The sequence below is a fragment of the Pseudomonas sp. NY15364 genome (assembly GCF_048068235.1).
Taxonomy (GTDB): domain Bacteria; phylum Pseudomonadota; class Gammaproteobacteria; order Pseudomonadales; family Pseudomonadaceae; genus Aquipseudomonas; species Aquipseudomonas mendocina_D.
The window spans coordinates 114,223-169,290 of record NZ_JBLUPX010000002.1 but is presented as its reverse complement, the minus strand read 5'-3'; the positions used below and the strand labels follow the sequence as shown (position 1 = coordinate 169,290).

Here is a 55,068-nt window from a genome sequence, read left to right as displayed (position 1 = left end):
AGAGCTGCGCGACGGTCTGCACGGCGGCCTGCGGGTAATCGGTGACGGCATTCTCTATGCACCCAACGCGGCGCGCTGGCTGCTCGACCATCCACTGATCGAGTACCGCCAGGCGCATGTCGTGGAGATCGACGGCAACCGAGTACGCCTGGAAAGTGGTAGCAGGCTCAGCGCCCAAGCGGTGATCCTCGCTGGCGGTACTCATGCCAGCACACTATGCCCGGAACTGCCGATCGAACCGAAGAAAGGCCACCTGCTGATCACCGACCGTTACCCGGGGCGAATCAGCCACACCCTGGTGGAGCTGGGTTACGTCACCAGCGCGCACAACGCCACTGGCCCGTCGACCGCCGCCAATATCCAGCCACGCCCAACCGGCCAGCTGTTCATCGGCGCCTCGCGGCAGTTCAATACCACCGACCCGGAAATCGAACCGTGGATGCTGGCGAAGATGCTGCAGCGCGCCGTCGATTACGTGCCAGGCCTGGCCCAGCTCAACGGCATCCGCGCCTGGACCGGCTTTCGCGCCGCCAGCCCGGACGGCCTGCCGCTGCTCGGTGAACATCCGCAGCGCCCCGGCCTGTGGCTGGCGGTCGGCCACGAAGGCCTCGGTGTTACCACCGCGCCGGGCAGCGCCGACCTTCTGATTGCCCAGTTGCTCGGTGAAACCGCGCCACTGGCGCTGGAACCCTATCTGCCGCAGCGCTTCGCCGGAGTACGCGCGCATGCCTGAACTGATTCTCGACGGCCACCCGCTGCAGGTGGCCCCCGGTACCACGGTCGCCGCCGCGCTGATGCTCGGCGGTGATGGCACCAGCCGCACCTCGGTCAGCGGCCAGCGCCGTGCGCCGGTGTGTGGCATGGGTATCTGCCAGGAATGCCGGGTAACCATCGACGGCCAGCGCCGCCTGGCCTGCCAGACCCTTTGCCGCGATGGCATGCAGGTGGAGAGCCGGCCATGAAGGTGGACATCCTCATCATCGGTGCCGGCCCTGCCGGTATGGCCGCCGCCCTGGCTGCCGCGCCGAGTGGCGCACGCATCGCCGTGCTCGACGACAACCCCGCCGCTGGCGGACAGATCTGGCGCGACGGCCCGCAGGCGCACCTGCCGCCGCTGGCCCGCGAGCATCGCAGACGGCTGGAGGCACAGGCCAACATCGAGCTGCTGCCGGCCACCCGCGTGGTCGCCCTGGCCGGGGCCAAGGCGCTGCTGGTGGAAGACCCAGAGCAGGGCCGCGTCATCGCCTACGACAAGCTGATTCTGTGCACTGGCGCCCGTGAGTTGTTAATGCCGTTTCCCGGCTGGACGCTACCCGGTGTTACCGGCGCCGGCGGCCTGCAGGCGCTGATCAAGGGTGGCATGCCGGTGGCCGGCGAGCGCATCGTCATCGCCGGCAGCGGCCCATTGCTGCTGGCCAGCGCCGCTACCGCGAAGGAAAACGGTGCCCAGGTCGTAAGCATCACCGAACAGGCGAGTTGGTCAGCGCTGGCCGGCTTTGCCGCGCAATTGCCACGCTGGCCACACAAGCTGCTGCAATTGTTCGGCCTGTTCCACCCTGGCTACCGGGCCAACAGCCATGTCGTCGAAGCCCTGGGTGATGGGCGCCTGGAAGCGGTGCGCCTAAATAGCGGTGGGCAGATTCGCGAAATCGCCTGCGACCGCCTGGCTTGTGGCTTCGGCCTGATTCCCAACCTGCAACTCGGCCAGGCCCTGGGCTGCCGCATCGACAACAACGCGATTGCCGTCGATGCCTGGCAGGCCACCAGCCTCGCCGATCACTACGCCGCCGGGGAAAGCACCGGTTTTGGCGGCAGTGAAAAAGCCCTGGTCGAAGGCGCCATTGCCGGCCATACCGCAGTGGGCGACCATGATGCGGCGCAGCACCTGTGGCCACAGCGCCAGCGCTGGCATGGCTTCGCCAGTGCGCTGAACGCCACCTTCGCCCTGCGTGACGAGGTGAAGAACCTGGCCAAGCCGGACACCCTGATCTGCCGCTGTGAAGATGTGCCGCTGGCCGCAGTCACCGATCACCACGGTTGGAGCCAGGCGAAGATGGCCAGCCGTTGCGGCATGGGAGCCTGCCAGGGGCGCATCTGCGGCGGTGCAGCGCAGGCCTTGTTCGGCTGGCAGCCAGCGGCGCCACGCCCGCCATTCAGCCCCGCGCGTATCGGCACCCTGCTCCACCTGCAGTAGCGTCGTTCGAGCACTACCCAGGTGGCCCTTCGGGCCGTATGCTCAGGAGCCACCACCTACCAGTCCCAAGATGCTAGACCTTCTGCCACGCTCCACGCTCACCGACCTACCCACACTGCTCGCCAGCCTTGCGGCGATCGCGCCGTTACTGGATGCAATGCCCGGCGTGGTGTTCTTCATCAAGGACCCCCAGGCGCGCTACATGATGGTCAATCAGACGCTGGCACGGCGCTGCGGCTTCAAGGACAAGCAGGAGCTACTCGGGCGCACCGCCGAGGATGTCTTCCCATCGCGTCTGGGCCCGCAGTACACCGCCCAGGATCTACAAGTTCTTCACGCCGGCTCACATCTGGAAAACCAGCTTGAGCTGCACCTATACCCCGAACACCTGACCGGGTGGTGCCTGACCCATAAGCTAGCCTTGCGCAATGTTGCCGGTGAAGTGATCGGCATGGCCGGAGTATCGTGTGACCTACAGGCAGCACATGACACGCATCCGGCCTACCAGAGGCTGGCCGTGGTGGACGACTATATCCGCCAGCACCACGCGCGCCCTATCAGCCTGGCCGAGCTGACCGAGTTAGCAGGATTGTCCGTGGCGCAGCTGGAACGTCTGTGCAAGCGGATCTTCCAGCTTACCCCACGGCAAATGATTCATAAGGCACGTCTCGGCTCCGCCACCCAACTGCTGCAAAGCGACCTACCGATCACGGAGATAGCCCTGCGCTGTGGCTATACCGACCACAGCGCGTTCAGCCGCCAGTTCAAGGCATTGACCGGGCTTTCCCCGAGCCAATACCGCGATGCCCAGCGCTATCGCTGACAACACGTTCCATTTAGGGGCAAACACACACACAGCATGCTTCATTATGTAACACGGTGACACTTACCCGCCGCCTCGCATCGCGACGAGCGCTGCTCATTCCTCGCTATATCCCTCGCCAAATAAGGGCTGCCATTTTGCCACTGAGTTCAGGGCAAAACCGGCACAAGCCTTGCTAATCAAATATCGTATACGAAATCCCCTGATGCACGTTTCATCTGCCAACCCATCAATCAATAATGAGGCTGCACATGAATAGAAAGACTCTCGCCATTGCCCTCGGCACCGCCCTGAGCGCCTCCCTGGCGGCAACCGCTCAAGCCGACAAGCTCGACGACATCATCGGTTCCGGCAAGCTGCGTTGCGCCGTGACTCTGGACTTCCCACCCATGGGTTTCCGCGATGAGAAGAACCAGCCCGCCGGCTTCGACGTGGACTACTGCAACGACCTGGCGAAGGTCCTCGGCGTCGAGGCCGAAGTGGTCGAAACCCCGTTCCCGGATCGTATTCCCGCACTGGTCTCCGGCCGTGCCGACGTGATCGTCGCCTCCACCTCCGACACCCTCGAGCGCGCCAAGACCGTGGGCATGACCGTGCCCTACTTCGCCTTCCAGATGGTCGTGCTGACCCGTGAAGACGCCGGCATCAGCAGCTACGCCGACCTCAAGGGCAAGAAGCTGGGCAACACCAGCGGCACCTACGAGGCCATCGCCCTGGAAAAGGATCAGAAGGCCTGGGGTGAAGGCAGCTTCCGCGCCTACCAGTCGCAGAACGACACCATCCTCGCCGTGGCCCAGGGCCATATCGACGCCACCGTGGTGACCAACACCGTGGCCGCCGCCACCCTCAAGTCCGGCAAGTACAAGGGCCTGAAAGTCGCCGGTGACGCGCCTTTCGTCGTCGACTACGTGTCCCTAGCCGCCAAGCGCAACGAGTATGGCCTGCTCAACTACCTCAACCTGTTCGTCAACCAGCAGGTGCGTAACGGCCGTTACGACGAACTGTGGCAGAAGTGGGTAGGCGACGAAATCAAGCCGGCCAGCCTGACCGTACCGGGCGTGTACTACTAAGCCCAGGTGCCAGCGCGCCGCCTCGCGGCGCGCTCTCCCCTTATCGCGCTCGTGTGCTCCTGCAGCACCCGAGCTTTCTCCCGCAACGGAGCCCCATCGATGTCTGCAACCGTGGAACGCTCACTACCCAGCGCCGCTGTCGACCTGCTGCAGGGCCGCAGCCTGGTGGCCGGCCGCGCCGAGGGTGAGTTGCTGTTCGCCGACATGGGCCTGAGTTTCTGGGGCGGTGTCGATCCGTTCAGCGGCGAGGTGATCGACCGCCACCATCCGCTCAGCGGGCAGAACCTGGCCAGGCGCGTGCTGGCGATTCCCAGCGGGCGCGGCTCCTGCACCGGCAGCAGCGTGATGATGGAGCTGCTCAGCGGCGAGCATGCGCCCAGCGCACTGGTGCTAGCCGAGGCCGACGAGATTCTCACCCTCGGCGTGCTGGTGGCCGAGCTGCTGTTCCAGCGTTCCATCGCCGTGCTGTGCATCGGTCACGAAGCCTTTGCCCGGCTGCGCGGGCAGGCTTATGCCCGCCTGGACGGTGAGCGCTTGCAGCTTTATCCACAGCGCCCGGTCGATGCCCGGCCAACCGGCGTGGCATCACTCGCCGGGCAGCGCCCGTTCAGTACCCATCTGAGCCTGAGCGAAGACGATCAGGCGCGGCTCGATGGCGAGCAGGGCAAGGCGGCCCAGGTCGCCATGCAACTGGTGCTACGCATGGCCGAGCTTCAAGGCGCCAGCGAACTGCTGGACGTCACCCAGGCGCATATCGACGGCTGCATCTACACCGGCCCGGCCAGCCTGCGCTTCGCCGAACAACTGGTGGCCTGGGGCGCCAAGGTATGTGTGCCGACCACCCTCAATTCGATCTCCGTGGATCAGCGGCGCTGGCGCGCACTGGGCATCGACGCGGCATTCGGCGAACCGGCCAGCGCCCTCGGTGATGCCTACATGGCGATGGGCGCGCAGCTCAGCTTCACCTGTGCGCCCTATCTGCTGGACAGCGCACCAGGCGAGGGCGAGCAGATCGTCTGGGCGGAATCCAATGCGGTGGTCTACGCCAACAGCGTGCTCGGCGCCCGGACGCTGAAGTATCCCGATTACCTGGATATCTGCATTGCCCTGACCGGCCGTGCGCCGAAGGTCGGCTGCCACCTCGATGAGCAGCGCAAGGCCGCTCTGCGCATCGAGCTGCCGGCGCTCGACGGCCTGGACGACGCCTTCTATCCATTGCTCGGCTATCACGTCGGTCTGCTCTGTGGCAGCCGCATTCCGCTGGTCTGTGGTCTGGAACGGGCGCAACCGACGCTGGACGATCTCAAGGCCTTTGGCGCCGCCTTCGCCACCAGCTCGGCAGCGCCACTGTTCCATATCGCTGGTATCACCCCGGAAGCACGCGACCCACAACGGGTTATTCACAGCGGTGCAACGCTGCAGACAGAGCAGGTCAGCCACGCCGACCTACGCCGCAGCTGGGATGAGTTGAACAGTGCCAGGGAAGCCAGGGTCGGCCTGATCGCCCTCGGCAACCCGCATTTCTCGTTCAGCGAATTCGCCCACCTCGCCACCCTGTGTGCCGGCCGCACCCGGCACCCGGAGGTCAGCCTGGTGATTACCAGCGGCCGCGCGGTGCTCGAACAGGCCCGCGCCGCAGGCCATGCCGCCGTGCTGGAAGCCTTTGGCGCGACCCTGCTGAACGATACCTGCTGGTGCATGCTCGGCGAGCCCGTGGTGCCGACAAACAGCTCCACCCTGATGACCAATTCAGGCAAATACGCCCATTACGCGCCAGGGCTGGTCGGTCGCTCGGTGCACTTCGCCAGTCTGGCCGAGTGCATCGAGGCCGCCTGCTCAGGCCAAGCCAGCGGTCGCCTGCCGCGCTGGCTGCAACCCGCTTTCCCTGTGGAGAACCCCACGCATGTTTGATTACACCTTCCAGTGGCGCCAGGCGTTCAGGGCTTTGCCCGACATGCTCGCCGGTGCCTGGGTGACCTTCGAGACGGCCGCCCTGTCGATGATCTTCGGCGTACTCATCGCCCTCGCGCTGACGGTGATGCGCGAGCTGAAGAACCCGCTGGCACGCGGCTTCGCCAACACCTGGGTATCCATCGCACGCAACACGCCGTCGCTGTTCCAGATCTACATCCTCTACTTCGGTTTGGGCTCGATGGGCTGGCACGTCAGCTCCTGGATCGCCCTGCTCGCCGGTATCACCTTCAACAACGCCGGCTACCTGGCGGAAAACTTCCGCGGTGGCCTCAAGGCAGTGCCCGACACCCAAGTGCGGGCTGCACGCTCGCTGGGCATGAGCGCCTTCCAGGCCTACCGGTTGATCGTCGTGCCGCAACTGCTGCGCATCGTCTTCTACCCGCTTTCCAACCAGATGGTCTGGGCTGTGCTGATGACCTCGCTGGGGGTGATCGTCGGCCTCAACAACGACCTCACCGGCGTCACCCAGGACTACAACGTCAAGACCTTCCGCACCTTCGAGTTCTTTGCCATCGCGGCGGTGCTTTATTACCTGATCGCCAAGGCGATCGTAGCGGTAGCCCGGCTCATGGCCTGGCGCCTGTTCCGTTACTGAGGAAGCACTTACATGTTCAATACCAGCTTCACCTGGAACGACTTCCTCTTCCTGCTCGACGGCGCCTGGGTCACCCTGCAACTGACCTTCTGGGCCATCCTGCTCGGTTCCTTCGCCGGCCTGTTGTTCGGCCTGCTGCGTGCCCTGCTTCCGCGCGCCACCCTGCCACTGGCCTGGGTGCTCGACGTGTTCCGCAGCGTGCCGCTGCTGATCCAGTTCGTCCTGTTCAACTCGTTCAAGAGCATCGCCGGCATCGATATCAGCGCCTTCACCGTGGGCTGCATCGTGCTCGGCATCTACGCCGCCGCCTACTTCACCGAGATCGTGCGGGCCGGCGTGCTGTCGGTGCCGTTCACCCTGCGCCGCGCCAGCCGTTCGCTGGGCCTGAGCTACCTGCAGGACCTGCGCTACATCGTCCTGCCGATGGCCACCCGCGTAGCCTTCCCTGGCTGGCTGAACCTGGTGCTCAGCGTGATGAAGGACACCGCGCTGGTCATGTGGATCGGCATCGTCGAGCTGCTGCGCGCCTCGCAGACCATCGTCACACGCATTCAAGAGCCGCTGCTGGTGCTGTGCATCGCCGGCCTCATCTATTACGTCATGAGCCTGGTCGTCGCCCAACTCGGCGCCCAGCTGGAAAAAAGGTGGCAGGAAAATGATTGAGATCGACAATGTCCACAAATCCTTCGGCGACCTCGAAGTCATCAAGGGCGTCAGCCTGACGGTGAACAAGGGCGAGGTGGTGTCGATCATTGGCGGCTCCGGTTCCGGCAAATCGACCCTGCTGATGTGCATCAACGGCCTGGAGTCGATCAAGAGCGGCAGCATCCGCGTCGACGGCACCGAGGTGCATGCGCCCTCCACCGACATCAACAAGCTGCGGCAGAAAATCGGCATCGTCTTCCAGCAATGGAACGCCTTCCCGCACCTGACCGTGCTGGAAAACGTGATGCTGGCACCGCGCAAAGTGCTCGGCCTGAGCAAGCAGGAAGCCGAGGCCATCGCCGTGCAGCAACTGACCCACGTTGGCCTGGGCGAGAAGCTCAAGGTGTTCCCCGGCAAGCTCTCTGGCGGCCAGCAGCAGCGCATGGCAATCGCCCGCGCACTGGCCATGAGCCCGGACTACATGCTGTTCGACGAAGCCACCAGCGCCCTCGACCCACAACTGGTGGGTGAGGTACTCGACACCATGCGCATGCTCGCCGAAGACGGCATGACCATGGTGCTGGTGACCCACGAAATCCGCTTCGCGCGGGACGTGTCCGACCGTGTGGCGTTCTTCCGCAACGGCCTGGTGCACGAGATCGGCACGCCCGATCAGGTAATCGGCAATCCGCAGAAGCCGGAAACCGCTGATTTCCTCAAGTCGGTCAATTAAGAGGGTTGCGCCGTGCGCTCCAGCAAAGTCATTCATGTGGTCAGCTGCCACGCCGAGGGCGAGGTAGGTGACGTCATCGTCGGCGGCGTCGCGCCGCCACCGGGCGATACCCTGTGGCAGCAGTCGCGCTGGATCGAACAGGACGACTTCCTACGCAACTTCGTGCTCAACGAGCCGCGCGGTGGCGTGTTCCGCCACGTCAACCTGCTGGTGCCGGCGAAGAATCCCAAGGCGCAGATGGGTTGGATCATCATGGAACCGGCCGACGTGCCGCCGATGTCCGGCTCCAACTCGCTGTGCGTGGCCACCGTGCTGCTCGACAGCGGCATCCTGCCAATGACCGAGCCGCAGACCCGGCTGACCCTGGAAGCCCCCGGCGGCCTGGTGGAAGTGGTCGCCGACTGCAAGGACGGCAAGGCCGAGCGCGTCGAGGTGAAGAACGTGCCGTCCTTCGCCGACAAGCTCGACGCCTGGATCGAGGTCGAAGGCCTCGGCTCGCTGCAGGTGGATACCGCTTACGGTGGCGACAGTTTCGTCATCGTCGATGCACACAAGCTGGGCTTCTCCATCGCCCCGGACGAAGCGGCGGACCTGGTCGCCACGGGACTCAAGATCACCCAGGCAGCCAACCAGCAACTCGGTTTCAGCCACCCACTGAATCCGGACTGGAGCCATATTTCCTTCTGTCAGATCGCCGCCCCGGTGGTGCACGAGAACGGCATCGCCACGGGCGCCAATGCCGTGGTCATCCGCCCCGGCAAGATCGACCGCTCACCTTGCGGTACAGGCTGCTCGGCGCGCATGGCGGTCATGCATGCCAAGGGCCAATTGGCGGTGGGCGAACGATTCATAGGCCGCTCGATTATCGGCTCACAATTCCACTGCCGCATCGACTCGCTGACCGAGGTCGCCGGCCGCACCGCGATCTACCCATGCCTGTCCGGGCGCGCCTGGATCACCGGCACGCACCAGCACATGCTCGACCCGAGCGATCCGTGGCCGATCGGCTATCGCCTCTCGGACACCTGGCCGGTGGAATTGAAGCTGTAGAAAGGCAACAAAAGAATCGAGCAATCACTGTGGGAGCGGACTTGTCCGCGAATGTTCAGGACTAAAAGATCGCGGACAAGTCCGCTCCCACAAATATGCAGTGAACCGGGCTCAGGCCCACACCATGGAAATAGAGGGTTTACTACGACCGCTTATTTTCGTATACGAAATACTTTAATTCTGCCTGGAGGCAACACTATGAACAGCAACATCTTCACCGGCACCATCCCCGCCCTGATGACACCCTGCACCGCCGAGCGCAAGCCGGACTTCGACGCCCTGGTGCGCAAGGGCAAGCAGCTGATCGAGACCGGCATGAGCGCCGTGGTCTACTGCGGTTCCATGGGCGACTGGCCGTTGCTCACCGAAGCCGAGCGCCAGGAAGGTGTGGCGCGCCTGGTGGCAGCCGGCATCCCGACCATCGTCGGCACCGGCGCGGTGAACAGCAGGGAAGCCGTATCCCACGCCACCCATGCCGCCAAGGTCGGCGCCCATGGCCTGATGGTTATCCCCCGCGTGCTGTCCCGTGGCGCCTCGCTGACCGCCCAGGAAGCGCACTTCGCCGCCATTCTCGAAGCGGCACCGAAGCTGCCGGCGGTGATCTACAACAGCCCGCACTACGGCTTTGCCACCCGCGCCGACCTGTTCTTCAAGCTGCGTCAAAAGTACCCCAATCTGATCGGCTTCAAAGAGTTCGGTGGCGCCGCCGCCATGTCCTACGCCGCCGAGCACATCACCTCCCAGGATGACGATGTGATCCTCATGGCCGGCGTCGATACCCAGGTGATGCATGGCTTCGTCAACTGCGGTGCCACCGGCGCCATCACCGGCATCGGCAACGTCCTGCCGCGCGAAGTGCTGCAACTGGTCGAGCTGAGCAAGCAGGCCGCCAAGGGCGACGCCATTGCCCGCCGCCGCGCCCATGAGCTGTCCGAAGCACTGAATGTGCTGTCGACCTTCGACGAAGGCACCGACCTGGTTCTCTACTACAAGCACCTGATGGTGCTGGGTGGCGACCCGGAATACACCCTGCACTTCAACGAAACCGATGTGCTCAGCAAGGCCCAGCGCAACTACGCCGAGATCCAGTACAAGCTGTTCCGCCAGTGGTACGCCAACTGGTCGGCCAGCGCCTGATCGCTGTACGTCCGTGCTTGCCGAACGGGCACCACCCGTTAATTGCTGTATGGACGCGGGAGGCCATCCCTCCCGCTTCTTTGGCTTCACCTACCTTGCCTGACGAATGCGCAATCCGTGCACCGGGCAAACACGATAAAGACCAAGGGCAACAGGATGATCAACAAGACTACCCAGCTTTTCGCCGCTCTCGGCCTCGCGCTTTGCTGCGCTACCAGCCAGGCGGCCAGCTACACCTACTCGGTACCAACCTCCGTGCCGGAAGGCAGTTTCTTCTTCGACAACTTCCTCAAGCGCTTCGCCAGCAACGCCGCGCTGCTCACCGACGGCGAGGTGAAGATTCGCCCGGTCGGCGCCGGCGTCATCGTGCCGCCGTTCCAGGTCTACGAGTCGGTGCAGAACGGCGTGCTCAAGGCCGGTCACTCCACCCCCACCTACCTGGTCAACCAGGATCCGCTGAACAACGTGTTCGCTGGTTATCCGGGCGGCATGTCCGGCGAGGAAACCCTGGCCTGGCTGTATGAAGGCGATGGCCTAAAGTACCTGCAGGAATTCCGCCGCAAGAACATGGGCCTACACAGCCTGGTCGTGGGCGTCGGCAGCACCGAAGTGCTGGCGCACGCCAACAAGAAGATCGAGAAACTGGAAGACTTCAAGGGCCTGAAATTCCGCACCGCCGGTGCCTGGGCCGAGGTCATCCAGCAGGTCGGCGCTTCGCCTACCGTGATACCGCCAGGCGAGATCTACACCCTGCTGCAACGCAAGGGCGTGGACGCCGTCGAGTGGGCCACCCCAGGGGCCAACCTGACCGAAGGCTTCCACGAAGTGGCGCCTTACCTGCTCACCCCCGGCGTGCACCAACCGTCGTTCGTCTGGGAGTTCTTCATGACCGAGGAGAACTGGAACGCCATCGACGAGAAGACCCGCGCCAAGCTGGAAGAAGCCGCCAAGCTGACCACCCTGCAGAGCTACTTCCACTTCCTCGACCGCGACATGAAGGCGATGGACACCTACCGCAAGGCCGGCATCGAAATCATCCAGCTGGACAAGAGCATCACCGACGACCTGGCCCAGCGCGGCAACAAGCTGATCGCCGACAAACTGGAAGCGCGCAAGGCGGACGACATCGACGCCAAGGCCATCTTCAAGGACTACAGCGACTACCTGCAGCGCTGGTCGGAAAACTCCTCCTATCTCTACAGACATTAAGTACCACGACTGACGAGACAAGGCCGGCCACCACCGGTGGCCGGCCGCAGGAGGAGTTATGAACAACAAATGGTACAACTGGCCAGCACAGGCCCTGCTCTGCATGGCCGCCTGCATGACCCTGGCACTAGTGCTGATGATGATCTACGAGGTCTTCGCCCGCTATGCCCTGCACAGCCCGACGCTCTGGGCCTTCGATGTTTCCTACATGCTCAATGGCTGCATCTTCCTGCTGGGTTGCGCCTACGCGCTGAAGGAAGAAGCTCATGTGCGTGTCGACTTTCTTTCCTCGCGGCTCAAACCGGCCGCCCAGCGCTGGTTCAACGCGGCGTTCTACCTGCTGGTACTGGTGCCCACCATCGGCGGCCTGACCTTCGTCGCCGGGCGACGCGCCTGGCACGCTTTCGCCACTGGCGAAGTGGAACATGTCAGCCCCTGGGCGCCACTCATGTGGCCGTTCTACCTGGCGCTGGCGCTCGGCCTCGCCGGCCTGACCTACCAGCTCATCGTCGATGCCGTGCTGTTCATCGGCAATCGCAAGCAGCCCGGCTCCAAGGAACACTGACCGATGATGGAATACCTACCTGTACTGATGTTCGTCCTGCTGTTCCTTTTCATCTTCCTCGGCGTCCCGGTGTCCTTCTCGCTGATCAGCGTGTCGTTCCTGTTCGGCATGTTCCTGTTCGGCGACAATATCCTCCAGCAGATGTACGGCTCGCTGCTGCAGGCCTCGACCAACTTCGCGCTCTCGGCGATACCGCTGTTCGTGCTGATGGGCGCGATCCTGGAGCGAACCGGCCTGGCGCAGCGGCTATTCAATGCGTTACAGCTGTGGCTCGGTGGCTTCTCCGGCGGCCTGGCGATCTCCTCGATGCTGATGTGCGGCATCTTCGCCGCCAGCTCCGGCGTGGTCGGTGCGGTGGAGATCGTCGTGGGCATGATGGCCATCCCGGCCATGTCCAAATACAAGTACGACCGCGCGCTGATCTCCGGCACCATCTGCGGCGGCGGCTCGCTGGGGGCGATCATTCCGCCGTCGGTGATCGTCGTCGTGTATGCCTCGATGGCACAGCTGTCGATCGGCCAGCTGTTCGCCGCCACGCTGTTCCCCGGCCTGCTGATGCTCGGCATGTTCCTGCTCTACATCATCATCGCCTGCTGGCTGAAGCCCTCGCTGGCACCGGCCGTGCCGGAGATGAATGCCACGCCGCTGGGCGAGAAGCTGAAGATCACCCTCAGCGCGCTGATCCCGCCGCTGCTGCTGATCGCCGCCGTGCTCGGCTCGATGCTCGCCGGCATCGCCTCGCCCACCGAATCGGCTGCGGTCGGTGCCTTCGGTGCCGGCTTGCTGGCCATCTGGTTCCGTGAGCTGAGCGTGGCACGCCTGATCGAAGCGCTGATCAGCACCATCAAGATCACCTCGATGATCATGCTGATCGTCGCCGGCGGCATCATGTTCACCGCCATATTCGCCGCGGGTGGCGGTGGCTGGATGATCGGCGAATTCATGGAAGAGATGAATTTCAGCCCCTACGTGCTGATCCTCATCCTGATGACCATGGTGTTCTTCGCCGGCATGGTGCTGGACTGGATTTCCCTGGTGCTGATTTTCGTACCGATCTTCACCCCATTGATCAAGGCTGCCGGTATCGACCCGGTGTGGTTCGCGGTGATGTTCATGGTGGTGGTGCAAACCTGCTACCTGACGCCGCCGCTGGCGCCCTCGGTGTTCTACCTCAAATCCATCGCCCCGCCGGGCTACAGCTACGGCGTTATGTACCGCGGGGTGCTGCCGTTCATCGCCATCCAGTTACTGCTGTTCCTACTGATCCTGGCCATGCCCGGCATCGCCACCTGGCTGCCGAAGCAGCTGTTCTGACCTGATCGCGCGCCTCTCGCCGAGGCGCGTCCCAACATCTATCTGGAGTTCACATGTCCGACCGTATCGGCTACAACATCATCGGCGAGCTGTTCAGCGCCGCCGGTTCCGTCACTTTGCAGAGCCTCGACGCCAGTACCGGCGAGGCCCTGCCGTTCCGTTTCCATCAGGCCACCGCCGAAGAAGTGGAAAGCGCAGCACACAGCGCCGAGGCCGCCTACCCGGCATTTCGCAGCCTGCCCGCCGTGCGCCGCGCCGAGTTTCTCGACGCCATCGCCGATGAACTCGACGGGTTGGGCGATGACTTCGTCGCCATCGTCTGCCGCGAAACCGCGTTACCAACCGGGCGCATCCAGGGCGAGCGCGGCCGCACCAGCGGGCAGATGCGCCTGTTCGCCAAGGTGCTGCGTCGGGGGGATTTCCACGGCGCCCGCATTGACCGTGCCCTGCCGGATCGCCAGCCCCTGCCGCGCGTCGATCTACGCCAATGCCGCATTGGCCTCGGCCCGGTCGCCGTATTCGGCGCCAGCAACTTCCCGCTGGCGTTCTCCACTGCCGGCGGCGATACCGCCTCGGCGCTCGCTGCCGGTTGCCCGGTGGTGTTCAAGGCGCACAGTGGCCATATGGCCACTGCCGCCTTCGTCGGCGAAGCAATTCTGCGTGCAGCCAGCAAGACCGGTATGCCGGCCGGCGTGTTCAACATGATCTACGGCAGCGGCGTCGGTGAGGCGCTGGTCAAGCACCCGGCCATCCAGGCCGTCGGCTTCACCGGCTCGCTGCATGGCGGCCGTGCCCTGTGCGACATGGCAGCGGCGCGCCCGCAACCGATCCCGGTATTCGCCGAGATGAGCTCGATCAACCCGGTGGTGGTACTGCCCGGCGCGCTGGCCAGCCGTGGCGAACAGATCGCCCGCGAACTGGCCGACTCGGTGGTACTCGGCTGCGGCCAGTTCTGCACCAACCCCGGCCTGGTGATCGGCATCGCCTCGCCGGACTTCAGCCTGTTCACAGCCAATCTGATCGCCGAAATCGGCCAGCGCCCGGCGCAGACCATGCTCAATGCCGGCACGCTGAAAAGCTACGAGAAAGGTCTGGCGGCGCTGCACGCGCACCCGCGCATTCGCCATCTGGCCGGCCAGCAGCAGGAAGAGCGCCAAGCGCAACCACACCTGTTCCAGGCCGATGCCGGCCTGCTGATCGAAGGTGATGGACTGTTGCAGGAAGAGGTGTTCGGCCCGCTCACGGTGATCGTCGAAGTGGCCGACAAGGCCGAGTTGATCCGCGCCTTGCAAGGCCTGCGCGGCCAACTGACGGCCACGCTGACCGCCGAACCGGATGACTTGCAGGCCCACGGCGACCTTTTGTCACTGCTGGAACAGAAGGTCGGCCGCGTACTGTTCAACGGTTATCCAACCGGCGTGGAAGTCTGCGATGCCATGGTACATGGCGGCCCCTACCCGGCCACCTCGGACGCACGCGGCACCTCGGTCGGCACCCTGGCTATCGACCGCTTCCTGCGTCCGGTGTGCTACCAGAACTGCCCGGACGCCTTGCTGCCGGACGTCCTGAAAAACGCCAATCCGCTGGGCATTGCGCGGTTGGTCGACGGTGTCACCACGCGGGAAGCGCTGGCCTGAAATCTGTGTCGGCTCGGTAACCAGCGCTTTCCCCCTCTGCCCCGGCTTGCCGGGGCTTTTTTGATCTCAGCCGCGCAGGGCAACCAGGTCCTGATAGAGACTGTCGGCGATTTCCACACCCGCCACCAGGCTTTTGGCTCGCGCCTCGTAGCGGCGTTGCGAAGGCAGCCGCGCGCCCTGGCCCTGAATCGCCTCAAACAGACTCTCGGCACGAGCCAAGTGGACATCGGCCTGCTCGCCGAGAAAGCGCTGCGGATCGAACGCGATGATCAGCTCACCGTGATACGGCAAGGCATTGTGCCCGGCATCGAACACGCCGGACTCGACACTGGTGAGGTCACCGATCAGCGGCCCGGCAATCAACTCGATCATCGCCGAGAGCGCCGAGCCCTTGTGCCCGCCAAAGGTCAGCATGGCACCATGGTCGAGCACTTCAGCCGCATCATCGCTGGGTTGGCCTTGGCGATCCACGCCCCAGCCGCTAGGCAGCGGCTTGCCGGAACGACGGTGCAACTCAATCTCGCCACGAGCCACAGCACTCGTGGCGAAGTCAAAGACGAAAGGGTGGCTCCCGCTGCGCGGCCAACCGAACGCAATGGGGTTGGTGCCGAACAAAGGTCGGCTACCGCCAGTCGGGGCAACGTAGGCCTGGGTGGGGTTGCAGGCCAACGCCACCAGGCCCAGCTCGGTGATCGCCTCCATCTCCGCCCACAATGCGGAAAAGTGCACACAGCGGTTGATCGCCATGGCGGCAATGCCATTGCTGCGGGCTTTCTCGGCCAGCAGTGGCAAGCCGGCAGCGAAAGCCAGCTGTGAAAAGCCGCCACAGGCATCCACCCGCACCAGCGAAGGTGCCTGATCGAATACCTGTGGCTCGGCATCGGGCACCGCCTTGCCAGCCTTCAGCGTACGCACGATACCCAGCAGGCGCCACAGGCCATGAGACTTACAGCCATCACGCTCGCCAGCGGTGACGGTGGTGGCGATGGCCTGGACGAAGGCTTCGCTGAAACCGGCATGGCGAAGAATGTCGGCAGCCAGTTCATGGGCTTCGGTAAGGGTCAGTCGGGTCATAGCAGGCTCCTTGCAGTCAGCCTGCTACATTGACCCGCTCTCGCCGTGACCGCTTGATCGCTTTACGCTGGAGGCATGCCGAATTCGGCACACCGACGGGCGGGCTCAGGCTGCCCGCCGAGCACCGCTCAACTCGGGGAAGTCGGCAAGTTCGCGTTGCAGCCGGCATTGCTCGGCATAGTGTTCGATAGCCCGGCGATAGGCCATGCGGCGCTGGTCTTGCAGCTTGCGCCGGGTCTTGGCATCAGGTTGGTCGTGCAGGTGCGCGTCATCGAAGATACGAGGCATCTCGGTTCTCCCGGAACGAGGACTGGAGTACCCAGCTTCACCCGGGGAGATGACGCTTTGACGGCGTGAAGATGAACAGGCGATGAACCCGCTCTCAATCCTCGCTGTTACGCAGCGACTTCGGCGACAGACGCAAACTGCGCAGGCTGCGCTTGACGCTCTTGAGGTGGTTGACCAGGCTCGGCCCGCGCGCCATGGCCACGCCCATGGCCAGCACATCGATCACCACCAGGTGGGCGATGCGCGAGGTCAACGGGGTGTAGATCTCGGTGTCTTCCTGCACATCGATGGCCAGGTTGACAGTCGACAGCTCCGCCAGTGGCGTCTGGCTAGGGCACAGGGTGATGAGGCTGGCGCCGGACTCGCGCACCAGGTTGGCGGTGATCAGCAGGTCCTTGGAGCGACCGGACTGGGAGATGCACACCGCCACGTCGCCCGGCTGCAGGGTCACCGCACTCATCGCCTGCATGTGCGGGTCGGAATAGGCCGCGGCGTTGAGCAGCAGGCGGAAGAACTTGTGCTGAGCGTCGGCAGCCACCGCGCCGGATGCACCGAAACCATAGAACTCCACGCGCTGCGCGTTGGAGCAGGCGGCGATGGCGCGCTGCAGCGCCTCGGGGTCGAGCTTCTCGCGCACCTCCATCAGCGTATGCAGGGTGGTGTCGAAGATCTTCAGGCTGAAGTCGGCGACCGAGTCGTCCTCGTGAATCGCGAACTGACCGAAGCTGGCCCCGGCAGCCAGACTCTGCGCCAGCTTCAGCTTGAGGTCCTGGAAGCCACTGCAACCGATGGCGCGGCAGAAGCGCACAATGGTCGGCTCGCTGATGCCGACGCTGTGCGCCAGTTCGGCCATGGAGCTGTGCATCACCGATGCAGGATCGAGCAAGACGTGATCGGCCACCTTGAGCTCGGACTTGCGCAGCAGGTGGCGCGACTGGGCGATGTGTTGCAACAGATTCACTGAGATAGGCTCTATGCAGAAAAGGGTCTACCGCGGCACTCGGCGGGTCATAGCTCGGTTATGATCGACGGGCGGCGGTTGTAGTGACCTTGTAGTTATACTACATAGCTCGCGCTCGCGCACAGCCAAGCCACTGCCAATTCGCTGAACGAACTTTCCGGTATGCCCGCATGCCGAAGAACACAGGCATACCTGAGGACGTTTTCGCGCCCCTCTCATGCGAACGCAGGCCGCTTGCAATGGCCTGCCACAACGAGTCGGAGTCTTCCCTTGAGCATCCCCTGCGACATGCTGGTCTTCGGTGGTACGGGCGACCTGGCCCTGCACAAATTGCTGCCGGCGCTCTATCACCTGCACCGCGAAGGACGTCTGCACGCCGATGTGCGCATCCTCGCCCTGGCCCGCAGCAGCCACAGCCGCGAGGCCTACCAGGCCCTGGCCGAGCGTCACTGCCGTGCCCAGGTCGCCCGTGCCGATTTTGCCAACGAGGCCTGGGCCAGCTTCGCCGCACGCCTCGACTACTTCGCCATGGATGCGGCGCAAAGCGCCGATTTCGGCCGCCTGGCCAAACGCCTGGGGCGTGATGACGGGCGTGTACGGGTCTATTACCTGGCTACCGCCCCGAGCCTGTTCGAAGCCATCGCCGCACACCTGGCCAACGCTGGTCTGGCCGGGCCGGCAGCACGCATCGTGCTGGAAAAGCCCATCGGCCACTCGCTGGAGTCAGCTCGTGCGATCAACGCCGCCATCGGCGCCGTATTTGACGAAACGCGGGTGTTTCGCATCGATCACTATCTGGGCAAGGAAACCGTGCAGAACCTGATGGCGCTGCGCTTCGCCAACGCCCTGTTCGAGCCGGTCTGGCGTGCCGGACATATCGATCACGTGCAAATCAGCGTGTGCGAAACCCTGGGCGTGGAAAACCGCGGCGGCTACTACGACAAGGCCGGCGCCATGCGCGACATGATCCAGAACCACCTGCTGCAACTGCTCTGCCTGGTGGCCATGGAGGCGCCGGTGCGCTTCGACGCCGACGCGGTGCGCAACGAAAAGGTGAAGATCCTCGAAGCACTGAAACCCATCTCCGGCCTCGACGTGCAGGACAAGACCGTGCGCGGCCAGTACACCGCCGGCAAGATCGGCGGCCACGACGTCCCCGCCTATTACTTCGAGAAGAACGTCGACAACGACAGTGATACCGAGACCTTCGCCGCCGTGCAGGTTGAGATCGACAACTGGCGCTGGGCCGGCGTGCCCTTCTACCTGCGCACCGGCAAGCGCCTGGCGAAGAAGGCCTCGGAGATTCTGATTCAGTTCAAGCCGGTGCCGCACCGCCTGTTCAACGATGGTGAAGCCAACCAACTACTGATCCGCCTGCAGCCGGAAGAGCGCATCAGCCTGCAACTGATGGCCAAGAACCCCGGCAAGGGTATGCACCTGAAACCGGTGGAGCTGGACCTCAACCTGGCCAATGCCTTCAACCAGCAACGTCGCTGGGATGCTTACCAGCGCCTACTGCTCGACGTGATCGAAGGCGACTCGACGCTGTTCATGCGCCGCGACGAAGTGGAGGCGGCCTGGCAATGGGTCGACCCGATCCTGCAGGGCTGGCACCAGCACTACCAGAGCCCGCGCCCCTATCCGGCCGGCAGCGATGGGCCGGAACAACTGCAACACCTGCTGGAGCGTCACGGCCGGCATTGGGCGGAGTGATCCGCCCCGGTCACTCAGGCGGGCTTGCGGCGCCCATGCATGAGCACGACCACCAGTACCTGCATCCCCAACACCCCCGCTCCGACGAACAAGCCCTCATAGCCCAACGCCTTGGCCAGCACCCCGCTGCTGGCCCCGACGAAGCCGGACAGCAGCAACTGTGCCGAGGCCTGCAAGGTGAAGTCGGCGCCTTCGTGTTCGGGGCGGCACATGCGCATCATCGCGGCGAACAGGGCGACGGTGGACATGCCGTCGGCCACCTGTTCGAACAGAGTCACGGCATAGACCAACCCGGTATTGGCGCCCTGCCCCACCAGCAAGGCCAGAGCGGCGATGCCGATGGCTTGCAGGGCGCCGAACAGGACCAGCGCACGCAGCACGCCGATGCGCGCGTAGAGCAGGCCGCCGAGCAAGGCACCGCCGATGCCGGCCAGGCTGCTGATCAGGGTCAGTTGGCCTAGCGCTGCAGTGCTCCAACCCTGATCCACCAGCATCGGTTTGATCATCGGCGAGCCGAGCGAGTCGCCCAATTTGAAGGTCAGCACCACAGCCAGCCACAGCAGCATGCCGGGTTGCGCCAGCAGGCCACGGTAGTGATCCAGTAGCAGGCGCGGGCCGAAGGCGTGCTCCGCCAAGGAGGGCTGGAAGGGCAGCACGCGGCGCTCGGGAAACAGCCAGATCGGCACAGTCATCAGCAGGATCAGGCCGGCCACCAGCCCCACAGCCAGATTCCAGCCTAGCGGGTCGATCACCAGCAACAGGCCGCTGCCGCTGACGATCATGCCGACCTTGTAACCGCCCACCTGCAGGCTGTTGCCCAGGCCACGCCAGCGTTCGGGCAGCAAGCGTACGGTGAGCCCGTCGGTGGCGATGTCCTGGGTCGAGGCCAGCAAGTTGATCAGCAGCAGCAAACCAAGCAATAACCACAGGCCGGAGCCGAACAGCGTCTGCGGTGCCAGCAGCGCCAGTGCCGCGACACAGGCGATGACGCCGCTTTGCAGCGGCAGGATCCAGCCACGGTGATGGCCCAAGCGGGGCGAGGCCAGACGATCGATCCAGGGTGCCCAGAAGACCTTGAGCAGCCAGGGCAGCGCCAATAGTTTGAGCAGACCGACCAGCGCCAGGTCGACGCCATGCTGGCGCAGCAGCACCGGTAGCGAGTGGGCGATCAGCCCGGATGGCAAACCCTGAGCACAATAGAGCGAGGCCAGCAGCACCAGCGTGGCGTTGGACGGGCGAGGTGCAGTGGGCGACATGGCGGGCGCTCGCGGCAAAAGCGCAAGCCTAGTGGTTTGCGCATGCGGGCGGCAACGAGGCGGTGGTTACAGTTCGTAGCGCGACGGGGCGCGGCTGGAGCCCCTGCCACAAAAGCCTGGCCAGCCCGTGGTCCGGATGCAATCCGGGGCGCTTCAACCGCGAATGAATTCGCTCCTACACAGGGCCTGCCGCTGGACTCTCCAATGCGTGTCCTACAGGCTATTCAGGCACTCGCTCAGGCCGCCAGCCAGATTCTCCAGCAGTTGCTCGTAACCGCTGGCGTCGACCGGCAAAGCACCGCCCAATGCATCCAGTTCCGCCAGTTTCACCGGCAAGCCTGCGGTCAGGGTTTCAGCCAGACGCGGACGTAGCGGCGGTTCGCTGAACACGCAGCTCGGGCCAGCCTGTTGCAGCGTCTTGCGCATAGCAGCGACATGCCGCGCACCGGGTTGTACTTCGGTCAGCACGCTGAATACACCGGCGTGCTTGAGGCTGTAGGCGGCCTCGAAATAGTCGAAGGCCTCATGGAAGACGAAATACGGCTTGCCCTGCAAGGCGGCCAGTTGCGGGCGAATGCGGCCATCAAGCGCATCCAGGCGCGCTTCGAAGGCTTTGAGATTAGCGGCGTAACGCGCGGCATTGGCGGTATCCAGCTTGGCCAGGTCTGCCGCCATGCGCGCGGCGATGACCTTGGCGTTGTCTGCTGCCAACCACAAATGAGCATCCAGGCTACCCGGGCGGTGGTCGTGATCGTGGCCTAGGTCGTCGCCAGCATGTGCGTGATCATGATCGTCGTGATCGTGTTCCTCATGACTCTCGCCGAAATGACGCAGGGTCATACCGGGCAGGTCCTGCACGGCCACCTGAGGCTTGTCACGGCTACCCAGCACGCGCGGCAGGAAGGCCTCCATGTCCGGTCCGATCCAGTACAGCAGGTCAGCATCACGCACTCGCCGTACGTCGGACGGGCGCAACGCATAGTGGTGCGGCGAAGCACCGGGCGGCAGCAACACCTCGGGTTCGCCAACGCCGTCCTGCACCGCTGCGGCGATCAGTTGCAGCGGTTTGATACTGGTCAGCACACGCACTTCGGCCTGAGCGCTGGCGACGAAAAACAGGGTAAAGAGGCAGAAAAGACGCAACACGGGGCATACTCGAATGGCATTGAACAGGTAATATAATAACGTCTCTCACTCGCTCCGTCCTTGCCCATGACCGACACGCCCCTGGCTGCACGCCCTCACGACCACTCTCGCTGCGTCAGCCATGCTCTGGCCGAGGCCGAAGCCATCTGCGCGCGCCAGGGCCTGCGCCTGACTGCTCTGCGCAAACGCGTGCTGGAACTGGTCTGGGCCAGTCACAAGCCACTCGGGGCCTATGACATCCTCGGCGTATTGAGCGATGAAGACGGTCGCCGCGCGGCGCCGCCCACGGTGTACCGCGCACTGGATTTCCTGCTGGAAAACGGCCTGGTACACCGCATCGCATCACTTAACGCCTTCGTCGGCTGCAGCCATCCCGAGCACCCGCATCAGGGCCAGTTCCTGATCTGCCGAGCGTGCCATGCGGCGACCGAACTGGAACAAGCCACCATCAGTCAGGCCATCGTCGACAGTGCAGCCGGCGTCGGTTTCGTCGTCGAGGGTCAGACCGTGGAAGTCGTCGGCCTGTGCGCCGGTTGCAAGGGCACGGCATGAGCGACGCGCTAATCCGCCTCGACGGCGTCGCTGTCAGCTTCAACGGCCAGCCGGTGCTGGATAACGTGCAACTCAGCGTACAGCCCGGCGAGATCGTCACCCTGATCGGCCCCAACGGCGCCGGCAAGACCACCCTGGTGCGCGTGGTACTCGGCCTGCTGCAGCCCGAACGAGGCAGCGTGCGCCGCACGCCGCGCCTACGCATTGGTTACATGCCGCAAAAGCTCCATGTCGACGCCACCCTGCCGCTGTCGGTGCTGCGCTTTTTGCGCTTGGTGCCGGGTCTAGATCGCCAGCGCGCGCTGGCAGCACTGGCTGAGGTCGGCGCCGAGCAGGTGATCGACAGCCCGCTACAGAGCATTTCCGGTGGCGAGATGCAGCGCGTGTTGCTGGCCCGCGCCCTGCTGCGCGAGCCGCAACTGCTGGTACTCGACGAGCCGGTGCAGGGCGTCGACGTCGCCGGCCAGGCCGAGCTGTACCGGCTGATCTCGCGGCTGCGCGAGCGTCACGGCTGCGGCGTACTGATGGTCTCGCACGACCTGCATCTGGTGATGAGCGCCACCGATCAGGTGGTTTGCCTCAACCGCCATGTCTGCTGCTCCGGCCACCCGGAGCAGGTCAGCGGCGACCCAGCCTTTATCGAACTGTTCGGCCAGGACGCCAAGAGCCTGGCCGTCTACCACCACCATCATGACCACGATCACGACCTGCATGGCAGCGTGGTCAAGCCCGGCCTGACCATTCACGGCCCGGCCCACGTCCACGGCCCGAACTGTAAACACTGATGCCTGACTTTCTCCTCAACGCTCTGCTCGCCGGCCTGGCGCTGGCCCTGGTAGCCGGCCCGCTCGGCTCCTTCGTGGTCTGGCGGCGCATGGCCTATTTTGGCGACACGCTGTCGCATGCCGCCCTGCTCGGCGTGGCGCTGGGCCTGCTGCTCGACGTCAGCCCGACCCTCACCGTGACCGTCGGCTGCGTGCTGCTCGCCGTGCTGCTGGTGACCCTGCAGCAGCGCCAGCCACTGGCCTCCGACACCCTGCTGGGTATCCTCGCCCACAGCACCCTGTCACTGGGCCTGGTGGCGCTGAGCTTCATGCATGACGTGCGCATCGACCTGATGAGCTACCTGTTCGGCGACCTGCTCGCCGTCAGCCCCACCGATCTGGCCTGGATCATCAGCGGCAGCGCCCTGGTGCTGGCACTGCTGGCCTGGCTGTGGCGACCGCTGCTGGCGATCACCGTGCACGAGGAACTGGCGCGGGTCGAAGGCCTGCCTGTAGCGGCGATTCGCCTGGCGCTGATGCTGCTGATCGCTGTGGTGATCGCCGTGGCGATGAAGATCGTCGGCGTGCTGCTGATCACTTCCCTGCTAATCATCCCCGCCGCCGCCGCCCAGCGCCACGCACGCACGCCGGAACAAATGGCCGTGGGCGCCAGCTTGCTCGGCCTGGTGGCCGTGTGCTGCGGTCTGGCGCTGTCCTGGTATCAGGACACGCCGGCCGGGCCATCCATCGTGGTCAGCGCTGCTGCGTTGTTCCTGGCCAGCTTTGCGCTGCCCAAGCGCAACAGCTGATGGCGCGCTCTGCGTAGCCGATCAAGATGAAATCAGCGGTACGAACCTGTATGATTGCGCGTTTTTTGCACAATTCGAGACGCGTAGTTATGAAGTCGTTCGCTTTTCGTGGTCTTCCGCTTTTTCTGGTTCTACTTCTGGCCGGTTGCCAGAGCAGCCAGCAGCACAGCCTCCCGCCGGTCGATGATCTGGTCATCGCCTTCCGCCAGCTCGACCTGAGCCTGGCCGAAGAGCGTCTCGATGATGCGCGCAGCCAACTCAACACCCTGCAGCAACGCGCCAGCCGCGACACGCGTCTGGAGCAGTACCAGCGCCAGCTGGCCGAGGCCTACATGGAACAGGGCCGCGAAGCACTGCAGCAGGGCAATCTGGATCGCGCCGCGCAGTCCTTGGGCCAGGCCCGCAGTCTGATGCCGCAGGCGCCGGCCCTGAGTCACGACCTCAACCAGGCCATCGACAGCGCACGCACGGCACGCCAGACGGCCGCCGAACAACAGGCGCGCGATGCTGCCGCCAAGCTCGATGCCGAGCGTCAGGAACAACTGCGTCAGCAGCGCCTGGCCAGTGAGCACCAGGCTGCCGCCAAGGTAGCAACGGCTCAGGTAGCGGCGAGCCAGCCGGCCCCCGTGGTCGAGAGCACACCTAAAGCACGTCTGATCGACCCAAGCGCCGCCACCAGCGTCGTGGCGTTGCCTATGCTGGACAGCCAGGACAACGAAAACCTGCGCCGACTGCTCGACGGCGTCGCCGCCGACGTGGTGACCTTTCGCTGTGCGGTGCGCATCGAAGTGCGCGAGGCCAAGGATTACCCCTGGGTCGCGGCGCTGCTCTCGGCGCGGATCAAGAAGCTCGACCCGAGCTTCCGTCCGCAGTTGAGCCAGAAGATCGCGCCACAACAGGTACCGCGCCTGCTGTTGAGCCCACAACGCAACTGAGGAAGGGCGCGCACTACCGCTGATCGTTAATGCCATTTTGTAATAACCATAGGCCTACAAAGATTTTCTCGGCCTAAACACTGCCGGGTAAACTAGCGCACTTTTGCGCCCTACCCGGCGCCCGATGCGCCGGCTCGACAACTCTCTGGAGCCGGCGACTGAACACACCCAAAAGGTCGTTCGCGTGATCCAGTTTCAATCCGTCCACAAGGCCTACCGCGTCGCAGGCCGCGAGATTCCGGCACTGCAGCCCACCACGCTGCAGGTCGGCAGCGGCCAGGTGTTCGGCATCATCGGCCATTCCGGCGCCGGCAAGAGCACCCTGCTGCGCCTGATCAACCGCCTGGAAGAACCCTCCGGCGGGCGCATCGAGATCGACGGCGTCGACGTCACCGCTCTCGATGCCAATGGCCTGCGCCGCTTCCGCCAGCAGGTCGGAATGATCTTCCAGCACTTCAACCTGCTGTCGTCGAAGACCGTTGCTGACAACATCGCCATGCCGCTGCGTCTGGCCGGCGAGCTGAGCCGCGCCGAGATCGACGCCCGCGTCGCCGAACTGCTGGCGCGCGTCGGCCTGCAGGATCACGCCAACAAATACCCGGCGCAGCTCTCCGGCGGGCAGAAACAGCGCGTCGGCATCGCCCGTGCGCTGAGCACCCGGCCGAAGATCCTGTTGTGCGACGAGGCCACCAGCGCCCTCGACCCACAGACCACCACCGCCGTGCTGCACCTGCTGGCCGAGATCAACCGCGAACTGGGCCTGACTATCGTGCTGATCACTCACGAGATGGACGTGATCCGCCGCGTCTGCGACCGCGTGGCGGTGATGGACGCCGGCATCATCGTCGAGGAAGGCCCGGTGGCCGAGGTGTTCCTGCACCCGCAGCACCCGACCACGAAGCGTTTCGTGCAGGAGTCCGAGCACGTCGACGAAGCCGAACAGTGCGATGACTTCGCTCATGTCGAAGGCCGCATCCTGCGCCTGACCTTCCAGGGCGAAGCCACCTACGCACCGCTGCTGGGCACCGTGGCCCGCGAGACCGGGGTGGACTACAGCATCCTCGCCGGGCGCATCGACCGCATCAAGGACACCCCCTACGGCCAGCTCACCCTGGCCCTGACCGGTGGCGACATCGACGCCGCGCTGGCGCGCTTCGAAGCCGCCGACGTGCATCTGGAGGTACTGCGCTGATGCTCGAACAACTGCTGCCCAACGTGTTCTGGCCGGAAATCTGGCAGGCCAGTCTCGATACCCTGAACATGCTGCTCGGCTCGATGCTGTTCACCGTGCTGCTCGGCCTGCCGCTCGGCGTGCTGCTGTTCCTCACCGGCCCGCGCCAACTGTTCGAGCAGAAAGCCCTGTATGGCGCGCTGTCGCTGGTGGTGAACATCCTGCGCTCGGTGCCTTTCGTCATCCTGCTGATCCTGATGATTCCCTTCACCGAGCTGCTGGTCGGCACCTCGCTGGGCGTGGCCGGCGCCATTCCGCCGCTGGTGGTGGGTGCCACACCGTTCTTCGCGCGCCTGGTGGAAACCGCCCTGCGTGAAGTCGAGCGCGGCATCATCGAGGCGACCCAGGCGATGGGCGCTACCACCTGGCAGATCATCACCCGCGCGCTGCTGCCCGAAGCGTTGCCCGGCCTACTCGCGGCCACCACCGTCACCGCGATTACCCTGGTTTCCTACACCGCCATGAGCGGCCTGATCGGCGGCGGCGGCCTCGGCGACCTGGCCGTGCGCTACGGCTACCAGCGCTACCAACCGGACGTGATGGCCGTGACCGTGATCCTGCTGCTGATTCTGGTGCAGGTGCTGCAGATGGTCGGGGATCGCCTGGTGGTGCATTTTTCCCGTAAATGATGAAAAGCGGCGACTCGCCACCCGCGAGACCCGCGCCAACCTTCCCAAAAGGAACCTTGAAATGAAGAAACTGCTGACTGCCATCGCCGCCTGCGCGGCCTTCTCGGCCCAGGCCGAAACCCTCAACGTCGCTGCCACCCCGGTGCCGCACGCGGAGATCCTCGAGTTCGTCAAACCAGCCCTGGCCAAAGAAGGCGTGGAGCTGAAGGTGCGTGTGTTCACCGACTACGTGCAGCCCAACCTGCAGGTACAGCAGAAGAACCTCGACGCCAACTTCTTCCAGCACCAGCCGTACCTGGACGAGTTCAACGCCAGCCGCAAGACCGAGCTGGTCAGCGTTGCCGGCGTGCACGTCGAGCCCTTCGGCGCCTACTCCAGCAAGATCAAGGATCTGAGCGAGCTGCCGCAAGGCGCCACCGTGGCCATCCCCAACGATGCCACCAACGGCGGCCGTGCCCTGCTGCTGCTGCAGAAGGCCGGCGTGATCAAACTCAAGCCGGAAGCCGGCATCCTCGCCACGCCGAAGGACATCGTCGAGAACCCGAAGGCGATCAAGGTGCGTGAACTGGAAGCGGCCACCCTGCCGCGCGTACTGAGCCAGGTCGACCTCGCCCTGATCAACACCAACTACGCCCTGGAAGCCAAGCTGAACCCGACCAAGGACGCCCTGGCCATCGAAGGCAGCGACTCGCCGTACGTGAACATCCTGGTGACCCGCGCTGACAACAAGGACAGCGAGGCCGTACAGAAGCTGGTCAAGGCCCTGCACAGCGCCGAAGTGAAGCAGTTCATCGAAGAGAAGTACCAGGGCGCCGTCGTCCCGGCGTTCTGATCGCCGCCGACCGCTCTTGCTGTAAACAATGCCGCGCCGCTGCAAAGCTGCGCGGTATTTTTATGCGTGGAATCTCAGCGATCCGTAGGGTGCGCCGTACGCACTGCCAACAATACGGATCAGCGCCGCAGGCACTCCAGCAGACAATCCAGCGCCGGCTGGCGCTGCGCACGGCGCACCAGGGCGACCAGCTCGCGATGGAAGGTCAGCGCGCCCAGCTCGATCACCCGCAGCCGCGTCGGCCGTTGCAGCCACAGGCCCGCACGCGGAACCAGGGCCACGCCCATACCGTTTTCCACCAGGCGCACGATGGCATCCAGCTCATCCAGCTCCAGCGCCTCACGTACGTTCAGGCGCTGTTCGCGCAGAAAGCGGCTGACCTGACGACCGCCGAACGAGGCGCGGTCGTAGCGCACGAAGGGCTGCTCCGCGAGCAGCCGCAGCGGGTCGTCGCCCGGCACGTCCAGTGGCGCAATAAGCACGAAAGGCTCCTGTGCCAGCGGCACTTCCAGGATTTCCTTGGGCAAGGCGAACGGCGGCTTGATCAACAGGGCCAGGTCCAGCTCACCGGCATCCAATTGGCTGAACAGCTGTAGGGAAACGCCCGGCACCAGCTTCAGCTCGACGAGCGGTGCCAGCTGGCGAAAACGCGGTAAAGCCTCGGCCAGCAGACCAGTCTGCAAGGTAGCGATGGCACCGACGCGCAATTCGCCCTGCCATTGATCGGCAGCCTGTGGCAGCGCCATCTGCGCATACAGCGCGAGCATCTGCTCGGCCAGCGGCAGGGCGTGGCGACCTGCGGCGTTGAGCACGGCGGCGCGGCCACTGCGGTCGAACAGGCGTACACCCAGGTGTTGCTCCAGCACGCGCATCTGCGCGCTGACCGCAGACTGGGTCAACCCCACCTGCTGGCCGGCAGCGGCGAAGGTGCCCAGGCGAGCGACGGTGACGAAGGTTTTCAGTTCGCGCAGCATCGAAGCCTCGACTAATCAAAAATATTTGAGCTTGTGCGCAAGGATATTCGCTTTAGAACAATTTAGCTGTTGATAGGCTGGTGCAATGAACACCGATGGCGGGTTGCACCCGCCCTACACACAATAACCAGAGGTATTCCGTGATGTCCCTTGCGCCCTTCCACCTGGCAATTCCCGTTCATGACCTGGCAGCAGCCCGGCATTTCTACGGCGAGGTATTCGGCTGTGCCGAGGGTCGCAGCAGCGACCACTGGGTAGACTTCGATTTCTTCGGCCACCAGTTGGTGATCCATGAAGCGCCGAAGATGGCCTACCAGGAATCGGCCGCCAGCAACCCCGTGGACGGCCACGACGTGCCGGTGCCGCACTTCGGCGTGGTGCTCGGCTGGGCCGACTGGGAAGCGCTGGCCGAGCGCCTGCGCAGCCGCGAAACGAAATTCGTCATCGAGCCCTATGTACGCTTCAAGGGCCAGGTCGGCGAGCAGGCCACCATGTTCCTCCTCGACCCCTGCGGCAACGCGCTGGAGTTCAAGGCGTTCAAGGACATCGGCCAGCTGTTCGCCAAGTGAACGCAGGCTACCTGGGGAGCGAGCAAATGCCGCTCAATCCAGTGGATTATCGATCTGCGCACGCAGCAGCTCGGCGAAGGCGCTTGCCTCCACCGGGCGGCTGATCAGAAAGCCCTGGATCTCATCGCAGTTCTGGCTCTTGAGAAAGTCCATCTGCGCCTGGGTTTCCACGCCCTCGGCCACCACTTTCAGCTCCAGGCTGTGAGCCATGGCGATGATCGCGCGGGTGATCGCCGCGTCTTCGCCACCGGGCGAGAAATCGCGGATGAAGGTCTGGTCGATCTTCACGTAATGCACCGGGAAGCGCTTGAGGTAACTGAGCGAGGAATAGCCGGTGCCAAAGTCGTCGATGGCCAGCTTGACCCCCAGTTCGCGCAGCTGGCGGAAGGTGACGATGACGCTGTCGACGTTGTCCAGCAGCTGGCTTTCGGTCAGCTCCAGTTCCAGATACTGCGGCGCCAGGCCGGTCTCTTCGAGCACCTGACGCACCAGGCTGGTGAGGTTGCCCTGGCGCAGCTGATGCACCGAGATGTTCACCGACACACGGATTTGCGCCAGCCCCTGGCGCTGCCATTCACACGCCTGCTGGCAGGCCTGACGCAGCACGAACTCGCCAATCGGTGCGATCAGCCCGGTTTCCTCGGCCAGACCGATGAACTCGCTCGGCGGCACCATGCCCTGTTGCGGATGGCGCCAACGCACCAGCGCCTCGGCAGCATTGAGCTGGTCGTCGGCGAGGTTCAGTTTGGGCTGGTAGAACACCTCCAGCTGGCCTTCGTCGATGGCCTTGCGCAGCTGGTTCTCCAGTTGCAGGCGCTCCAGGGTGCAGGCCTGCAGGTTGTCGGTGAAGAACTGGAAGGTGTTGCCGCCCAGATGTTTGGCATGTTGCACGGCCATATTGGCCTGGCTGATCAGCGCGCTGATCTCGCGCGCGTAGTCCGGCATCAGGCTGATGCCCAGCGAGGCGCTGATCACCAGTTCGTGGCCACCAACGGTCATTGGCACACGCAACTTGGCCAGTAACCGACTGGCCACCCGTGCCAGGCTGGAAAGGCTGCCATAGGCATCGAGGATGATGGCGAACTCATCACCCGAGAGCCGTGCAATGCAGTCAGCTTCCGGCACGGCCTGGGTCAGGCGACGGCTCATCTGGCGTAGCAATTGATCCGCCACTTCATGGCCGAGGCTGTCGTTGAGCAGCTTGAAGCGGTCCAGGTCGATATGCACCAGAGCGATGCTGCGGCCGCTCTGGCGGGCGCGCTGGCTGGCATCGTGCAGACGCTCCTTGAACAGGCTGCGGTTGGCCAGGCCGGTCAGATCATCGTAGTGCGACAGGTAGCGCAGGCGCTCCTCGGCCTCGCGCCGCGCACTGAGATCGGCGAAGAAGCCGACGATATGGCTGGGCCGACCCGTTACATCGCGCACCAGATTGAGCTGCAGCCACTGCGGGTAAAGCTCGCCACTCTTGCGCGTCTCGATCAGCTCGCCCTGCCAGGTGCCGGTGCTGTCCAGTTCCTGGCGGATCATCTGGTATTGCCGGCGCATCTCGCGGTTGCCGATCAGGCTGGTCACCGTGCGCCCGACCACTTCCTCACGGCTGTATCCGGTCACCGCGCTGAACGCGCGGTTGACCGCCAGCACACAGTAGTCGGGGTCGAGGATGAAGATGCCTTCGCTGGCCGCTTCGAACACGGTCGCCGCCAGACGCTGTTGCTGCTCCTGCTGACGCCGCGCACTGACATCGCGCCGCGTGCCGAGCATGCGCCGTACACGGCCGGCGGCGTCGCGCTCGACCGCACGGCCACGGTCCTCGACCCAGACCCAGTGACCATCGACATGGCGCACGCGGTACTCGATCTGATAATCCTCGCTGCGCCCCTTGAGGTGCCGGACCAACGCCCGGCGCAACCCTGGCAGATCATCCGGATGCAGGCGCGGGGTCAGGTCGCGCAGCATCACCTGCACCTGCTCCGGCTCCAGACCGAACAGCTCGCGCAGGTGCGAATGGTGCACCTGATCGCTTTCCAGATCCCAGTCCCACAGCCCCAGCTCACTGGCCTCCAGCGCCAGGGCCAGGCGCTCCTGACTCGTGCCCAGGGCATGAGTCGCCTCGTCCAGCTCCAGGGTACGCTCGGCCACGCGCATTTCCAGCGCACCATGGGCACCGCGCAGCTCACGTTCGGCGCGACGGCGTTGCTCAACCTCGCGCGCCAGCTCTTCGTTGAGCCCTTCGGCGCGCTGCTTGGCGCGCTCCAGGTTGCTGATCAGCGCCAGGTTATGGAACCGTTGCAGCAGGCTGCGCTGTACCAGGCGATTGACCTGCCAGGCCACGATCAGCAAGGCAAGAAACAGGATCAGCCCAAGCAGCCCCCAACCGCGTTGCAGGCTGTTGTCGGCCAGCAGCAGATAGGTCACCGAAGGCAGCAGGCAGGGCAAGGCGAAGCTGAGAAAGGCCGACAGGCTGACGGCATAGGCCACGCTGGCTGAAAGAATCGCCGCAGCGATCAGACCATAGACCAGCGCCTGCTGGTAGAAGACATCGACGGGCACCAGCACGATCACGGCGAAGGCGAGGGTCAACCCGGATGCACCGGCGCCGAAGAGGAAGATGCGGCGCCAGTAGGGTTCGGCCTGGCGGCTCGGCAGCGCCGCGTTGAAGGCATTCACCTGGGTCAGACGCAGCAGCACCAGCAACACCACCCAGCCCAACCATGCTGCGAGCATGAGGGCGCTCTGCTGATTCCACAGCAATAGGCTGCAGGCCAGGCCAACCAGCAGCATGAGCAGAGTGGGCAGGCGCGAGCCCAGAAACAGCAAGCGGGTGCGCTCGACGGCAATATCCGTGGCGAACTGACGTTCAGCCTGATGCGGGTCCAGCGTCACCTCTTGAACTTCGGCGCTAGTCGTGGCGGTCATGGGCGATTTCTTGTAATGATTGCCTGAGGGGCTGCGGTGTTTTTCAGCTGCCTCAGCCCTGACGTCGCGGGAGAATACCCGAGACAGACGCTCTGCCCAACAATGATGTGGCCCCCTTTCACAGCTTGACGCCCAACTTTTGGCGGGCACCGGCAGAGCATGATGGCCTTTGGCCGCCTGACCAGGCGCATCTGCGCCCTGACCTGCCAGTCGTCGGTTGCATCGGACGCGTTTCTCCACGCTCGGCCAACGGTTTGCCCTCCCCTGTCCCGCCCCCTAGAATGCCGCGATGCAAAATGACCTCGATCACAGACTCACTACCCTCAATCCCGCCCAGCACCACGCGGTTACCACACCGCCTGGTCATCAGCTGGTGCTGGCCGGCGCCGGCTCGGGCAAGACCCGCGTGCTGGTGCATCGCATCGCCTTCCTGATCCAGCGCCTGGACGTGTCGCCGCACAGCATTCTGTCGGTGACCTTCACCAACAAGGCTGCTGCCGAGATGCGTCACCGCATCGAAGACGTGCTCGGCCACGCCCCTGCCGGCATGTGGGTCGGTACCTTCCACGGTCTGGCCCACCGCTTGCTGCGCGCACACTGGCAGGAAGCCAAGCTGGCCGAGAACTTCCAGATTCTCGACTCCGACGATCAGCAGCGCCTGATCAAGCGGGTAATCCGCGACCTAGGCCTGGATGAACAACGCTGGCCGGCCAAGCAGGCGCAGTGGTTCATCAACGGGCAGAAGGATGAGGGCATCCGCCCGCAAGGCATCCAGGCCAGCGGCGACCTGTTCCTGGCCACCATGCGCAGCATTTATGAAGCCTACGAGGCAGCCTGCGCGCGCACCGGCGTCATCGACTTCGCCGAGCTGCTGCTGCGTGCCCTCGACCTGTGGCGCGACAACGCCGGCCTGCTGGAGCACTACCAGCGCCGCTTCCGCCATATCCTGGTCGACGAGTTCCAGGACACCAACGCCGTGCAGTACGCCTGGCTGCGCTTTTTGGCTAAGGGCGGCGAAAGCCTGATGGTCGTGGGCGACGACGATCAGTCGATCTACGGCTGGCGCGGCGCGAAGATCGAGAACATCCAGCAGTTCGACAGCGATTTCGCCGATGCCGAGATCATCCGTCTGGAGCAGAACTACCGCTCCACCGCCAATATCCTCAATGCCGCCAACGCGCTGATCGCCAACAACCAGGGCCGCCTCGGCAAGGAGTTGCGCACCGACGTCGGCGATGGCGAGCCGCTGGCCCTGTATGCCGCCTTCAACGAGCACGACGAAGCGCGCTACGTGGTGGAAACCATCGAGGACGCGCTGCGCAAGGACGGCCTCAAGCGCAGCGAGATAGCCATTCTCTATCGCTCCAACGCCCAGTCGCGGGTGCTGGAAGAGGCGCTGCTGCGCGAGAAGATCCCCTACCGCATCTACGGTGGTCAGCGCTTCTTCGAGCGTGCCGAAATCAAGAACGCCATGGCCTATCTGCGTCTGCTCGACGGCCGCGGTAACGATGCGGCGCTGGAGCGCATCATCAACGTGCCGGCGCGCGGCATCGGCGAGAAGACCATCGAAACCATCCGCGAGTACGCCCGCGCCCATGACGTGCACATGTGGGAGGCGATCCGCCTGATGCTGACGGTCAAGGCGCTGCCCGCTCGCGCCTCGGGGGCCCTGGCCGGCTTCATCGAACTGATCGACAGCCTGGCCGAGCAGGTCCTGGCCATGCCGCTGCACCAGATGACCCAGGTGGTCATCGAAAAGAGCGGCCTGCTCGCCTATCACGAGGCGGAAAAAGGCGAGAAGGGCCAGGCCCGGGTGGAAAACCTGGAGGAACTGGTCAGCGCCGCACGCACCTTCGAGAACGATGAAGACGACGAGCTGACCCCGCTGCAGGCCTTCCTCACTCATGCCTCGTTGGAGGCCGGGGACACCCAGGCCGCCGAGAACGAAGACAGCATTCAACTGATGACCCTGCACAGCGCCAAGGGCCTGGAATTCCCCCTGGTGTTCCTGGTGGGCATGGAAGAGGGTCTGTTCCCGCACAAGATGAGCCTGGAAGAACCGGGCCGATTGGAAGAAGAACGCCGCCTGGCCTATGTCGGCATTACCCGTGCCATGCAGAAGCTGGTGATCAGCTACGCCGAAACACGGCGTCTCTACGGTAGCGAGACCTATAACAAGGTGTCGCGCTTCGTCCGCGAAATCCCCGCACCGCTGATTCAGGAAGTACGCCTGAGCAACAGCGTCAGCCGCCCGGTGAGCACCAGCTCGATGGGTGGCGGCAGTCTGTTCGCCGGCAGCGCCGTACCGCAAACGCCCTTCAGTCTGGGCCAACGCGTACGTCACAGCCTGTTCGGCGAGGGCACCATCCTCAATTTCGAGGGTGCTGGCGCCCAGGCGCGGGTCCAAGTGAATTTCGAAAACGAAGGCAGTAAGTGGTTGATGCTGGCGTACGCCAAGCTCGAAGCCGTATGAAGAGCCTATGCACGATCAGCTGCGCGTCGGCCCTACTGCGTTAAAAACAGGCTTGGAATGCTCATGTACAAAAGTACACTCCGCTTCCTCGCCTATTTTTGCCTTGTAGGACTCTAGCTCGCATGCTCGTGAATAGGCTCTGAGTACCTACCGTATCTGGAGATAATCGATGAATCGCCGCAATCTGTTCGGCACCGCCCTGGCGCTGATCGCCGCCATCGGCCTGGTTGGCTGCAAAGAAGACAAGGCTGCCAGCGAGCAAGCCGCTGCCAAGCCGGCAGAAATCATCCACTGGAAAATGGTCACGTCCTGGCCAAAGAACTTCCCTGGTCTGGGCACCTCTGCCGAGCGCCTGGCCGAGCGCATCAACGCCATGAGTGCCGGGCGTCTGACCGTCAAGGTCTACGCCGCTGGTGAGCTGGTACCAGCGCTGGAAGTGTTCGATGCCGTCTCGCGCGGCACCGCCGAGATGGGCCATGGCACCCCGTACTATTGGAAAGGCAAGGTGCCAGCTGCGCAGTTCTTCAGCAGCGTGCCGTTCGGCCTCTCCACCCTGGAGATGAACGCCTGGCTCAGCCACGGCGGTGGCCAGGCGCTGTGGGACGAAACCTACGCTCCCTACGGTGTGAAGCCGCTGTCGGCGGGCAACACTACCATGCAGATGGGCGGCTGGTTCAATAAGGAAATCAACAGCCTGGACGACATCAAAGGCCTGAAGATCCGCATGCCGGGCCTCGGCGGCGAAGTCTGGAGCCGTCTGGGTGCGATCACCGTCAACCTGCCGGGCGGCGAAATTTTCACCTCCCTGCAGACCGGTGCCATCGATGCCACCGACTGGGTCGGCCCCTATAACGACCTGGCCTTCGGCCTGCACAAGGCTGCCAAGTACAACTACTTCCCGGGCTGGCAGGAGCCGCAGGCGGTGGTCGAGGCCATGGTCAACCAGAAGGCTTTCGACGCACTGCCGACCGACCTGCAGGCCATCGTCGTCGAAGCCGCGCGTGCCGCGACCCTGGACATGATGGACGACTACGTGTTCAACAACGCCAAGGCGCTGCAAAGCCTGAAGAGCGAAGGCGTGCAGTTCAAGCGTCTGCCGGATGACGTGCTGCAAGCCATGCGCGAGCAGTCCAATCTGGTGCTCGAGTCTTTGGCCGCCGAGAACGATCTCAACGGCCGCATCTGGGCCTCGCAGAAAGCCTTCCTGGAAGAGGCCAGCGCCATGCAGGAGCTGACCGAGAAAGAACTGTACAACTGGCGTTGAGCCAACCGAACGGGGCTGAAAAGCCCCGTTTTTCTTAGGGATTGCGCCCATGCATCTTCGTTCGCTGCTTCTACTGCCCCTGCTCGCCTTCAGCCTGATCGGCTGCAAGGAAGACTCCCCGCCGGCCAACCAGGCCACCGCTCCCGCGCAAAGCTTCCATTGGAAGATGGTCACCACCTGGCCGAAAAACGCGCCCGGCACCGGCACCGCAGCCGAACGCCTGGCCGAACGCGTCAACGCCATGAGCGCCGGGCGCCTGACCATCAAGGTCTACGCCGCTGGCGAGCTGGTGCCGGCGCTGGAAGTGTTCGACGCGGTCTCCCGCGGCACGGCCGAGCTCGGCCACGGCACACCCTACTACTGGAAGGGCAAGGTGCCAGCGGCGCAGTTCTTCGGTGCGGTGCCCTTCGGGCTGTCCACCCTGGAAATGAACGCCTGGTTGAACAAGGGCGGGGGGCAAGCGCTGTGGGACGAAGCCTACGCGCCATTCGGCCTCAAGCCGCTGACGGCGGGCAATAGCACCATGCAGATGGGCGGCTGGTTCAACAAGGAAATCAACAGCCTGGCTGACATCAGGGGCCTGAAAATCCGTATGCCGGGCCTCGGCGGCGAAGTCTGGAGCCGCCTGGGTGCGACCACCGTGGTGATGCCGGGCGGCGAAATCTTCACCTCGCTGCAAAGCGGCGCCATCGACGCCACGGACTGGGTCAGCCCTTACAACGACCTGGCCTTCGGCCTGCACAAAGCCGCCAAGTACTATTACTACCCGGGCTGGCAGGAACCACAGTCAGTGCTCGAACTGCTGATCAACCAGAAAGCCTTCGACGCCCTGCCCGCCGACCTGCAGGCCATCGTCACCGAAGCGGCGCGCGCGGCGACCCAGGACATGATGGACGACTACGTCTACCACAACGCACTGGCGCTGGATGAACTGAAGAAGAGCGGCACGCTGCTCAAGCGCTTCCCCGACGAAGTGCTGCAGGCGATGCAAAACGAGAGCGAACAGGTGCTGGGCGAGCTGGCCGCACAAAGCGAACTCAATGGCCGCATCTGGGCCTCGATGCAGGCGTTCCAGGCGCTGGCTATCCCCATGCATACACTCTCGGAAAAGGAGCTGTACGACTGGCGCTGAGCCGCTCAGCGCTATAGCCCTTGCCCTTGTGGGAGCCCCGCCCCGGGGCGAAGCTTTAACCCAGCTTCGCGGCGGGGCGCCGCTCCTACCCATACGGCGCGGCTACATCTAACCTATCGGACTCCGTTTGTCGTTCCAGGCTGCACCTCCAGCCCTGGCGGCCATACTTCAGGAATGAAGAAAAAGCCGACCGACCCTGCCCACATTCTTGATAACGCTCTACAACTGGCCGACGTCTGTGGCTGGGAGCGCCTACACCTGTTCGACGTCGCCGCCGCGCTCGACATCGGCCTGGACGATATCGCCCGCCATTACCGCGACAAGGACGACCTGGTGGAAGCCTGGTTCGACCGCGCCGACCTGGCCATGCTCGGTCACGCGAAAAATCCCGGCCTGCAGGGGCTGAACGCCGAACAGCGCCTGGAAAGTTGCCTGCTGGCCTGGCTAGACAGCCTCGCCGCACATCGGGCCATTACCGGCCAGATGCTGCTGTACAAGCTCGAGCCCGGGCATATCCACCTGCAGGTGCTCGGCCTGATGCGCGTCAGCCGCACCGTGCAGTGGTGGCGCGAAGCAGCCGGCCGGCAAAGCCTGCACCTGCGCCGTATCGTCGAAGAAACCCTGCTCACCAGCGCCTACCTGCGCAGCTTCGTGCATTGGCTGCGTCATCCCGAAGAAGACGCAGCAACCTTCCGCGCCTTTCTGCGTGCTCAACTACGCTGCGGCCCGCTGCCTCTGCTACTGCAACGCCCGTAGGGTGCGCCAGGCGCTTCGGTACCAAGCCGGGCAGGCACGGCGCCATCCAGTGCAGGCAAAAGCCGGAAACATTCTGTCACTGGTCATGCCCCCCCTATGACGGGCAAGATGCCGGCCAAGCTTTTCCATAAGAGAGAAAACCGTGATGCAGCGTTTCCTCAGTATCGCCATGGTTCTGTGCCTGGCACTGACCTTCAGTTTCGAAGCCCACGCCAAGCGTTTTGGCGGTGGCAAATCCTTCGGCTCCGCGCCCAGCCACCAGACCCGTCAGGCCACACCGCCAGCGCAATCGGCTGCCCAGGCACCCGGTCGTCAACAGCCTGCCGCTGCAGCCAGCGGTGCTTCGCGCTGGCTCGGCCCGCTGGCCGGTCTGGCCGCCGGTGGCCTGCTGGCCTCGATGTTCATGGGTGACGGTTTCGAAGGCCTGCAGATCATGGACATGCTGATCTTCGGCCTGATCGCCTTCCTGCTGTTCCGCTTCCTCGCCGCACGTCGCGCCCGCCAACAGCCGCAAATGGCCGCTGCCGGTGCGCCGTACCAGCGTGAAATGCCGAACGCCGACAACGCGCCGGCCGCTGGCAGCAATATTTTCGGTGGTCGTCTGGCCTCGGCCGCTCCGGTGATTAACGCCCCGGCATGGTTCAACGAGCAGAGCTTCATCGCCGCCGGTCGCGAACACTTCATGAACCTGCAGCAGCACTGGGACGCGAACGAGATGGAGAAGATCGCCGAGTTCGTCACGCCGCAACTGTTGGAGTTCCTCAAGCGCGAGCGCGCCGAGCTGGGTGACGGCTTCCAGTCCACTTATGTCGATAACCTCGACGTGCAACTCGATGGTGTCGACGACAACGCCGAGAAGACCATCGCCACCCTGACCTTCAGCGGTGTGTCGAAGACCTCGCGCTTCGACCAGGGCGAGCCGTTCAGCGAAAGCTGGCGCCTGGAGCGCGCCCAGGGCGACAACCAGCCCTGGCTGATCGCTGGCATTCGCCAGAACTGATCGCGACGACGCAGAAAAAACCTGGGCTTGCCCGGGTTTTTTATTGCGGCATTTGCCGGTTATCGCGGCTGAAGCCGCTCCTACGGCGTGGGAGGCGCTTTAGCGACGACGTCCCGTCCCCATCACGACAGATCCTTAGCAGCCCGGCGCATGCCGATATGCGGGATGTCGTCCTCCAGATACACCTCGGTCACCGCCTCGAAGCCATAACGCCCGTAGTAGCCCTGCAGGTGCGCCTGCGCCGATAGATAAACCGACACCCCCGACCAACGCTGACTACACTCGACCAGCGCCCGCTCCATCAGCCGATGGCCCAGCCCGTTGCCGCGCGCCCGCTCGGCGATCACCACCCGACCGATCACCACCTCGCCGTCCATGCGCTGCGGATCGAGCAAGCGCAGATAACCCACCAGCCCAGATTCATCACGCGCCAGCAGGTGGCAGGTGTCACCGACCAGGTCCTGGCCATCGGTTTCCAGATAGGGGCAGTTCTGCTCGACCACGAACACCTGGGTGCGCAGTGCCAGCAGTTCATAGAGGGTCGCAGCATCGAGTTCGCTGTGGTGCAGGCAGTGCCAGGTAAGAGATGACATGAAAGGCTCCGCAAAAGCGCCAGTATGCTGTGACAACGACATGTTTTCATTCTGCCGGCCAGCTACTGTATAAAGCCGATCCCCCAAGATCAGGAGCCGACGCCGTGGAAGAAGTCATCGAACAGCTGCGCGAACTCAACGAGCCGGTACCGGTACCGCTGGAGCTGCCGGAAGAAGAGACCCTGGTGGAGATTCAGGAGCAGATCCTCATCCACTTGCCCTTCGAGCTGCGCGAATACCTGCTCAAGGTCAGTGATGTGGTCTACGGCCGCCTGGAGCCGGTGACCGCCAGTGATCCGCAATCGCACACCTACCTGCCGGAAGTCGCCTCGGTGGCCTGGGATCTCGGCCTGCCGCGCGATCTGGTGCCACTGTGCCAGGACGGCCGCGACTACTACGCGGTGGACGTGGAAGGCCAGGTCTGGCTGTGGGACGGCGACGAAGGCGAGCTGACCGACGAAAGCTGGGACTCGGTCTGGCACTGGTGCCGTGACGTCTGGCTGGAAAGCTAAGCAGACCGCCGCCGATCAGGAAACCGGCCACTGTAGGGCGGACTCAGGAGCGCAGCGAACAGTCCGCCAAATAGGGCGAGAATCGCACTCCACGTATTCCATGAGCCCGCAACGGCGTACTGCTTCGCGAACGGATCGCCGCCCGGTACGCCCTGCAGTGCGACAACATGGACAGCCGAGTCCGCCCGACGGCCATTCACACCTCGCCCTGCTCCAACGCCAGCAGGTTGAGCAGAAAGCGCGCGAAGTAAAGCAGATCCTGTTCCATCGCCTGGCGAGCGCCCTTGGCGTCGCCGGCTTCGATAGCAGCAAAGGCGTCTTCATGAAAGTCATTGAGCCGCAGCGACAGGTCGGCGCCGGTGAACAGCCGGTTGAAGAAGGGGCCGATCTGCAGCCATAGCGACTCGATCGAACGCAGCAACACCGGGTTGCCACATGCACCGTACAAATGCAGGTGAAACTGGCTGTTGGCGTTGAGGTAGTCCTGCACCTGGCGCTGCTCGATGGCGGCGTCCATGCGCTGCACGCAGTCACGCAGCAGGGCCAGGTCGCTGCTGTCCAGGCGCGGCGTGGCCAGCTCCACTGCCAGGCCTTCCAGGGCCAGGCGCACCTGAAAGATGTTTTCGTAGCGCTCGCGGGTCATCGACGGGACGCGCACCGAGCGCTGCTGCTCGCCCTCCAGAACGCCCTCGGCCACCAGCCGCTGCAGGGCCGCGCGAACCGGCATCGGGCTGGTGCCCCATTCGGTGGCCAAGTCGCGGATCTTCAACCGCTCCCCAGGCTGGAAACGCCCGACCAGCAGTCCTGAGCGGATGTTCTGATACAGCTGCTCCTGCAGATTGTCAGCCATGTGCCACCTCCATCGGAGGCGCCGGCAATTGGGCAAGGGTCAAGCTACAGTCACGCATGGGAGGCTCCGATTGAAGATGCGGCGAGTCTACGACAGGAACTGATTTTGTGTGAAAAACGGCTGAATACAAAATTTTTTGTGATCACAAATAGAGATTTTAAAGCCAAAATAATCGATCTGGATCTAAGCGTTTACTATTTTGTGATCACAAAATATCATGCCGGCAGCATTCAATCGAGGTATGCCCCATGACCACCGCCAGTGGCATCAGCCAAGTCGCCGTTGACCGTTTCGTCGCCGCCGAGCGCGAGCGCTTCCTGTCCCGCAATCCGAAGTCCGTGGCCCTGGCCGAGCGCGCCCGCCACTCGCTGTACGGCGGCGTGCCGATGCACTGGATGGCCGACTGGTCGACACCGGTACCGCTGTTCGTCGAGCGTGCCAAGGGCGCACGTTTCTTCGATGTGGACGGTCACGAGTACATCGACTTCTGCCTGGGTGACACCGGCACCATGTTCGGCCACTCCCCCGACCCGGTGGCCCGCGCCCTCGCCGAACAAGCGAATAACGGCCTGACCACCATGCTGCCGGGCGAGGACGCAGTGGTTTGCGGCGAGCTGCTGGCCCAGCGTTTCGGCCTGCCCTACTGGCAGGTGACCGCCACGGCAACAGATTCGAATCGCTATGTGCTGCGCTGGGCGCGCGCCATCACTCAGCGCAAGACCCTGCTGGTGTTCGACGGCTGCTACCACGGCACTGTCGACGACGTGATGGTGCGCGAGCGCGACGGCAAGACCGTGCACCGCTCCGGTCTGGTCGGCCAGGCCTATGACCTGACCGAGCACAGCCGCGCCATCCACTTCAACGATGTCGCAGCGCTGGAGGCGGCGCTTGCTCAGGGTGACGTCTGCGCCCTGCTCTGCGAACCGGCGATGACCAATATCGGCATGGTGCTGCCCGATCCGGGCTTCATGCAGAAATGCCGCGAGTTGACGCGTAAGTACGGCAGCCTGCTGATCATCGACGAAACCCACACCATCTCCACCGACATCGGCGGCTGCACACGCCTGTGGAACCTGGATCCCGACTTCTTCGTGGTCGGCAAACCGATCGCTGGCGGCGTGCCCTGCGGCATTTTCGGCTGCAGCGCGGCGATGGCCGATGCCATGACTCAGGCCCGCCACCGCGCCAGCGCAGAAAGCCACGGGCATGGTCACAGCGGCATGGGCACCACCCTGTCGGCCAACGCCCTGGCCATGCACTGCATGCGCGCCAACCTGGAACAGGTGATGACCCAGGCGGCCTACGACCACATGCTGCCGCTGGCGGCGCGTCTGGCAGAGGGCTTCCGTCAGCTGATCGACAAGCACGGCCTCAAGTGGTCGGTGACCGAGCTGGGCGCGCGTTGCGAGTTCCAGTTCTGCGCCACGCCGCCACGCACCGGCGCCGAGGCCGAAGCGGCGTTCCATGACGAGCTGCAGATGGCCCTGCACCTATATCTGATCAACCGCGGCATTCTGATCACGCCATTCCACAACATGACCCTGTGCTGCCCGAGCACCACAGCGCAGGATGTGGAAAAGCTGATCACGATGCTCGATCAAGCCCTCACCGAGCTGCTGGCCATCCCCGGCGCCCGCGAGTAATTCATCGATCAGCCTGTGGGAGGGGCTTTAGCCGCGACAGTCGCCGCTAAAGCCCCTCCCACGAGATAACGACTCACTGTGAGAATCACCATGCAATTCGCCAACCCGCAGGAAGCCCGCGACTTTCTCGCCGCCCACCCCGAGGTCCGCAGCATCGAGCTGATGCTGATCGACGCCAACGGCATCCCGCGCGGCAAGCTGCTGCATCGCGACGAGCTGCTGGCCATCTACGAAAACGGCCGACCGCTGCCCAGCTCGATCCTGTCGCTGACCATCCAGGGCGAGGACGTCGAGGAAAGCGGCCTGGTCTGGGAAGTGGCCGACGCCGACTGCTGGACCTACCCACTGCCCGGCAGCCTCACCCTGCAACCCTGGCGCGTGGTGCCCACCGGCCAGGTGCAGGTGAGCATGCACCCGACCCAGGGTCTGCCGGCCACGCCGGGCGACCCACGCCACGTGCTGGTACGTGCCATCGAGGCGCTCAAGGCCGATGGTTATCACCCGGTAATGGCGGTGGAGCTGGAGTTCTACCTGCTGGACAAGCAGCGTGACGCCAATGGCCGCCCACAGCCCGCCGTACAGATGAACGGCGTGCGCCCACAGGCGCCGCAGGTCTATGGCGTGTACGAGCTGGAACAGGTGCAGCCATTCCTCGACGATCTCTACGCCGCCTGCGAGGTGCAGGGTTTGCCAGTGCGCACGGCGATCTCCGAATACGCGCCGGGCCAGCTCGAGCTGACCCTGGAGCACCGTTTCGACGCCCTGCAGGCAGTGGACGAAGGGGTTCGCTACAAGCGTCTGGTCAAGGGCGTGGCCAACAAGCATGGGCTGCAGGCCTGCTTCATGGCCAAGCCGTTCGGCGACCTGGCCGGCAGCGGCATGCATATGCACGTATCGCTGGCCGATGCCGAGGGCAACAACCTGATGGCCAGCGAAGACCCTCAGGGTACGCCGCTGCTGCGTCACGCCATTGGCGGCATGATGGCCACCCTCAACGACGCCCTGGCGATCTTCTGCCCCAACGCCAACTCCTTTCGCCGCTTCCAGGCCAACAGCTACGCGCCGCTGGCCAAGAGTTGGGCGGTGAACAACCGCACCGTGTCGTTCCGCGTGCCGGGCGGGCCGGCGGGCAGCCGCCACGTCGAGCACCGCATCTGCGGTGCCGATGCCAACCCCTATCTGGCGGCAGCCGCGATCCTCGCCGGCATCCACAAGGGCATCCGCGAGCAGCTCGACCCAGGCGCAGCCATCGTCGGCAATGGCTACAAACAGGCCCGCGAAACGCTGCCCACCGACTGGCTCACCGCCCTGCGCAACCTGGAAGATTCGAGCTGGGCACGCGAAGCGCTCGGCGAGGATTTCCTCAAGGTGTTCCTTGCGATCAAATGGGCCGAGTACCGCCAGTTCATGGGAGAGGTGGGCGAGCAGGACTGGCGCTGGTACCTGACTCACGCCTGATCGTCGCGGACGATAAGTTGGCGGCGAGCCCTGCCGCATATCCTTATCTACAGCGGCATGCAACGCCCGTTGAATCCTGCCTCGTGCGGGCCGTCGAAGCACAGCTGGCCGCGTCCATCGGGCTCGGCCAGCTGTGTCGGATGGTAGGGGTTGCGGACATCCGGCATGCTGGCCAGGCGTTCGGCATCGAAAGGCCCTGGAGGCAGGCTCACCACCGCGGCCAGCAAGCGGCGCTTCGCCTCCAGGTCATGCAAACGCCCGGCATACCGGCGCATGTCCGGGCCGGCAACGGTCAGCAGGATATTGCCGGCCCGTCGGCTCACGGACGCACCTGCGCATCGACTTTGATGTAGTCGCCCGCCACGCTGATGCCCATGCCGCCATAGTCCTGGCAGCCATCGGCGAACACTTCCAGCACGCGCAGCGAGATTCCCTCGCGCAGCAGACTCACCGCGCAACCAGCATTCAGCGCGGCATCCTCCAGGCGCATCTGCACAGCGTCGCCGACCAGCTTGCCCTCAAGCTCACCGACGGCCGCCGGGCCGTACTCCTCGACCCGCGCCCCCGCGCGCAACGGCGCGAAGCTGGCGTGATAACCGCCGCCAGGAATCTCGCTGATCTGCAGTTCGCTCCACACCGCCTGGCCGCTGTAGCGCAGGTAGCGGCCTACCGGGCTGGCAATCAATGCCGGGTAATCCAGCGCCTGGCTGACCTTGATCAGGTTGTGCCGCGTTGCCGAACCGTAAAGGTTGGTGTCCAGTGCCAACTGCAGCCAGGCGCGGGCCATGCCGGCGTCACCGGCGCGCAGGTTGGCCAACATCAGATTGTTAACGGCGAGCTCGAGCCCAGCTTCATCTTCGTTCTCGACGCGACGCAGCTGACGTTCGAAGGACTCGATGGCCGCCTCGAAACGACCGGCCTGATAGGCGGCCGTGCCCTCCTGGTTGCATTGCGCCGGTGTATCGCACGTTTGTTCGGCCATTACCGGCAGGGCGAGCAGGCCAAGCAACATAAGCGGAATGTGGCGCAAGGGCATCATCTGGCATCCTAACCAAGCTAAACCTCATATTAGCCGGGCAACGCACAGCGCGGCAGCGCACAGCCTCCCAATTTCGGAGTCACCATGGAAGCCGGAACCGCACAACTGACGATGACCGTACTGATGACCCCGGACATGGCCAACTTCTCGGGCAACGTCCACGGCGGCACCCTGCTCAAATACATGGACGAAGTCGCCTACGCCTGCGCCAGCCGCTACGCAGGGCGCTACGTGGTGACGCTGTCGGTGGATCAGGTGATCTTTCGCGAGCCGGTGCATGTCGGCGAAATGGTCACCTTCCTCGCCTCGGTCAACTATTGCGGTCGCACCTCCATGGAAGTCGGCATCAAGGTGATCACCGAGAACATCCGCGAACGCTCGGTACGCCATACCAACAGCAGCTTCTTCACCATGGTGGCGATGGACGAGCAGGGTCGTCCGGCAGTGGTACCCGAACTGCACCCGGACACACCCGACGGCCTGCGCCGTCAGCGCCAGGCCAAACAGCGCCGGCAGATTCGCGAGGAGTTGCAACAGCGCTACCAGGCGTTGAGCGAAGAGAAGAACGCCGAAGCGTAGGGCAGGTGCAACCAGCCGCCGATGGCGCCTCACGCCTCAGTCGTGACCGATATAGAACAGCAGTTCGCGACGCTGCGGGTGGTCCTTGAGCCAGGCGCGAATTTCGTCAGCACGAACGATGGCGTCCTCGCCGGCGATGCGGCTGAAGCGCTCGCGCCGGGCCTGTTCGCTGGCCTCCTGCCGTACCTGGCGCTGCCAGGCGTCGGTGAAGATCGCCGGCATGCGCTGGCTCAGTTCCAGAGCCTTGAGCAGCTGCCATTCGCCGCTGTCCAGCCAGGCTTCATCGCACGTGCCGCACAGGTCGAGACGATTGGCCCGAGTGCCGCTGATCTGAAACTTGCTCATCAGCTTGGCGCACTTGGGGCAGCTCAGGGCATGGCTGGTTTCGCCCACTTCAGCCTCGGCGGCCAGTTCGCTTGATGTCTCTTGTGCTGGCTGGCGCTCGGCCCAATCGCGGTAATGCAGCAGGCTGACCAGCGTGCCTCGGCACTGGGCGCAGCCATGGCCGAGCAGGCCATCTTCGAGTTTTGCCGGTTGCAGGCGAGTCGTACGGCAGGCGGGGCAATGCATGGTGACGTCCTTTTCATCTGAAGAGAGCGAACGCTAATGCACAGCCGACGCATGGGCAAGCCACTGTGCTGAGAAGCACGTGGCAGATAAGCTAAGCTCTGTCTCCCGAAGCTGGAGTCGCCATGATCAACCTGTTCGATGTGTTCCTGCTGATGCTGTTCGCAGCTGCCTGCGCCTGGCTATGGCGTGGCCACGGTATTCGCGAGCGTGCGCTGGCCTTCGCCAAGCAGCACTGCGCCAAGCTCGACGTGGAGCTGCTCGATGGCGCCGTGGCATTGCGCCGTCTGGCCATCCAGCGTGATGCCAGAGGCCATCGTCGCCTGGCGCGACTCTATGACTTCGAGTTCACCGTCACCGGCGAGCAGCGCCTGCGCGGGAATATCAGCATGTTCGGCCCGCATCTCGGCCGCATCGAACTGCAGCCCCACCCGATATTGGAACCGCAGCCCGAACCGGTTGCGGTGCAGCAGCCAGGCAATGTCATCCGACTGGAAGACTGGCGGCGCAAGGCGCAATAGCGCCTGCCCGATTCAGCCGCGCTGCAGCAGGAAAGCGGCCACGCGCTCGGCGCTGTCCGCCGGCTGCTCCTGCATGAAACAGTGCCCCCCCGGCACCACCTGACTGCGCACGTGGGCGTTGCCCGCGCACCAGCGCACCACGGACTTGGCAACGAAGGGATAGGTGTGCGAACCGTGAATCACCTCGGTCGGCGTCGTCACCTTGGCTAGCGAAGGCCACAGGCGCCGTGGGAAAGAGCCGAATATATCGGCCTCGCGACTTGGTCGGCACTTGAGTTCGACACCGCCCTCGACGTCCTTCAGCGCATGCTCGATATAGGCGTCGAACGCTGCCTCGTCCCAGCCACGGAACATGCCGCGCCCATGCAGCGCGGCATGTGCACTGACACGATCCGGCCACTGCCGGCGACGCTTGCGCGCTTTGCTCGCCAGCGCGTTGCGCTGCGCCAGACCCACCACATCGGACAATGCCATCACCCCGATCATCGCCGGGCTGAACAGCACCGGGTCAAGCAACACCGCACGCCGGAACAGCTCGGGATGGCGCGCCAGGATCAAGCTGGTGAGCACGCCGCCGAAGCTGTGCCCGAGGGCGAAGCGTGGCACATCGCCGAACGGCCCGCGCAGGGTGTCGAAGGCCTCCACCGCCAGCTCGGCGCTGCGGTTCCAGCCATGAAAGCGCCCTCCATGGTCGCTGTCGCCATGGCCCTGCACGTCGCACAGCCAGAGGTCGAAGTCCTCGGCCAACGCGGCCAGCATCGGCGTATAGACGCGCCCGCAGTAGCCATTGCCGTGCAAAAAATGCAGCAACGGCTTGCCCGACGGAGGCGTGTGCCAGCCGCGCAGGGTGAAGCCGGCAGAGGTGTCGTGAGACCAGGGCAGCAGTTGCATGAAGGTTATCCACAGAGACGAGAGCGCGGCGAGTTTATCAGCCCACCGCCGGGATTCGGCACGCAGCGAACGAAGCGCTTAGCGTTTTGGCGTGCTGCGCCTGATCGAAGATCAATTCCAGCCGCGAGTCCTTGCGCCATTCACTCGGGGTCCAGACCTGTAGCGCTTGCCCCTGCAATGCATTCAACGAGTGCCAGCCTTCGCCGCCGTGCAGCACGGCCTTGGCCCTGCGCCAATCCATACCATGCAACCACTGGCTCACCTGCGCGAGATCGAAACGCTGGCTGGGGTGCCAGCGCCAGCCGATACTCCAGCCCTCTGCCTGATCCTGCACCTGGCAGATCGGCTCCGCGACATTGCGCCAGATCTGCGCCAGGCCCACCGCAGCTGTGGGTAACTCGGCACTCGCCTCGATGGGCGAAGCGCGCGCCGCCAGGCCCGGCAGCAAGGCCAGGTCGAGCCGGCCCTGCGCGGTCCAGTACAGCGGCACGGGCGGCAGGCTCGCGGCAATTCGCGCCCGGCTCGCCTCGTCCAGAGACTCGCTCTTGTTCAACAGCAGCAGACCCGCATCATCCAGCGCCTGACGCTGCACATCGGGCAGCGCTTGGCCAGCAGCCAGCGCAGCGGCGTCCAGCACCATCAGTGCCGGTTGCACGGCCAAAACGCCTATCCAGGGCGGCTGCCGCAACTGTGCCAGCAACTGCACCGGATGCCCTAGGCCGGACGGTTCGATCAGTAGGCGATCAGGCCTGGCCTTGCGCAGCAGGCGCCCGAGGCCGACCTGAAATGGCGCGCCATTGACACAGCACAGGCAACCACCGGCCACTTCGGCCATGGCGATGCCATCGTCGCCTTGCTCGAGCAAGGCGGCGTCCAGACCGATCTGGCCGAATTCGTTGATCAACACAGCCCAACGCTCGCCCGCCGGTTTCTGCGCCAGCAGGTGACGGATAAGCGTGGTCTTGCCGGCACCAAGCGGGCCGGCAATGAGGTGGGTAGGGATTTGACTGAGCATGAATTTATGTTCGGTGGTTCGCCAGACAAGTGCCAGCACAGACTGCAAAGAAACAGCATGTTAGATTCGCCGGCAGTTTTTCGGGAGTCGAAATGATGCGTGCATGGCTGTTGCTGTTTTCCCTGCTGCCGGGCCTGGCCCTAGCCGAAGCCTGCGTGGTGCACAGCCAGGCCGAACGCCTGGACGTGAAGGTCTGCCAGGAAAATCGCAACATCCCCACCACGCTGTTCCGCGACGGTTTCTGCCAGCCGCAACTGCAAGGCCAGACGGTCGAGGTGGAGTTCGTCGAGCAGTGCCCCAAGGGTGCCCACGGCGTCTGCCAGAACGCACGCGCCGGCAGCGGTATGTACCTGCAGGATATCCACTACTACGGCGTGGCCAGCGACGCGTTGTACCTGGAACCCGCCTGCAAGACGCAGTATCAGGGCCATTGGATCAAGCCCTGAGTACCTGCAATCACCTGCGCAACGCCGAGCCACGTGAGTCTGAGTAGCGTAGGGGGGGGGCACCCCGCCTGGGTGGGAAGGGCGGGTTGCACCCGCCCTACGAGGAAACGCAATGATCCTGACATCAAAGCGTCACCAATAAAGCGCTTAATGGCTTCGGGTACCTCACGTAACCCTCATGTCGAGTCACGCGTCGACATGATCTCTTGGTGCTTAAGGCCGGGGCAGTCGCTCCGGCCTATTTTTTAAGAGCTTGCCCCTATCCGTAGGGTGTCGCGGGGCCGCCTAGGCTGTGCGCACCAGCAAATGCCTCGGTGTTCGCGGTGCGCACGGCGCACCCTACGGAACGAGCACGCTCAGGCCAACCAATCCAGGGTCAATAACAAGCGTCGCTCACCCACCGGCGGCTGCGGCGAACGGTGGATCAACCCGCGCCCCTCGTTGCCGTGCCATTTCTCACCCTTGGCCAGCGCCACATGGCCGGCGTCGAGACGCTGGATCAATGCCTCGTCCTGCGGCTCTGCGTCCGGCTGACCGAGCTTGCTGCGCGGCATCGCGCCCTCCTCCAGCCAGTCGCTGCCGACACCGGCGTAGCTGGTGATCAGCCTCAGCGGCACGTGGTCGACGTGAAAACGCGGGCACATGGCCTTGTCCAGAGCGCGCAGGCGCAGGCCGATGCGCTGGGCGTCGAGCAGGCAGGCATAGGCCCGCACCAGCCAGGCCACGTCGGCGAGAAAGGCCGCCTGACCCGGCAGATCGGCGTACTGCGCCACCAGGCCATCGAGATTTGGCTCGCTGTCCGCGCGCGGCAGCTCCAGGGTCATGGACTGCGCCAGCGGCTCACCTTGCACCAGCAGCGTCTCGGCGAAGTCGGCGATCTGCGCCGGCAGGCGGCGCTGCCAGACGGCCAGGTTGACGCCGTCATGCAGCACCTCACCAAGCACCTGGATGTCCTCGCCCAGCACCTGCCGGGACACGTTCGGCAACTGCAGGGCGAACATCAGGCGGCCTCCTGCTGCCAGGCACCGAAGGGGTCAGCGAGCAGGCGCCAGGCCTCAGGGCCACCGGCCATTTCCTCATCGTTCAGCAGGCAGTCGTCCAGCTCACGCACCAGTCGCGGGAAGTCGATGTTCTGGCCAATGAACACCAGCTCCTGGCGGCAATCACCGACCTCGGCGCTCCAGTGCTTCATGATCGTCTGCAGACCTTCCTCATCCTGCGGCCAGTGCTGCTTGGGCACGAGGCGCCACCAGCGCCCGGCCAGGCCGTGGCGCATCAGCCCGCCAGCCTGCGACCAACTGCCGGCCTCCTGGTATTTGCTGGCCAGCCAGAAAAAGCCCTTGGAGCGCAGCAGACGACCGTTGCGCCATTCCTGAGAGAGGAAATCGAAGAAGCGCTGCGGATGGAATGGCCGGCGCGCGCGGTAAGCACTGGAGGCGATGCCGTATTCCTCGGTTTCCGGCACGTGCTCGCCGCGCAGCTCCTTGAGCCAGCCCGGTGCCTGCGAGGCGCGGTCGAAGTCGAAGCGGCCGGTATCGAGGATCTTGTTCAGGGCGATCTGACCCATGCTCATAGCCTGGATGTCGGCGTGGGTGTTGAGGCCGCGCAGGATGGCCATCAGCTCCTCGCGCTCGGCCTGGCTGATCAGGTCGATCTTGCTGATCAGGATGACGTCGGCGAACTCCACCTGCTCGATCAGCAGATCGGTGATAGAGCGTTCGTCCTCCTCGCCCAGGGTTTCGCCACGGCTGGCCAGGCTGTCTGCCTCATGGAAGTCGCGCAGGAAGTTCACTCCGTCGACCACCGTGACCATGGTATCGAGCCGCGCCAGGTCGGACAAGCTGCGGCCCTGCTCGTCACGAAAGGTGAAGGTCTCGGCCACCGGCAGCGGTTCGCTGATGCCGGTGGACTCGATCAGCAGGTAGTCGAAACGACCGTCGCTGGCCAGGCGGGCCACCTCTTCGAGCAGGTCTTCACGCAGGGTGCAGCAGATGCAGCCGTTGCTCATCTCCACCAGCTTCTCTTCGGCGCGGTTGAGGCTGACGTCTTGCTGGACGGTGGCACCGTCGATATTGATTTCGCTCATGTCGTTGACGATCACCGCGACTTTGAGGCCTTCGCGGTTCTTCAACACATGGTTGAGCAGGGTGCTCTTGCCGGCACCAAGAAAGCCGGACAGCACGGTAACGGGTAGACGCTGATTCATGGGGGTGTTCCTCGTTCAGTCACGGTCACGCTGATGTTTTTCGCGCTGCTCCTAGCGCTCCTTGGCTTCGATGCACAGGGTCGCGGTCGGGCGCAGCAGCAGGCGCTTGAGGCCGATGGGTTCGTCGGTTGAGGCGACATCGCTGCTGATCTCGGGTTGGCGCAGCTCGGTGAATTCCTCCTCGATGCGCGCCTGCAACTCGGCTCGCTGTGTCAGCAGCAGCTCGCGAAAGAACTGCTGCTGGGCGTCGTTCATGTAGTCATCCGCTGGCTGCGCCAGCAGTACGGCCTCGGTGGTCGCGGTCAGGGTCATGGGAAATCGGCTGGCTTGTTTTAATTGTTATAACATAACATTTAATTCTGAAAGCAACTCACGGATTTGCGATGAACGACCAGCCCCTGCCGGATATTGCCGCTCAAGCCACCCACCACGACCTGCCACTGGACTGGGTCGGCATGGCCGGTATCGCCCTGCCCATTCGCCTGGCCAGCGCGGCCGTGACCGCCAGCGTCGACATCGGCGTGAGCCTCGATGATGCCGGTGCACGTGGCATCCACATGTCGCGCCTGTACCTGGCGGCGCAGCGCCTGGTGCATCAGCCATTGAACGTGCCGGCAGTGCTGCAGGTGCTGGACGACTGCCTGAGCAGCCATCAGGCACTGTCCGATAGCGCCACCCTGACCCTGCGCGGCGAGGTGCTACTCAAGCGTCCGGCGCTGGTCAGCCCGTTGAACGGTTGGAAGGGCTACCCCTTCGAACTGCGCGCCCGGCAGGACGGCCGGGGCGTGGACATCGAATTGCAGGTCGAGGTCAGCTACTCGTCCACCTGCCCTTGCTCGGCAGCGCTGGCACGGCAGCTGATCCAGCAACGCTTCGCCTGGGACTTTCCCGACCAGCAGGTGGATTACTCCAGCGTGCTCGACTGGCTCGGCTCGACCCAGGGCATCGTCGCCACCCCGCACAGCCAGCGCAGTACGGCGACCCTGCAACTGCGCCTGGCACCAGGCTGCGTCGAACTGCCCGTACTGGAGTTGATCGACAGTGCCGAGCAGGCCCTCGGCACGCCGGTACAGACCGCGGTGAAGCGTGCAGACGAACAGGCCTTCGCCCTCGCCAACGGGCAGAACCTGATGTTCTGCGAAGACGCCGCACGCCGCCTGCACCGCGCCCTGCGCCAATTGCCGCAGGCCAGCGGCTTCTGCCTCAAGGTCGTCCACGCAGAAAGCCTGCACGCCCACGACGCGGTGGCAGAGAGCCGTTGGAACTGGAGTTGAACAATTAGCCTCCAGCTATGACCTACCAGCCGCCACCACCGCCGCCGCCACCTCCTCCACCCGAGGAGCCGCCACCGGACGACCCACCGCCGCCCGAAGAACTGCTCGATGGCGGCGACGATGCCAAAGCCGTGGCGCTGGCAAGGCCGGCAGCCAGCGCACCGCTAAGCGCCTGTGGCGAGCTGTAGCTGCTGCGACTGTGATACCAGCTCGGCTGATAGTCGCGCTGCGCCGGGTCGATCAGGCCGCTAGCCAGAGCCTCGCTGAAACGCGCGCTCCATTTGTCTTCCACGCCCAAGGCCATGGCGAAAGGCAGATGGCGCTCGTACAGCGCGATGCTCATCGCCGGGGCGTCGCCTGCCAGGGCCAAGGCGTCACGCTCGGCCAGTTGCAGGTAATCGCGATAGCCTTCCAACGCGTCGAGCAGGCGCCGCCCTTCCAGGGTTGGTGCCGGCAACAGGAAATAGAACACCAGCACCAACACGACATAGGCGACGACCAGCAGCAACGCCGGCACCGACACCGACGCGGCAATCATCATCAGCCCTACCGGCACTGGCCAGCCGAACATCAGCGCGACCAGATACAGCCCCATCTGCTTACCGAAGCCGGGCTGATGGCGGGCCATGTTGAACACGACCAGTGCCGGCACGCCAAAGCCCAGGCTGAACACCAGTCCGGCCAGACCTGTGGCCCACTCATCTTCGCCCTGGCCACTCAAGAGCACCGTTGCGGCACATGCCAATGCGGCCCACACCAACCCCAAAGCCCAGATGCCGCGGTTGTTGGCAAACCAGGCCTTGCCCTGCTCGCCAAGCTGGCTGCTCAGCCCGGCCACCGCATCCGCCAGACGGGGCTCGTACTGAGTGCCGATGATCAGAGCAATACCAATCTTGTTGGCCGGAAACAGACGTTTGCGCAGGTCGCGATCCAGCTCGCTCATGTCACTGCCAGCGCCCTGGTCGCGGGCCAGGCTGAAGACGCTGCCGTGCGGCTTGTCCTCGATATGCAGATGCTTGCGGATGGCCATGTCGGTGAGCCACACGCTGAAGGCCCGTGCCTCGCCGAAAGCGCCGCGCAACCCGCGATGCCAGAGATAGCCCGCCTGCACCGCGCTCACACCCTGCGGCCCCTCGAACAGCGGGATGATCACGCCCTTGCGCGGGTCGCGACCGACACGGTTCCAAGCACGCAGGTAGAACAGCAGCAGGCCTATCAGCAACACGGCACCGATGCCCACGCCCAGGTTATCCAGCACGGCGCGACTGGCGTTTTGCAGCAGGCCAGGCCGCGGTACCAGCCCTGCCTGCCAGTCCACGGCCACGGTCAGGCCGTGATAGGCCGGCAGCGTCTCGGTGGTGGCCAGGCGCAGGTAGTCATCGCGCCGTTCGACAATCTGGAAGTCCTGGCCCTGATCGCCCTGGGCTCCGGTATACGCAGCAAACTGGCCGATGCGCGCCCCCGCTGGCAGGCGCAGCTCCACCGAGGCCTGGCGGATGGGGAATAGCCAGCCGTTGCCGGTGACGTTCCAGTACAGCTCGTCCGTGTCGGCGTGATGCAGCAGGGCGCGCCCGACCCGATAGCGCAGCTCGTAGTGATAGCGTCCCGGCTCAAGCAGAATGTTCGATGAGCCTAGGTAGAAGCGCACCCAGGCACCATTGCGCTCGCTGCGCACCGACTCGGGCCGGCCATCGCGAGTCACGCCCAGCAGGGTGATCGGGCTACTCTGCTCCAGTCCCATCGGCAGCGCATAACTGACCGGCAGATCGCGGTAGATGCCACGACGAATATCCTGACCCTCGGCGCGTACGGTAATCCGTTCGGTGACCAGCAGATTGCCGTCGGCCTCGACCTGCAGGATGACGGCAAAATCCTCGATGGCCTCCTGCGCCAACACTAGGCCCGGCAGCAGAAAACAGCTAAGCAACAGACCACGCAGCCATCCTTGCATGCTCAGAACTCCATCTTCGGCGACTGGCCTTCACGCGGGTCATCCAGGGTGAAATATTCGGCCTGGGTAAAAGCGAACAGCCGGGCCACCAGATTGCTCGGCACCGACTCGACCAGTACGTTCAGCTCACGCACCGCGCCGTTGTAGTAACGCCGAGCCATCTGGATATGGTTCTCGACCTCGCTGATGTTGCCCTGCAGCTCACGAAACTGGCTGTCAGCCTTGAGCTCCGGATAATCCTCGACCAGCACAAACAGCTGGCGTAGCTGATGACTGAGCAGCGTCTCTACCGGCGCACGTTGGGCCAGCGGCGAATCCGCCAGTTGCACCGCGCGTATGCGCTCCTGCACCAACGCCTCCAGCGTGCTCTGCTCGTAGCCCATGTATTGGCGCACACATTCCACCAGCGCCGGAATCAGGCTGGAGCGGCGCTTGAGCTGCACATCGATGCCGCTGGCGGCTTCCGCCACGCGGTGGCGGTTGAACACCAGGCGGTTGTAGTAGAAAACCACGGCGCCGCCGAGCACCAGCAGCGCGCCCGCCAACCACCAAAATCCTGAAACCTGCATAACCTCTCCTTGTTTGGTCCGTGGCCGCCCGCTTTGCACTGACATCGTGGCAGCCCGTATCCTGTAGTGCCAGCCAGCCAGCGAGGCACGCATGCAGATCGAGCTGATCGAGATCCGCGACCACCTGAATCGCTTCGCCCCCTTCGACAACCTGCCGGAGCAGACTCTCGACGAGATCGCCCGTCAGGTGCAAGTGGGTTACTTCAAGGCCGGCAGTGAAATCCTCGCCGTCGGTGCGCCGATCCATGAACTGCATTACGTGCGCAGCGGCGCGGTGGAAATCCACCGGCGTGGCGGCGAACTGCACAACCGCCTCAGCGAGGGTGACATCTTCGGCCAGGCCGGGCTGTTGCGCGGCAACAAGGTGCGCCTGGGCGCCACCGCGATCGAAGACAGCCTGATCTACTTCATCCCCGGCACGCTGTTCCATCAGCTCTGCGAGCAGTTCGACAGCTTCGCCGACTTCGTCGAGGCCGAAGGCCAGTCGCGCCTCAAGTCCGCCCTGGAAGACAGCCACGGCAAGGCCAGCGAGCTGATGAAGATCAAGGTGCGCAAGCTGATCTCGCGCAGTGCGATCAGCGTGCCGCTGGATACGCCGATCCAGCAGGTGGCGCAGGTAATGACCGAACACAGCGTGTCCTCGGTGATCGTCGTCGACCCCGGCACGCGCTGGCCCGACCCGAACCAGGTAGATGTGGCCGAGCAGCAGAACCAGGTGATGGCCGGCATCCTCA

General features: G+C 64.3%; 56 protein-coding genes (2 of these 56 cut by a window edge). 37 read left to right on the top strand and 19 right to left on the bottom strand.

Annotated features, from left to right (window positions below):
• The 15 genes from ACNFCJ_RS03140 to ACNFCJ_RS03070 form a co-directional block, all read left to right on the top strand.
• Positions 1–733: the 3' portion of an NAD(P)/FAD-dependent oxidoreductase gene (locus ACNFCJ_RS03140; RefSeq protein ID WP_416769769.1), read on the top strand. It extends 377 nt beyond the left edge of the window; 733 of the gene's 1,110 nt are visible here — the last part of the coding sequence; the start codon falls outside the window, past its left edge; it ends in the stop codon at positions 731–733.
• Positions 726–962 (top strand): (2Fe-2S)-binding protein, encoded by a 237-nt coding sequence (locus ACNFCJ_RS03135; RefSeq protein ID WP_125874522.1) that lies wholly within the window; start codon positions 726–728, stop codon positions 960–962. Before ACNFCJ_RS03140 ends, ACNFCJ_RS03135 begins: the two co-directional genes overlap by 8 nt.
• The gene (locus ACNFCJ_RS03130) at positions 959–2,194 is read left to right on the top strand and encodes an FAD-dependent oxidoreductase (protein WP_416769766.1); all 1,236 of its coding nucleotides are present in this window, start codon (positions 959–961) and stop codon (positions 2,192–2,194) included. The genes ACNFCJ_RS03135 and ACNFCJ_RS03130 overlap by 4 nt, the downstream gene beginning before the upstream one ends.
• Before the next feature lie 70 nt (positions 2,195–2,264).
• Positions 2,265–3,017 carry an AraC family transcriptional regulator gene (locus ACNFCJ_RS03125; RefSeq protein WP_178112551.1) on the top strand — a complete coding sequence of 251 codons (753 nt, stop codon included), beginning with the start codon at positions 2,265–2,267 and terminating at the stop codon, positions 3,015–3,017.
• Positions 3,018–3,268: 251 nt separating this feature from the next.
• Entirely contained in the window at positions 3,269–4,087 is an 819-nt protein-coding gene (locus ACNFCJ_RS03120) for a transporter substrate-binding domain-containing protein (RefSeq protein ID WP_125874520.1), read from the top strand.
• Between the two features lie 99 nt (positions 4,088–4,186).
• A complete protein-coding gene (locus ACNFCJ_RS03115; protein ID WP_143505701.1) occupies positions 4,187–5,998 on the top strand; it encodes an aconitase X in 1,812 nt (603 codons plus the stop codon).
• Positions 5,991–6,656 carry an amino acid ABC transporter permease gene (locus tag ACNFCJ_RS03110; protein WP_125874518.1) on the top strand — a complete coding sequence of 222 codons (666 nt, stop codon included), beginning with the start codon at positions 5,991–5,993 and terminating at the stop codon, positions 6,654–6,656. The genes ACNFCJ_RS03115 and ACNFCJ_RS03110 overlap by 8 nt, the downstream gene beginning before the upstream one ends.
• Before the next feature lie 12 nt (positions 6,657–6,668).
• Positions 6,669–7,319 (top strand): amino acid ABC transporter permease, encoded by a 651-nt coding sequence (locus tag ACNFCJ_RS03105; protein WP_125874517.1) that lies wholly within the window; start codon positions 6,669–6,671, stop codon positions 7,317–7,319.
• Positions 7,312–8,034 (top strand): amino acid ABC transporter ATP-binding protein, encoded by a 723-nt coding sequence (locus ACNFCJ_RS03100; RefSeq protein WP_125874516.1) that lies wholly within the window; start codon positions 7,312–7,314, stop codon positions 8,032–8,034. The genes ACNFCJ_RS03105 and ACNFCJ_RS03100 overlap by 8 nt, the downstream gene beginning before the upstream one ends.
• 12 nt (positions 8,035–8,046) lie before the next feature.
• Positions 8,047–9,084, top strand: a complete 1,038-nt coding sequence (locus ACNFCJ_RS03095; protein WP_125874515.1) for a trans-3-hydroxy-L-proline dehydratase — start codon at positions 8,047–8,049, stop codon at positions 9,082–9,084.
• Between the two features lie 198 nt (positions 9,085–9,282).
• Positions 9,283–10,221, top strand: a complete 939-nt coding sequence (locus ACNFCJ_RS03090) for a dihydrodipicolinate synthase family protein (RefSeq protein WP_416769763.1) — start codon at positions 9,283–9,285, stop codon at positions 10,219–10,221.
• A gap of 156 nt (positions 10,222–10,377) precedes the next feature.
• Positions 10,378–11,430 carry a TRAP transporter substrate-binding protein DctP gene (dctP, locus tag ACNFCJ_RS03085; RefSeq protein WP_125880693.1) on the top strand — a complete coding sequence of 351 codons (1,053 nt, stop codon included), beginning with the start codon at positions 10,378–10,380 and terminating at the stop codon, positions 11,428–11,430.
• Positions 11,431–11,488: 58 nt separating this feature from the next.
• A complete protein-coding gene (locus ACNFCJ_RS03080) occupies positions 11,489–11,995 on the top strand; it encodes a TRAP transporter small permease subunit (RefSeq protein ID WP_125874512.1) in 507 nt (168 codons plus the stop codon).
• A gap of 3 nt (positions 11,996–11,998) precedes the next feature.
• Positions 11,999–13,309, top strand: a complete 1,311-nt coding sequence (locus ACNFCJ_RS03075; protein ID WP_416769762.1) for a TRAP transporter large permease — start codon at positions 11,999–12,001, stop codon at positions 13,307–13,309.
• Between the two features lie 53 nt (positions 13,310–13,362).
• Entirely contained in the window at positions 13,363–14,946 is a 1,584-nt protein-coding gene (locus ACNFCJ_RS03070; protein WP_416769760.1) for an aldehyde dehydrogenase (NADP(+)), read from the top strand.
• Between the two features lie 66 nt (positions 14,947–15,012).
• On the opposite strand, the gene ACNFCJ_RS03065 is transcribed toward ACNFCJ_RS03070, so the two are convergent.
• The 3 genes from ACNFCJ_RS03065 to hexR all read right to left on the bottom strand — a co-directional run bounded on the left by ACNFCJ_RS03065 (position 15,013) and on the right by hexR (position 17,269).
• Complete coding sequence (locus ACNFCJ_RS03065) at positions 15,013–16,020, bottom strand: Ldh family oxidoreductase (protein ID WP_416769759.1); 1,008 nt, start codon at positions 16,018–16,020, stop codon at positions 15,013–15,015.
• 105 nt (positions 16,021–16,125) lie between these two features.
• Positions 16,126–16,308: a PA3496 family putative envelope integrity protein gene (locus tag ACNFCJ_RS03060; protein WP_416769757.1), complete on the bottom strand. Its 183-nt coding sequence runs from the start codon at positions 16,306–16,308 to the stop codon at positions 16,126–16,128.
• A 94-nt stretch (positions 16,309–16,402) separates the two neighbouring features.
• Positions 16,403–17,269 (bottom strand): transcriptional regulator HexR, encoded by an 867-nt coding sequence (gene hexR / locus ACNFCJ_RS03055; RefSeq protein ID WP_003464720.1) that lies wholly within the window; start codon positions 17,267–17,269, stop codon positions 16,403–16,405.
• 288 nt (positions 17,270–17,557) lie between these two features.
• On the opposite strand from hexR, the gene zwf reads away from it, so the two are divergent.
• Positions 17,558–18,982 (top strand): glucose-6-phosphate dehydrogenase, encoded by a 1,425-nt coding sequence (gene zwf / locus ACNFCJ_RS03050; protein ID WP_416769826.1) that lies wholly within the window; start codon positions 17,558–17,560, stop codon positions 18,980–18,982.
• A gap of 14 nt (positions 18,983–18,996) precedes the next feature.
• Here zwf and ACNFCJ_RS03045 read toward each other — a convergent pair whose 3' ends face one another.
• Both ACNFCJ_RS03045 and znuA read right to left on the bottom strand, forming a co-directional pair.
• The gene (locus ACNFCJ_RS03045; RefSeq protein WP_416769755.1) at positions 18,997–20,238 is read right to left on the bottom strand and encodes an MFS transporter; all 1,242 of its coding nucleotides are present in this window, start codon (positions 20,236–20,238) and stop codon (positions 18,997–18,999) included.
• A gap of 213 nt (positions 20,239–20,451) precedes the next feature.
• On the bottom strand, positions 20,452–21,384 hold the full coding sequence (znuA, locus tag ACNFCJ_RS03040) for a zinc ABC transporter substrate-binding protein ZnuA (RefSeq protein WP_416769754.1): 933 nt from the start codon (positions 21,382–21,384) through the stop codon (positions 20,452–20,454).
• Between the two features lie 66 nt (positions 21,385–21,450).
• Between znuA and ACNFCJ_RS03035 the strand changes: the two genes are divergently transcribed.
• The 7 genes from ACNFCJ_RS03035 (at position 21,451) to ACNFCJ_RS03005 (ending at position 27,136) form a co-directional block, all read left to right on the top strand.
• A complete protein-coding gene (locus ACNFCJ_RS03035; protein ID WP_074855791.1) occupies positions 21,451–21,936 on the top strand; it encodes a Fur family transcriptional regulator in 486 nt (161 codons plus the stop codon).
• The gene (gene znuC, locus ACNFCJ_RS03030) at positions 21,933–22,721 is read left to right on the top strand and encodes a zinc ABC transporter ATP-binding protein ZnuC (RefSeq protein ID WP_416769753.1); all 789 of its coding nucleotides are present in this window, start codon (positions 21,933–21,935) and stop codon (positions 22,719–22,721) included. Before ACNFCJ_RS03035 ends, znuC begins: the two co-directional genes overlap by 4 nt.
• Complete coding sequence (gene znuB, locus ACNFCJ_RS03025; protein ID WP_416769751.1) at positions 22,721–23,509, top strand: zinc ABC transporter permease subunit ZnuB; 789 nt, start codon at positions 22,721–22,723, stop codon at positions 23,507–23,509. The genes znuC and znuB overlap by 1 nt, the downstream gene beginning before the upstream one ends.
• An 89-nt stretch (positions 23,510–23,598) precedes the next feature.
• On the top strand, positions 23,599–24,444 hold the full coding sequence (locus ACNFCJ_RS03020; RefSeq protein WP_416769749.1) for a PA5502 family lipoprotein: 846 nt from the start codon (positions 23,599–23,601) through the stop codon (positions 24,442–24,444).
• Between the two features lie 184 nt (positions 24,445–24,628).
• A complete protein-coding gene (locus ACNFCJ_RS03015; protein WP_416769748.1) occupies positions 24,629–25,636 on the top strand; it encodes a methionine ABC transporter ATP-binding protein in 1,008 nt (335 codons plus the stop codon).
• Complete coding sequence (locus ACNFCJ_RS03010; RefSeq protein ID WP_012020239.1) at positions 25,636–26,304, top strand: methionine ABC transporter permease; 669 nt, start codon at positions 25,636–25,638, stop codon at positions 26,302–26,304. The genes ACNFCJ_RS03015 and ACNFCJ_RS03010 overlap by 1 nt, the downstream gene beginning before the upstream one ends.
• 61 nt (positions 26,305–26,365) lie before the next feature.
• Entirely contained in the window at positions 26,366–27,136 is a 771-nt protein-coding gene (locus tag ACNFCJ_RS03005) for a MetQ/NlpA family ABC transporter substrate-binding protein (protein WP_179574908.1), read from the top strand.
• A 119-nt stretch (positions 27,137–27,255) separates the two neighbouring features.
• Here the strand turns inward: ACNFCJ_RS03005 and ACNFCJ_RS03000 are convergent, their stop codons facing one another.
• On the bottom strand, positions 27,256–28,110 hold the full coding sequence (locus ACNFCJ_RS03000) for a LysR substrate-binding domain-containing protein (protein ID WP_106734151.1): 855 nt from the start codon (positions 28,108–28,110) through the stop codon (positions 27,256–27,258).
• A gap of 143 nt (positions 28,111–28,253) precedes the next feature.
• On the opposite strand from ACNFCJ_RS03000, the gene ACNFCJ_RS02995 reads away from it, so the two are divergent.
• Positions 28,254–28,679 carry a VOC family protein gene (locus tag ACNFCJ_RS02995; RefSeq protein WP_084341967.1) on the top strand — a complete coding sequence of 142 codons (426 nt, stop codon included), beginning with the start codon at positions 28,254–28,256 and terminating at the stop codon, positions 28,677–28,679.
• A gap of 33 nt (positions 28,680–28,712) precedes the next feature.
• On the opposite strand, the gene ACNFCJ_RS02990 is transcribed toward ACNFCJ_RS02995, so the two are convergent.
• Positions 28,713–31,595, bottom strand: a complete 2,883-nt coding sequence (locus ACNFCJ_RS02990; RefSeq protein WP_416769746.1) for an EAL domain-containing protein — start codon at positions 31,593–31,595, stop codon at positions 28,713–28,715.
• 289 nt (positions 31,596–31,884) lie between these two features.
• On the opposite strand from ACNFCJ_RS02990, the gene uvrD reads away from it, so the two are divergent.
• The 5 genes from uvrD to ACNFCJ_RS02965 all read left to right on the top strand — a co-directional run bounded on the left by uvrD (position 31,885) and on the right by ACNFCJ_RS02965 (position 38,220).
• A complete protein-coding gene (gene uvrD / locus ACNFCJ_RS02985) occupies positions 31,885–34,068 on the top strand; it encodes a DNA helicase II (RefSeq protein WP_416769745.1) in 2,184 nt (727 codons plus the stop codon).
• A gap of 169 nt (positions 34,069–34,237) precedes the next feature.
• Positions 34,238–35,332, top strand: a complete 1,095-nt coding sequence (locus ACNFCJ_RS02980) for a TRAP transporter substrate-binding protein (RefSeq protein ID WP_416769743.1) — start codon at positions 34,238–34,240, stop codon at positions 35,330–35,332.
• A 49-nt stretch (positions 35,333–35,381) separates the two neighbouring features.
• On the top strand, positions 35,382–36,464 hold the full coding sequence (locus ACNFCJ_RS02975) for a TRAP transporter substrate-binding protein (RefSeq protein WP_416769742.1): 1,083 nt from the start codon (positions 35,382–35,384) through the stop codon (positions 36,462–36,464).
• Positions 36,465–36,638: 174 nt separating this feature from the next.
• Entirely contained in the window at positions 36,639–37,220 is a 582-nt protein-coding gene (locus ACNFCJ_RS02970; protein WP_416769741.1) for a TetR/AcrR family transcriptional regulator, read from the top strand.
• A gap of 145 nt (positions 37,221–37,365) precedes the next feature.
• The gene (locus tag ACNFCJ_RS02965; RefSeq protein ID WP_416769739.1) at positions 37,366–38,220 is read left to right on the top strand and encodes a Tim44 domain-containing protein; all 855 of its coding nucleotides are present in this window, start codon (positions 37,366–37,368) and stop codon (positions 38,218–38,220) included.
• 122 nt (positions 38,221–38,342) lie between these two features.
• Here the strand turns inward: ACNFCJ_RS02965 and ACNFCJ_RS02960 are convergent, their stop codons facing one another.
• The gene (locus ACNFCJ_RS02960) at positions 38,343–38,813 is read right to left on the bottom strand and encodes a GNAT family N-acetyltransferase (RefSeq protein WP_416769738.1); all 471 of its coding nucleotides are present in this window, start codon (positions 38,811–38,813) and stop codon (positions 38,343–38,345) included.
• A gap of 104 nt (positions 38,814–38,917) precedes the next feature.
• Between ACNFCJ_RS02960 and ACNFCJ_RS02955 the strand changes: the two genes are divergently transcribed.
• A complete protein-coding gene (locus ACNFCJ_RS02955) occupies positions 38,918–39,325 on the top strand; it encodes an SMI1/KNR4 family protein (RefSeq protein ID WP_037005543.1) in 408 nt (135 codons plus the stop codon).
• Positions 39,326–39,521: 196 nt separating this feature from the next.
• On the opposite strand, the gene ACNFCJ_RS02950 is transcribed toward ACNFCJ_RS02955, so the two are convergent.
• Positions 39,522–40,175, bottom strand: coding sequence for a GntR family transcriptional regulator (locus ACNFCJ_RS02950; protein ID WP_416769737.1), 654 nt, complete (start codon positions 40,173–40,175; stop codon positions 39,522–39,524).
• A gap of 248 nt (positions 40,176–40,423) precedes the next feature.
• Here ACNFCJ_RS02950 and ACNFCJ_RS02945 point away from each other — a divergent pair, with 248 nt between their 5' ends.
• Positions 40,424–41,818 (top strand): aspartate aminotransferase family protein, encoded by a 1,395-nt coding sequence (locus ACNFCJ_RS02945; protein WP_416769736.1) that lies wholly within the window; start codon positions 40,424–40,426, stop codon positions 41,816–41,818.
• Between the two features lie 90 nt (positions 41,819–41,908).
• On the top strand, positions 41,909–43,276 hold the full coding sequence (locus ACNFCJ_RS02940) for a glutamine synthetase family protein (protein ID WP_416769735.1): 1,368 nt from the start codon (positions 41,909–41,911) through the stop codon (positions 43,274–43,276).
• A gap of 47 nt (positions 43,277–43,323) precedes the next feature.
• Here ACNFCJ_RS02940 and ACNFCJ_RS02935 read toward each other — a convergent pair whose 3' ends face one another.
• Both ACNFCJ_RS02935 and ACNFCJ_RS02930 read right to left on the bottom strand, forming a co-directional pair.
• On the bottom strand, positions 43,324–43,599 hold the full coding sequence (locus ACNFCJ_RS02935) for a hypothetical protein (protein WP_416769734.1): 276 nt from the start codon (positions 43,597–43,599) through the stop codon (positions 43,324–43,326).
• Positions 43,596–44,315 (bottom strand): tetratricopeptide repeat protein, encoded by a 720-nt coding sequence (locus ACNFCJ_RS02930; protein ID WP_416769732.1) that lies wholly within the window; start codon positions 44,313–44,315, stop codon positions 43,596–43,598. Before ACNFCJ_RS02930 ends, ACNFCJ_RS02935 begins: the two co-directional genes overlap by 4 nt.
• Before the next feature lie 84 nt (positions 44,316–44,399).
• On the opposite strand from ACNFCJ_RS02930, the gene ACNFCJ_RS02925 reads away from it, so the two are divergent.
• The gene (locus ACNFCJ_RS02925; RefSeq protein ID WP_416769731.1) at positions 44,400–44,894 is read left to right on the top strand and encodes an acyl-CoA thioesterase; all 495 of its coding nucleotides are present in this window, start codon (positions 44,400–44,402) and stop codon (positions 44,892–44,894) included.
• Positions 44,895–44,930: 36 nt separating this feature from the next.
• Here the strand turns inward: ACNFCJ_RS02925 and ACNFCJ_RS02920 are convergent, their stop codons facing one another.
• Positions 44,931–45,464, bottom strand: a complete 534-nt coding sequence (locus tag ACNFCJ_RS02920; protein WP_416769730.1) for a zf-TFIIB domain-containing protein — start codon at positions 45,462–45,464, stop codon at positions 44,931–44,933.
• A gap of 122 nt (positions 45,465–45,586) precedes the next feature.
• Between ACNFCJ_RS02920 and ACNFCJ_RS02915 the strand changes: the two genes are divergently transcribed.
• Positions 45,587–45,982: a DUF3301 domain-containing protein gene (locus ACNFCJ_RS02915; protein WP_416769729.1), complete on the top strand. Its 396-nt coding sequence runs from the start codon at positions 45,587–45,589 to the stop codon at positions 45,980–45,982.
• A 12-nt stretch (positions 45,983–45,994) separates the two neighbouring features.
• Here the strand turns inward: ACNFCJ_RS02915 and ACNFCJ_RS02910 are convergent, their stop codons facing one another.
• A complete protein-coding gene (locus ACNFCJ_RS02910; RefSeq protein WP_416769728.1) occupies positions 45,995–46,873 on the bottom strand; it encodes an alpha/beta fold hydrolase in 879 nt (292 codons plus the stop codon).
• Positions 46,874–46,910: 37 nt separating this feature from the next.
• Positions 46,911–47,888, bottom strand: coding sequence for a CobW family GTP-binding protein (locus tag ACNFCJ_RS02905; RefSeq protein ID WP_416769727.1), 978 nt, complete (start codon positions 47,886–47,888; stop codon positions 46,911–46,913).
• A gap of 95 nt (positions 47,889–47,983) precedes the next feature.
• On the opposite strand from ACNFCJ_RS02905, the gene ACNFCJ_RS02900 reads away from it, so the two are divergent.
• The gene (locus ACNFCJ_RS02900) at positions 47,984–48,334 is read left to right on the top strand and encodes an NADH:ubiquinone oxidoreductase (RefSeq protein WP_416769825.1); all 351 of its coding nucleotides are present in this window, start codon (positions 47,984–47,986) and stop codon (positions 48,332–48,334) included.
• 356 nt (positions 48,335–48,690) lie between these two features.
• Here ACNFCJ_RS02900 and ACNFCJ_RS02895 read toward each other — a convergent pair whose 3' ends face one another.
• Genes ACNFCJ_RS02895 through ACNFCJ_RS02885 form a run of 3 tightly spaced genes read right to left on the bottom strand, consistent with a single transcriptional unit; the run spans position 48,691 to position 50,852 of the window.
• Entirely contained in the window at positions 48,691–49,335 is a 645-nt protein-coding gene (locus ACNFCJ_RS02895; protein ID WP_416769725.1) for a DUF1826 domain-containing protein, read from the bottom strand.
• Complete coding sequence (gene zigA / locus ACNFCJ_RS02890) at positions 49,335–50,540, bottom strand: zinc metallochaperone GTPase ZigA (RefSeq protein ID WP_416769723.1); 1,206 nt, start codon at positions 50,538–50,540, stop codon at positions 49,335–49,337. Before zigA ends, ACNFCJ_RS02895 begins: the two co-directional genes overlap by 1 nt.
• 51 nt (positions 50,541–50,591) lie before the next feature.
• Positions 50,592–50,852: a TraR/DksA C4-type zinc finger protein gene (locus ACNFCJ_RS02885; RefSeq protein ID WP_416769721.1), complete on the bottom strand. Its 261-nt coding sequence runs from the start codon at positions 50,850–50,852 to the stop codon at positions 50,592–50,594.
• Positions 50,853–50,923: 71 nt separating this feature from the next.
• Between ACNFCJ_RS02885 and folE2 the strand changes: the two genes are divergently transcribed.
• Positions 50,924–51,814: a GTP cyclohydrolase FolE2 gene (gene folE2 / locus ACNFCJ_RS02880; RefSeq protein ID WP_416769719.1), complete on the top strand. Its 891-nt coding sequence runs from the start codon at positions 50,924–50,926 to the stop codon at positions 51,812–51,814.
• A 22-nt stretch (positions 51,815–51,836) separates the two neighbouring features.
• Here the strand turns inward: folE2 and ACNFCJ_RS02875 are convergent, their stop codons facing one another.
• Both ACNFCJ_RS02875 and ACNFCJ_RS02870 read right to left on the bottom strand, forming a co-directional pair.
• Entirely contained in the window at positions 51,837–53,765 is a 1,929-nt protein-coding gene (locus ACNFCJ_RS02875) for a DUF2207 domain-containing protein (RefSeq protein ID WP_416769717.1), read from the bottom strand.
• Between the two features lie 2 nt (positions 53,766–53,767).
• Entirely contained in the window at positions 53,768–54,334 is a 567-nt protein-coding gene (locus ACNFCJ_RS02870; RefSeq protein ID WP_179574931.1) for a LemA family protein, read from the bottom strand.
• Positions 54,335–54,425: 91 nt separating this feature from the next.
• Between ACNFCJ_RS02870 and ACNFCJ_RS02865 the strand changes: the two genes are divergently transcribed.
• Positions 54,426–55,068 carry the start of a DUF294 nucleotidyltransferase-like domain-containing protein gene (locus ACNFCJ_RS02865; protein ID WP_416769714.1) on the top strand. The gene runs 1,277 nt beyond the window's last position, so the window shows 643 of its 1,920 coding nt (coding positions 1–643); it begins with the start codon at positions 54,426–54,428; the stop codon falls past the right edge of the window.

Bases quoted from the DNA above. Each gene is read 5' to 3' on its own strand.
- ACNFCJ_RS03135 (WP_125874522.1), top strand. From the start codon at position 726: ATGCCTGAACTGATTCTCGACGGCCACCCGCTGCAGGTGGCCCCCGGT.
- ACNFCJ_RS03130 (WP_416769766.1), top strand. From the start codon at position 959: ATGAAGGTGGACATCCTCATCATCGGTGCCGGCCCTGCCGGTATGGCC.
- ACNFCJ_RS03125 (WP_178112551.1), top strand. From the start codon at position 2,265: ATGCTAGACCTTCTGCCACGCTCCACGCTCACCGACCTACCCACACTG.
- ACNFCJ_RS03120 (WP_125874520.1), top strand. From the start codon at position 3,269: ATGAATAGAAAGACTCTCGCCATTGCCCTCGGCACCGCCCTGAGCGCC.
- ACNFCJ_RS03115 (WP_143505701.1), top strand. From the start codon at position 4,187: ATGTCTGCAACCGTGGAACGCTCACTACCCAGCGCCGCTGTCGACCTG.
- ACNFCJ_RS03110 (WP_125874518.1), top strand. From the start codon at position 5,991: ATGTTTGATTACACCTTCCAGTGGCGCCAGGCGTTCAGGGCTTTGCCC.
- ACNFCJ_RS03105 (WP_125874517.1), top strand. From the start codon at position 6,669: ATGTTCAATACCAGCTTCACCTGGAACGACTTCCTCTTCCTGCTCGAC.
- ACNFCJ_RS03100 (WP_125874516.1), top strand. From the start codon at position 7,312: ATGATTGAGATCGACAATGTCCACAAATCCTTCGGCGACCTCGAAGTC.
- ACNFCJ_RS03090 (WP_416769763.1), top strand. From the start codon at position 9,283: ATGAACAGCAACATCTTCACCGGCACCATCCCCGCCCTGATGACACCC.
- dctP (WP_125880693.1), top strand. From the start codon at position 10,378: ATGATCAACAAGACTACCCAGCTTTTCGCCGCTCTCGGCCTCGCGCTT.
- ACNFCJ_RS03080 (WP_125874512.1), top strand. From the start codon at position 11,489: ATGAACAACAAATGGTACAACTGGCCAGCACAGGCCCTGCTCTGCATG.
- ACNFCJ_RS03075 (WP_416769762.1), top strand. From the start codon at position 11,999: ATGATGGAATACCTACCTGTACTGATGTTCGTCCTGCTGTTCCTTTTC.
- ACNFCJ_RS03070 (WP_416769760.1), top strand. From the start codon at position 13,363: ATGTCCGACCGTATCGGCTACAACATCATCGGCGAGCTGTTCAGCGCC.
- ACNFCJ_RS03065 (WP_416769759.1), bottom strand. From the start codon at position 16,020: ATGACCCGACTGACCCTTACCGAAGCCCATGAACTGGCTGCCGACATT.
- ACNFCJ_RS03060 (WP_416769757.1), bottom strand. From the start codon at position 16,308: ATGCCTCGTATCTTCGATGACGCGCACCTGCACGACCAACCTGATGCC.
- zwf (WP_416769826.1), top strand. From the start codon at position 17,558: ATGCTGGTCTTCGGTGGTACGGGCGACCTGGCCCTGCACAAATTGCTG.
- ACNFCJ_RS03045 (WP_416769755.1), bottom strand. From the start codon at position 20,238: ATGTCGCCCACTGCACCTCGCCCGTCCAACGCCACGCTGGTGCTGCTG.
- ACNFCJ_RS03035 (WP_074855791.1), top strand. From the start codon at position 21,451: ATGACCGACACGCCCCTGGCTGCACGCCCTCACGACCACTCTCGCTGC.
- znuC (WP_416769753.1), top strand. From the start codon at position 21,933: ATGAGCGACGCGCTAATCCGCCTCGACGGCGTCGCTGTCAGCTTCAAC.
- znuB (WP_416769751.1), top strand. From the start codon at position 22,721: ATGCCTGACTTTCTCCTCAACGCTCTGCTCGCCGGCCTGGCGCTGGCC.
- ACNFCJ_RS03020 (WP_416769749.1), top strand. From the start codon at position 23,599: ATGAAGTCGTTCGCTTTTCGTGGTCTTCCGCTTTTTCTGGTTCTACTT.
- ACNFCJ_RS03010 (WP_012020239.1), top strand. From the start codon at position 25,636: ATGCTCGAACAACTGCTGCCCAACGTGTTCTGGCCGGAAATCTGGCAG.
- ACNFCJ_RS03005 (WP_179574908.1), top strand. From the start codon at position 26,366: ATGAAGAAACTGCTGACTGCCATCGCCGCCTGCGCGGCCTTCTCGGCC.
- ACNFCJ_RS03000 (WP_106734151.1), bottom strand. From the start codon at position 28,110: ATGCTGCGCGAACTGAAAACCTTCGTCACCGTCGCTCGCCTGGGCACC.
- ACNFCJ_RS02995 (WP_084341967.1), top strand. From the start codon at position 28,254: ATGTCCCTTGCGCCCTTCCACCTGGCAATTCCCGTTCATGACCTGGCA.
- ACNFCJ_RS02990 (WP_416769746.1), bottom strand. From the start codon at position 31,595: ATGACCGCCACGACTAGCGCCGAAGTTCAAGAGGTGACGCTGGACCCG.
- uvrD (WP_416769745.1), top strand. From the start codon at position 31,885: ATGCAAAATGACCTCGATCACAGACTCACTACCCTCAATCCCGCCCAG.
- ACNFCJ_RS02980 (WP_416769743.1), top strand. From the start codon at position 34,238: ATGAATCGCCGCAATCTGTTCGGCACCGCCCTGGCGCTGATCGCCGCC.
- ACNFCJ_RS02975 (WP_416769742.1), top strand. From the start codon at position 35,382: ATGCATCTTCGTTCGCTGCTTCTACTGCCCCTGCTCGCCTTCAGCCTG.
- ACNFCJ_RS02970 (WP_416769741.1), top strand. From the start codon at position 36,639: ATGAAGAAAAAGCCGACCGACCCTGCCCACATTCTTGATAACGCTCTA.
- ACNFCJ_RS02965 (WP_416769739.1), top strand. From the start codon at position 37,366: ATGCAGCGTTTCCTCAGTATCGCCATGGTTCTGTGCCTGGCACTGACC.
- ACNFCJ_RS02960 (WP_416769738.1), bottom strand. From the start codon at position 38,813: ATGTCATCTCTTACCTGGCACTGCCTGCACCACAGCGAACTCGATGCT.
- ACNFCJ_RS02950 (WP_416769737.1), bottom strand. From the start codon at position 40,175: ATGGCTGACAATCTGCAGGAGCAGCTGTATCAGAACATCCGCTCAGGA.
- ACNFCJ_RS02945 (WP_416769736.1), top strand. From the start codon at position 40,424: ATGACCACCGCCAGTGGCATCAGCCAAGTCGCCGTTGACCGTTTCGTC.
- ACNFCJ_RS02940 (WP_416769735.1), top strand. From the start codon at position 41,909: ATGCAATTCGCCAACCCGCAGGAAGCCCGCGACTTTCTCGCCGCCCAC.
- ACNFCJ_RS02930 (WP_416769732.1), bottom strand. From the start codon at position 44,315: ATGATGCCCTTGCGCCACATTCCGCTTATGTTGCTTGGCCTGCTCGCC.
- ACNFCJ_RS02925 (WP_416769731.1), top strand. From the start codon at position 44,400: ATGGAAGCCGGAACCGCACAACTGACGATGACCGTACTGATGACCCCG.
- ACNFCJ_RS02920 (WP_416769730.1), bottom strand. From the start codon at position 45,464: ATGCATTGCCCCGCCTGCCGTACGACTCGCCTGCAACCGGCAAAACTC.
- ACNFCJ_RS02915 (WP_416769729.1), top strand. From the start codon at position 45,587: ATGATCAACCTGTTCGATGTGTTCCTGCTGATGCTGTTCGCAGCTGCC.
- ACNFCJ_RS02910 (WP_416769728.1), bottom strand. From the start codon at position 46,873: ATGCAACTGCTGCCCTGGTCTCACGACACCTCTGCCGGCTTCACCCTG.
- ACNFCJ_RS02905 (WP_416769727.1), bottom strand. From the start codon at position 47,888: ATGCTCAGTCAAATCCCTACCCACCTCATTGCCGGCCCGCTTGGTGCC.
- ACNFCJ_RS02900 (WP_416769825.1), top strand. From the start codon at position 47,984: ATGCGTGCATGGCTGTTGCTGTTTTCCCTGCTGCCGGGCCTGGCCCTA.
- ACNFCJ_RS02895 (WP_416769725.1), bottom strand. From the start codon at position 49,335: ATGTTCGCCCTGCAGTTGCCGAACGTGTCCCGGCAGGTGCTGGGCGAG.
- zigA (WP_416769723.1), bottom strand. From the start codon at position 50,540: ATGAATCAGCGTCTACCCGTTACCGTGCTGTCCGGCTTTCTTGGTGCC.
- ACNFCJ_RS02885 (WP_416769721.1), bottom strand. From the start codon at position 50,852: ATGACCCTGACCGCGACCACCGAGGCCGTACTGCTGGCGCAGCCAGCG.
- folE2 (WP_416769719.1), top strand. From the start codon at position 50,924: ATGAACGACCAGCCCCTGCCGGATATTGCCGCTCAAGCCACCCACCAC.
- ACNFCJ_RS02875 (WP_416769717.1), bottom strand. From the start codon at position 53,765: ATGCAAGGATGGCTGCGTGGTCTGTTGCTTAGCTGTTTTCTGCTGCCG.
- ACNFCJ_RS02870 (WP_179574931.1), bottom strand. From the start codon at position 54,334: ATGCAGGTTTCAGGATTTTGGTGGTTGGCGGGCGCGCTGCTGGTGCTC.